The following is a 47,944-nucleotide window of genomic DNA, read 5'->3' on the forward strand; positions in this document are numbered from 1 at the left end:
CTGGGACTGATCGTCGACTCCAGCCCGCAGTTTCCCGACCCCGAGGCGGCGAGTGTCCTGCTCGAGGAGGGGATCGCGCCGATCGCGGACGTCTCGATCGACGTCGAGGAACTCGTCGACCGGGCCGAGGAGATCCGGGAGAAGCGCGAGCAGTTCGCCCGTCAGATGCAACAGCTGAGCCAGGAGGAAAGCTCCCAGGCCCAGCCGCTGCGGATGTACCAGTAGCGACGACTCGGCTCGAGCGGGGTATCAATGCAGTATCGCGGTTTCTGTACTCGGTCTGGGCCGTGAACCTGGATCGAGTGAATCGTTACGTAGAGGGTGCCCACGTACCTTTTTCCGCCTCGGGATTCCTCACTGCGTTCGGAACCGCTCGGCGCAAAAATCTACGCTAAAAAGGCCGCTCGCTTCCCGCTGGTCGCTCGCGGGTGCTGCGCTTGTGATACTACCGCGGTGGTACCGCCTTCGCCTATACGTATCGGCCCCGAGGACCGACTGTCCACCGAAACGTGGACGGTCCCGGCCGTCCGAACACATCACCACGAGTTTGTCGGTCGTTTCATTCCGTTTGTCGGTTACGTGATACAATTCGTTAGAGTCCGAGCGATCCTCGTTCGAAGGTGACGAGACCGACCTGACGGCGGTAGTTCTTTCATGGTATCCGCTCTCGTACGACATGAATGACGTACTTCGTTACGCTCGAGGGGGAGACGTACGAGGAGGCGCGCGAATCGTTCTCGTGGGACGTCCCCGACGGGTTCAACGCGGCAGTCGACCTGGTGGGAAAACACGACGACGGCGAGCGGATCGCCCTCCATCAGGCCTTCCCCGACGGGCGACGCGAGCGCTACAGCTTCGACGACCTCGATCGGCGCTCGAGCGCCGTCGCGAACGCTCTCGAGTCGCTTGGACTGGGGTTCGGTGATCGGGTCGCGGTCGTCGTCCCCCAGAAGCCGGCGAACGTCCTGACCCACCTCGCGTGCTGGAAGCTCGGCGCGGTTTCGTTGCCGCTGTCGGTGCTGTTCGGCACCGACGCGCTACGCTACCGGCTGACTGACAGCGAGGCCCGGATCGCGGTCGTCGACGTCTCCCAGTGGGAGACGATCCGCGAGGTTGCGCCCGACTGCCCCGACCTCGAGGCCGTCCTGGTGGTCGACGGCGAGCCCGAGATCGAGGGCGGGACCGTCGGCGACGCGTCCGTCTCCCGATTCGAGACGGCGATCGACTGGCGGGACGACGATCACGAGGTCGCGGAGACAGACGTCGACACGCCCGCGATCGTCATGTACACCAGCGGGAGCACCGGGAAGCCGAAGGGGGTGCTCCACACGCACGGCGTCTGGCTGGGTCACTGTCCTGCCTTTTCGATGTACTTCGAGCGCGACCTCGAGGGCACGTACTGGACGCCCGCCGACTGGGCCTGGATCGGCGCGCTGGGGGATCTGGTCTTTCCGGCCTGGCACTACGGTCAGCCCGTCGTCGGCTTCCCGATGGGATCGTTCGATCCCGAGACCGCGTTCGAACTGCTCGCGGAGTTCGACGTCACCGGTTCCTTCCTCCCGCCGACGGCGATCCGGATGCTGATGGACGTCGACGACCCAGCCGAGCGCTACGAGCTCTCCCTGCGGGCGATCTGTTCGGGCGGCGAGCCGCTCACCCCGGAGATCCTCGAGTGGGCCGAGGCCGAACTCGAGGGGACGGTGGTCAACGAGCTGTACGGCCAGACGGAGGCCAATCTCCTGGTGACGAACTGCCGTGAGTGGTTCCCCGCGAAAGCGGGCAGCATGGGGAAACCGGTGCCCGGTCACGAGGTCGCGGTGCTCGACCCCGAGACGGGCGAGCGCGTCGGGGCGGGCGAGGTCGGCGAGATCGCAGTCCGGCGGGGCGACGACCCCGTCGTCTTCACGGAGTACTGGAACGACCCCGAGAAGACTGCGGCGGCGACCCTCGAGCGGGGAGATGGCGACGAGCAGCGTACTGGGGTGCGGTCCGAATCGGACGGGACGCCCGAGGGCCAGGCCTGGCACCTGACCGGCGACCTCGCCGAGCGCGACGCGGAGGGGTACCTCTGGTTCAAATCGCGCGACGACGACCTCATCATCACCAGCGGCTACCGGGTCGGTCCCCGCGAGGTCGAGGAGGCGATCCTCGAGCATCCGTCGGTCGCGCAGGTCGGCGTCGTCGGGGTGGCCGACGACCGTCGCGGCGAGATCATCAAGGCCGTCGTCCAGCCCGCGGCGGGGACGGCAGGGTCCGAGGCACTGCGCGAGGAGATCCGCGAGCTGGTCCGGGACCGACTGGCCGACTACGAGTATCCACGAGAAATCGAGTTTCGCGAGGAGTTACCGCAGACGACGACGGGAAAGATCAGGCGGTCGGAGCTTGAGGAAACGTAGCACGGCAGCGGTCGTACGGGTGGCTCGAGTGCGGGGCGTCGTGCCGGGAGAGTCGGGTTACTCGTTGGGCGAGTAGTTCGGCGCCTCGTCGGTGATCACGACGTCGTGGGCGTGGCTCTCTGCCTGGCCGGCCGAGGAGACCCGGACGAACTCGCTGCGTTCTTTGAACTCTGGCACCGTCGCGGCGCCGACGTAGCCCATGCCGGACTGCATGCCGCCCGCGAGCTGGTGGAGTTCGGACTTCAGGGTGCCCTTGTACGGCGTCGCGGCCTCGACGCCCTCGGGGACGTAGTCGTCTTCCTCCTCGGGCTCTTCCTTGAGGTAGCGGTCGGCGTCGCCGGATTTCATCGCGCCGACGCTCCCCATGCCGCGGTACTGCTTGTACTTCTTGCCGTTCATCGTGACGACGCGACCGGGGGCCTCGTCGGTGCCGGCGAAGTACGAGCCGAGCATAACGGCGTCGGCGCCGGCGGCGATCGCCTTGATCGCGTCGCCGGAGTAGCGGATGCCGCCGTCCGCGATGACGGGGACGCCGTGTTCGCTCGCGACGTCGGCGACCTGCGCGACGGCGGTGATCTGGGGCATGCCGGCGCCGGAGACGACTCGCGTAGTACAGATGGAACCGGGGCCGATACCGACCTTGATCCCGTCGGCGAACTCGACTAACTCCTCGGCGGCCTCCTGGGTGCCGACGTTGCCGACGACGACGTCGGCCTCGACGGATTCGCTGATTTCGCGGGCGCCCTCGATGACGTTGCGGTTGTGCGCGTGGGCGGTGTCGATAAACAGGATATCGGCGTCGGCCTCGTCGGCGGCCTCGGCGCGCTCGTGCTCGAAGGGGCTGACGGCGACGCCACAGCACAGTCGGCCATCCTCGTCGCGGACGGCCTCCTTGTACTCCCGGCGCTGGAGGATGCCCTGCATCGTCACCAGCCCCACGAGGAGGTTTTCGTCGTCGACGACGGGAACGCGCTCGATCTTGTGCTCGTACATCAGGTCGAACGCGTCTCGGGGGTCGACGTCCTCGTGAACCGTGATGACCTCGTCGGTCATCGCCTCGGTGACGAGGTCGTCCTCGTTGACCTCGAGGTGGGGCCGGATGTCCGTACTCGAGATGATTCCCAGTACTTCCCCGCGCGTGTTGACCACGGGGGCGCCGCCGACGCCCTGGCGGGCCATCTGGCCGTCGATCTCGCGGACGGTCATCTCGGGGTCAGCCGTGACGACGTCCTCGTAGGGGATGACGAGTTCGTCGGCTCGCTTGACGCGGCCGATCTCCTCGACCATCTCGTCGACGTTCATGTTCCGGTGGATGACGCCGAGGCCGCCGTGGCGGGCCATCGCGATGGCCATGCCGCTCTCGGTGACGGTGTCCATCGCGGCCGACAGAATAGGGACCGAGAGCTCCACGGAGCGAGAGACGTGCGAGGAGAGATCGGCGTCGTCGGGTTCGACGCGACTCTCCTTGGGACGGAGGAGGACGTCGTCGAACGTTAGCGCTTCCGGTACCTGGAGTTTCGAGGAGTACGGCTCGTGCTCGGGAGCGTCGTTCGCCATGTAAACTGTCCGAAAGCGTCGGCAAAAAGCGTTGCGAGACCGGGGCGGGGTTGTCAACGGCTGTCGGTGGCGGTGAGTGGTGATTCAGGCCGGCGAATCGCCACCCGGCGTGTAGAACCACACAGTCCGGGAACGTGCACCACACATTCAGATCAATTCATCTTTGTCAGGATCTGGGCGTTATTGGCTGAGATACGCCGAGTTGTGCAATCGCTTCTCACGCAACGTTTATTGACCGGCCAGTAGACCGTACGTGTATGAACGCTGTGAGTTTCAACAGCTCCCGACCCGTTGGCCAGACGAGCGCTGCCGCCGTCGCCACCAAAATTTTCGGGAACTTTACAGCTAAACTCACAGCGCGGGGCCTCTCGATGGACTGGCTCGCCACGCCCTCGTGGCACTCTCGTTCACACCACCCATCGGCCTCGGGTCACGGCCATCGATCCTAAGCGATGAGTGCATCCCAACACCCGATCGCCCTCCGGCTCGAGAGCCTGGTGGGCGGCGATACGAAGCTGTTAGCACTCGTCATGATGCTCCCGCTGATCGACGGGATCTTTCCGGCGTTGATCCTCGCGGGCGCACTCGACGACCCCCTCGGAGCCGTGCAGATCGGCCTGTTGATCTTCGGAGGCAGCGCCACCGTTGCGGTGATCCTCGCCGAGATGAGCGGAACGCCCCGTGAGCAGATCAAGATCGTCCTGCTGGTCGGCGTTCCGCTGATCCTGCTGGCGGCGGTGCAGGCCGCGCTGGCGCCGGCGATCGACACCGTGCTCAACGAGGCTGTCTTCGAGCGGTTCGCGGCGGTCGTCATCCTCGCGATCGCGGCCAAAACCGCGAGCGCGACGATCGGCGAGTACCTGCCAAGCCCCGCCGTGATCGTCGGACTGGGCCTGCTGGCGAGTCTTGAGCCCGCCGGCGCGGCGTTCATCGTCATGGACGACCCTGCACTGGTCGCGAACGCGACCCTCGCGGCAGTCGTCGGCGTCGCGTTCGCGCTGGGGGTCGCCATCAGCGGCCCGTACCTGCGCGAGTACATGGATATCGACCGGTTCCGCTTCGGCAGCGCCGTCGCGCTGGGCCTGCTGCCCCTGTCGCTTTTGGGGATGGCGTTCGGCCAGGCGCCGCTGGCGGCGCTGCTGGTCGCGGCGGTCTTCGCGATCGACATCCCGCTCGAGCGCGACGACGACTCGTCCTCGCAGTCGAACTCGAGCGAGAGCGCGCCGCGGTTCTCGAGCCCGTCGCCGTCACCCTCGCCGTCGCCCTCGGCCGAATCGGCGCCGGCGGTCGGCACCGGGCCGCTGTTCAACCCCGGCGGCGCGAGTTCGAACTCGAGTTCGGGGCTGGGGTCGTCGGCGTCGACCGACGGCGGCCAGGACCAGTCGGCCGCGGAGTCCGTCGAGGACGAGGACTCGAGTGACGATTCGCTCGAGGACGAGGACAGTCCGTTCGACGACGACGAGGAGGAACGCGCCCCCTGGCTCTGAATCGGGGGACGGAGCGCCCGAATCGAAACCACTTTAGGGTGGATCGCCCAACGTAGACTCGAGGGGTCGTGGCCAAGCCAGGCATGGCGACTGACTCCAGAGGCACCGCGCCCGGGACGACACTCCAGACTGATATACTGATCGGACACCTGATCAGTGTCCGTGTGATGACCCTCTGGAGTTCCGAGGCGCGCCGGAGATATCAGTCGATCGGGGGTTCAAATCCCTCCGACCCCATATTCTCGCGACGAACAACACCGTGAGTCGCGAGTATTGGATGAGGGGGGATTTGAATCAGGGAGCAGCTTTGCTGCGACCGTGGTTCAAATCCCTCCAACCCTCTCTGAGCATTAATCTATAGAGGCTTTCTCGAGTTCTCGGTACGTCTTACAACAATCTACTGGCGGTCGAAGCCCTTATCGATGTATTCTATTGATCACGATCGACCAGGACTGCGAGACTCCGAAACTGCGGATCAACACGATTCTTTCCGATTGAAGTCGAGTATTTCGAAAATACGTAGTAGATCACCGCCAAAGGCCTCGAGAAGAAGTCGAAGTCAGGTAAGGATCAGACACTAGCGTAAAAACCGCACTTGTACCGACCACTTTCACATAATCTCAAGCTAATCAGTAAGGAGAACAATTTTTGATTAGTGTTGATGAATACGTCACCTCGCATTAAATACGGTTAATAAGAAGAGGTCAAAACTCAATAGGAAAGCTCTTTGATCAGTGTTTCACCTGATAGAATGATGCCTGATCAGGAACTACTGTTTTCGCTTCTTCAATTCGTTGCCCTTGTTATTCCTGCAGTTGCAGTAATAATACAAATAATACAGAGGTCTAATGATAGTAGCGCTTCTGGACTTATTAGAGTACTAGAATGGGGCCTCTTATTAATATTCATAGGCGGACTAATCATAATATGGCAATTGATACTTATAGTCGATCAAATATATGTCCAAGTTGGTATTGGATTCATATTTGGATCTCTTCTTTTCGTATCATTAGCTCTCATTTGGAGGACAGCACCACTTGATATTGAACCATCTGTAGATTCGTTTAGCGACTTATGGTCTCTCTCCAAATCTGTGGTTGGAATAGTTGGTTCATTTTCTATTCCTTTCCTTATAGTGGTGGCCACATTTTACTTTTCAGACCCTTGGCTAGCTCCAATCCTTAATATTGGACCTGTTCAAGAATCAGAGGTATTAACGCCCTCTCTTGTTCTCGCAGTAATTCTATTCCCAATATCAATAAGGATTGTATTTTATTTGATTAACGTGGGGTATGTCACAAACCATTCCACGACAGACATGCTCTCCGAATCTATTGCTGCGTCAATATTGTTTGTTATAATATATCCGTCATTCATAATACCAGTATTCGTTCTAGCACAAATTATCTACTACGCTGGGAACTATGTAGTTGAAATAGATTCGGCAAGTCTCATTTTTGTATTCCCTCATTTATGGACTGCTTTCATGATACTTATAATGTTCATGACGGACTTCTGGGGAGAAAAAGAAGACGAAGGTCGAATTATGTCGGACGATGACTAATACTTTCAGAATCCAGCCTCTGAACGATTAAAATGTTCGTTATTGGGGCAAATATTAACAAATCCAATTCGCTACGTACTTGCAAATCTTGTACATCAGCGGCGCCATCTTCTGCCGCGCCTTATAGCCCTGTTTTCCGCTCGCCGACGACGAGAACTCGTCGCTGATGAACAATTTCGGTCGCTGACTGTGCTCGAGCAAAGTGCCCCCTTACTCACAAGCTCGATCTCGAGCAACACCTCCCAAAAGAACCACTCCTCGAGCATCCAACCCAAAACACTGAACACGCCCACCACCAGCAAACAGGCATGAGCTGGGACGTCGACTACGAGAACGAGGACTCGATCGCGCTGGCCCACGAGGACGGCTTCGTGCTGTTCGCCAAGCGGGGGATGGACCAAGGCGACCACACGAACTGGACCCTCGAGCTAACCGACACCGACGACGGGACCGAGTTAGTCCAGGAGACCCACCGGATCTCCAACGAGCAACACCTGTGGTCGGTGATCGAGAAGTACACGGATCTGTACCCGGCCTAGCAAGGACTCTCGAGTCCCTCAACACTCTCGAGTCCCTCAACACTCTCGAGTCCCTCAACACTCTCGAGCCCACCTTCACTCCCTCGAGCACACTGCCTCCCCGAGAATCAGTCCGCGTCGACGGAGACGCGCTCGACGTTCGTCGACCCGCAGCGGGAACAGCACTGCTCGGCCGACTCGGTCAGGATGGAGCCACAGTCCTTGCAGGTCCCGCGGGCCGTGTCGCCGATCCGTGCTCCACAGAGCGAACAGACCCGTCTGGTTCCTCGGAACTGGGCGCCACAGTCCCGACACGCGTAGACGCTTTTCATGACTGACTGCAGTGACATTCGGTGTCTCGACACAAGGGCGTTTCGTCCGCCCCATTCACTCGTTCAACACAGTTTTTATTTCCTAATATTTCAAACGTGATAGAGGGCTGAAAATTGCAGAGAGTTTATGCTTGGCGCGATAGAATTACTGCTGAGATGGCGCCATCAACTCGTCGGGGGAACGAAACGACGACCGACGACTCGAGTCGGTACGAGGCGGTCGCCGACCTCGCACAGCGTGCCCTCGCGGACGACGACCTCGAGACGATCCTGCAGGAGACGACGGGTGCCGTCGCCACCGTGATCGACGCTCGATCGCTGGCGGTCCTCGAGCGGCTTCCGGGGGGGAGCCGCGCGACGATCCGCAGCCACGTCGGCCGCCACCCGGCGGGAGACGAGGCCGGAACGGTTCCCGCGACGCCCGAGAGCTGGGTGGGGATGGTACTCGAGCGAGGAGTCGTTGCCGTCGACGACCACCGAACGAGCGACGTCGACCCCCCAACGAAACGCGAGCCGGGAAGCAGCGTCGGGATCCGAATCGACGCCGACGGCGAGGCCTGGGGCGTTCTCGAGGCCCACGCAACTAACCCTGGGGCGTTCGGCGACGCGGACGTCGCCTTCCTCGAGCGTATCGCCGACGTGCTCGAGACCGCACTCGAGGCGGACGCGAGGCGACGGCAGCCGGACGCCGACTCGAGGATCGAGGACGGACGGGTCCTCCGCGCGGTCGAGACCGCACGGGAGGGGATCGGCGTCCTCGAGTCCGGCGGCGAGTTCGCGTACGTCAACGAGGCCTACGCCGAGCTGTACGGCTACGAGCCCGCGGCGATGTGCGGGATGCACTGGGAGGAGGTCCACCCGCCGGGGATGATCAGGCGGATCTACCGAAAGGTGTTCCCGCAGCTCTCGACGACCGGCGTCTGGGCCGGGCAGACGGTCGGACTGCAAAGCGATGGAACGCGATTCCTCAAGGAACACAGCCTCTCCTCGACGGCCGACGGCGGGATGGTGTCGATCGTCCGGGACGTGGTCGAGCGCCGACGACTCGAGTCCGAGTTCGAGGAGATCTACAGCCGGATCACCGACGCGGTGATCGGGCTCGACGTCGACTGGACGTTCACCCACGTCAACGACCGCGCCGCGGAGCTGATCGGAATCGAGGACCGGGAGCTGCTGGGCCACTCGTTCTGGACGGTGTTTCCCGACGTCGACGAGACGTTCGAGACGGAGTTTCGAACCGCGATGGAGAGCCAGGAGCCGACCTCCTTCGAGGAGTACGTACCCGCCCTCGAGTCGTGGCTCGAGGTCAGCGTCTACCCCTCCGAGACGGGACTCTCGATCTACCTCCGGGATATCACCGACCGCAAGACCGCCGAGCGCGAGCTTCGGGAGAGCAACTGGGCGCTCCGGCGGCTGTACGAGATCACCGCCGATCCGGAGCGATCGTTCGAGGAGAAGGTCACCGAGCTGCTCGAGCTCGGTCGCGAACGGCTCGGCCTCGGGGTCGGGTTCGTCGCCAGCGTCGACACCGAGGCGAATCAGTTCGAGGTCGTCCACGCTACGGCGGACGACCGGGTTCGACCGGGGAAGACGGCGCCGCTGTCGGAGACCTACTGCCGGCAGACGATCGAGACGATGGAGCCGTTCGTCCTCACCGACGCGCCCGCCCAGAGCTGGGACGACGACCGAGCCTACGAGCGGTGGGGGTTCGACACCTACGTCGGCTGCGAGATCCCGGCGAGCGACGGCACCCGGACGGTCTGTTTCGCCGCCGCCGACGCCCGATCGGAGCCGCTGACGCCGGCCGAGCGAGGGTTCGTCGAGCTCGCGGCCCAGTGGCTCAGCTACGAACTCGAGCGCCGCCACCACCAGTCCGAACTCGAGGAGCTCGTCGGCGAGCTCGAGGCCTCGAACGAGCGCCTGGAGCAGTTCGCCTACGCCGCCAGTCACGACCTCCAGGAGCCCCTGCGGATGGTCACGAGCTACCTGCGGCTGATCGAGGACCGCTACGGCGACGAGCTCGACGCCGACGGCGAGGAGTTCCTCGAGTACGCCGTCGACGGCGCCGACCGCATGCGAGAGATGATCGAGGGGCTGCTCGAGTACTCCCGGGTCGACACCCGCGGGGACTCGTTCGAGACCGTCGACCTCGAGTGCGTTCTCGAGGCGGTCCGATCCGATATCCGTGTCCAGATCGCGGAGTCAGACGCCGAGATCACCGCCTCGCCGCTGCCCCGAGTTCGGGGTGATTCCGGGCAGCTGCGCCAGCTCTTCCAGAACCTCCTGAGCAACGCGATCAAGTACAGCGGCGACGACCCGCCCAGAATCGACGTCTCGGCCGAGCGCTCACGGGCCGACGGCTACTGGCAGGTCGCCGTTCGCGACGAGGGTGTCGGGATCGATCCCGAGGAGAGCGAGCGGATTTTCGACGTGTTCCAGCGCCTGCACGGCCACGACGAGCCGGGAGCCGGGATCGGGCTCGCGCTCTGTCAGCGGATCGTCAAGCGCCACGGCGGCGAGATCCGGGTTGACTCCGAGCCGGGCGAGGGGTCGACGTTTACCGTGACGCTACCACCCGCCGGGAACGCGACGGCCGAACCGTAGCCGTCTGTCGCCGGGTTTTTATTACGGTTCGTCGAACCCGAGGCTATGAGCCGAGATACCGTTCGACTCAGCTGGAACGAGGACGAGACCGTCGCGACGCTGACCGTCGATCGCCCCGATGCTCTCAACGCCCTGAACGTCGAGACCCTCGAGGGGCTCGGCGATGCTATCGACGAGGCCGAAAACGAGGGTGCGCGCGCGCTCGTCCTGACGGGGGCCGGCAACGACGCGTTCATCGCCGGTGCCGACATCAGCTACATGCAGGACCTCTCGAGCCCGGAGGCCCAGGCCTGGGGTGAGCTCGGCCACTCGGTCGCCGACGCCCTCGAGACGTTCCCGGCGCCGACGATCGCGGCGGTCAACGGCTACGCCTTCGGCGGGGGCTGCGAGATGGCGCTGGCCTGTGACCTACGTGTCGCGAGCGAGTCGGCGCTGATCGGCAACACGGAGATCGACCTCGGAATCATCCCGGGCTGGGGCGGCACCCAGCGTCTACCACAGCTGGTCGGCGACGAGGCGGCGCGGCGACTGATCTTCCTCGGCGAGCGACTCGACGCCGAGAGCGCGGCCGAACTCGGTCTCGTCGGCGAGGTCGTCGACGACGACGAACTCGAGTCGACCGTGGCCGAACTGGCCGAGCGCCTCGCGGCGAAACCCGCCGACGCCATGCTGGCCGCCAAGCAGTCCGTCAACCAGTTCGGCGGCGGGTCGCGCTCGAGCGGGCTGGCCTACGAACAACGCGCGTTCGCGAGCCTCTTCGGCACGCCCGACCAGCGCGAGGGGATGGCGGCGTTCCTCGAGGACCGGGAGCCGGAGTTCGAGTAACGCGACGTCGCCCGGAGTCGTCGAACCGACACCCCGTGGGACGATTTTGCCGTTCTCCGGACCCGGGCGACACAGCGTCGCTTCTCGCAGCCTCGAGAGCCTTCCTTTTCGGATGCGGGTTGGGTTGCAAGCACATGACGGGATGAGCGTTAGGGACCGCATCGTCGAACGCGGCCGTGTACGCTATCACCTCGAGAGGCGGAAAACGCCGCCCGAAGTCCCCGCCTCCTCGGAGAGTATGCGCACTTCATCCACCGATGACAGCCGACAATCCATCCGACACCGACCGAGCGGCGGATCGAGCCGAGAAGACGACGGACGATGCGACCGCGAACCCGACTCGAGCCGACGGCTCGGGATCACCGGGAACGAGCGACGACGCCGGCGGCGAGGTAGACGAGAACAGCAAACACGAACAGCTCGAGGAGGTCCGGGAGAACCCCGAGGGCGAGCACCTGACGAGCGACCACGGCGTCAAGATCAGTGACACCGACAACTCCCTGAAGGCGGGCGAGCGCGGGCCGACGATCATGGAGGACTTCCACTTCCGGGAGAAGATGACCCAGTTCGACCACGAGTCGATCCCGGAACGGGTCGTCCACGCCCGCGGAACGGGTGCCCACGGCTACTTCCAGCCCTACGGGGATCCCGACCTCGGTGAATACGACGACATCTCCGAACTGACGAAGGCGGGCCTCTTCCAGGATCCCGACCAGAAGACGCCCGTCTTTACGCGGTTCTCGACGGTCGTCGGCTCGCGCGGCTCGTCCGACACCGTCCGGGACGTCCGCGGGTTCGCGACGAAGTTCTACACCGAGGAGGGCAACTGGGACCTCGTCGGGAACAACATGCCGCCCTTCTTCATCCAGGACGCGATGGAGTTCCCCGACCTGGTCCACGCGATCAAGCCCGAGCCTGATAACGGCATTCCCCAGGCGTCGGCGGCCCACGACACGTTCTGGGACTTCGCCTCGCTGAAACCCGAGACGACCCACATGCTCATGTGGGTGCTCTCGGGGCGGGCGCTGCCGCGAGCCTACCGCATGATGCAGGGCTTCGGCGTCCACACCTTCCGGCTGGTCAACGACGACGGCGAGTCGGTGTTCGTCAAGTTCCACTGGACGCCCAAGCTCGGCACCCACCAGCTCGTCTGGGACGAGACGACGAAGCTCTGGGGCAAGAGCTCCGATTTCAACCGAAAGGGGCTCTACGACGTCATTGAGGAGGGGTACGACCCCGAGTGGGAACTCGGCATCCAGATCTTCGACGAGGAGCAGGCCGAGGAGTTCGACTTCGACGTCCTCGACCCGACGAAGATCGTCCCCGAGACCGAGGTCCCGGTCCGGCCGATCGGGAAGATGGTCCTGAACGAAACCCCCGACAACTTCTTCGCGGAGGTCGAGCAGGTCGCGTTCCACCCCGGCAACGTCGTCCCGGGGATCGACTTCTCGAACGACCCGCTCTTGCAGGGGCGGCTGTTCTCCTACCAGGACACCCAGCTCAACCGCTTCGGCGGCGCCAACTGGGACGAGATCCCGATCAACCGGCCGATCGCCGAGCGACACAACAACCAGCGCGCCGGCTTCATGCGCCAGGAGATCAACGAGGGCAAGGTCTCCTACAAGCCGAACTCGATCGGCGACGACGACCCCCAGGAGGCCTCTGCAGAGGAGGGCGGCTACGAACACTACGCCGAGAAGGTCGACGGGCAGAAGATCCGCAACCGCAGCGACAGCTTCGAGGACCACTTCACGCAGGCACGGCTGTTCTGGAACTCCATGTCCGAACCGGAGAAACAGAACATCGTCGAGGCCGCCCACTTCGAACTCGGCAACGTCGAACGCGTGGAGATCCGCGAGCGGATGGTCTACGACCTCTTCAACAACGTCGACCACGAGTTCGCCACACGCGTCGCCGAGGGGATCGGCATCGAACCGCCCGAGGAGCCCGGTGACCAGATGCCGACCCACGATCGGGAGGATCCCTCCCTGAGCATGGAAAACCGGACCCCCGATACGATTGAAACCCGCAAGATCGCGATGCTGATCGACGACGGGTTCGACGACGAACACGTCGAGACACTCCGATCGGCACTCGAGGAGGAGGGCGCTCGAGTCAAGGTCATCTCGAAGGTCCTCGGCGAGAAGTCCGGCGCCGACGGCGAGACGGTCGAGCCGGACAAACACCACGTCGCGGCGGCCTCCGTCTCGTTCGACGCGGTCGTGATCCCCGGCGGGGAGGAGAGCGTCGACGCCATGCGCGGACAGGGCGACCCGAAACACTTCGTCGCGGAGGCGTTCAAACACTACAAGCCGATCGCCGCGGTCGGCGAGGGAACGGCGCTGTTCGAGGATGTCGACCTGCCGGACACCGAGATCGCCGGCGAGGACGAACTCGTCTCGGACGCCGGTGTCGTCACCTGCCGCAGCGACGACATCGAGTCGTTCGCCGAGACGTTCGTCGACGCGATCGCCCAGCACCGCCACTGGGACCGCAATCCGGAGAAAGTTCCGGCCTGAGACGTCGCGGGGCCCAGCGTCGCGACATCATCCGGCCGACACCCCTGGATCGTCGGAGCGAACGCTGACCGATTCGCGGCAGTCACCACGAGTGACAAGTTACGAACTCGCTCGTCGGCCTTTTGTAGGTATCGTCGCAATACGTGCGATTATAATTGAAAGAACGCCCACTCGGCTCTCCGATTCGAACGGATATCGCACCAATACGTAGGTTTAATAACCGATAGGTGGGAAAACGAACGTCGGCGTCGACGCCGACCGACAGCGCACTCGGCAGCGAGTGCCGGTGGATGACTCATGCTCAACTCGCCGTCGGCGATCACTCGTGGCTGTGTGATCGCGTTGTCGCGCGACCGGGCCGCGGCTCCGCTCCGGCCAGGCCCGTCATCGCTTGCTGAGTACTCCTCGAGCGGTCACTTCGTCCGAGAGCTCCGCGGATCATACTCCTCGAGGGACTCCCGGAGCGCCCGGTGGGCGTGAAAGGCGACCGAGAAGTCCTGCGGACTGGGGATCGTACAGGCCAACCAGCCGACGGTCGCCGCGGTAACGACGGTCGGTCCCTCGGTCGCGTACCCCGTCGCGGTGAGGCCGAGCGCCGGCAGGGCGAGCGCCAGCGGCGCGAGCGCTGCGATCCGGAGAACCCATGGCGACTCCGTTCCGGTCGGTCGCGGCTGGACGACCGCCCAGGGTCGACTTCGGAGGAGGCCGACGATACCACGCTCGCGGTTCGGGAGATACGAGATCGTGTAGTCGACCGCGCCGAACCGGAGGACGAACGCGTGGGACCACTCGTGGGCGACCAGTCCGACCGCGACCGTCACTGCAAGCACGCTACAGGCGACGAGAAGTTCCACCCAAACCATCGTCACCTATCGCGGACGGGACGTCCCTCGGACGGTCGGATCGGCGGTTGTCTCGCTCGTTTCTTGTCCAGAGTCGTGCTTCGAATCCATCTGTCGACGTACTGCGTAGCAGGCCTGCCAACTGTTAAGTGTTTTGGGGTGGTTACCCATACCATGGTACTCAGTGAACCCCTCGAGTTCGGACACGACGACCGGAAGCGGATCTACGAGTACGTCGAGCGCCACGGAGCCGTCGATCCCCTCGAGGCGCAAGAAGAACTCGGGATCGAGCCGGGCGGCTTCCGCCACCACGTCGCGATCCTGAAGCGGGACGGCCGACTCGAGGAGAAAGACGGCACCCTCCGGGTGACGATCGACGCCGGCGCCGAGGAGGAGTACCGCTCCGAAGAGCTCGAGTTCCACATCCGACCGGCCAGACAGGAGGATCTTGCCGGGATCGTCGGGGCGATCCGGCAGGTCGCCGAGGAGCGAACGTACATCGAGGCCGAGAGCGTCGCGGACGAGGTCGACCACGAGGAGGCGCTGCTCAGGCACAACGAACTGGAGTCCCGGATGTTCTTCGTCGCGACCGTCGACGACGACGTGGTCGGCTGGGTCCACCTCCACGCCCCGGAACTCGAGAAACTGAGCCACACCGCTGAACTCACCGTCGGCGTCCTCGACGGCTACCACGGCCACGGCATCGGCTCACACTTGCTGGCTCGCGGCCTCGAGTGGGCGGGAACGAACGGCTACGAGAAGGTCTATCAGAGCATCCCCTCGACCAACGAGGACGCGATCGCGTTCCTCGAGGCCCACGACTGGGAGACCGAGGCGGTCCGCGAGAACCACTACAAGCTCAACGGCCACTACGCCGACGAGGTGATGATGGCCGTCGAGCTCTGAGAACGACGAACCGGTCGGTCCCGATCAGGCCGGGCTGCCGTCGCTTTCGGCGAGTTCGAAGGATCGTCGTACCCCTCGTCGGTCGGGAGCTGGGTTCTCACGTCCTCGAGTGCGTCGCCGGTGACGCCCTCCTCGAGGAACCGGGCGAGCTCGTCGGGGAGCCGTGCGCCTACGTTCTCGGCCTGGCCGGGACCGACGCGCTCGGAGAGTGTCGTCAGCGTCGCTCGAGAGACGCTCAGTGCGGCTTCACGGGAGTCGAGCTGTGTCCGCTGCTGGCTCCCGCTGGTGAAGTCGTCGTACTGCATATCCGCGGGTTGACTGGCCGTCACAAAGAGCCTGCAGCATTCAGTTGGGTGGCCCGAGCCGCCGGAGGGCTGGAATCGAAAGACAGTTTGAACGGACGGTGCTACGGGGAGGCATGCTCTCGATCGCGCTTGCCGGGAAGCCAAACGCCGGCAAGTCCACGTTCTACACCGCGGCGACGATGGCGGAGGTCGACGTCGCCAACTACCCCTTTACCACGATCGACGCAAACCGGGGCGTGAGCTACGTCCGCACGGCGTGCCCCTGTCTCAAGCGCGAGGAACGCTGCAACGCCGACAACTGCGAGGACGGCAAGCGCTACGTCCCGATCGAGCTGATCGACGTCGCTGGACTCGTTCCCGGCGCCCACGAGGGGAAAGGGCTCGGCAACCAGTTCCTCGACGAACTCACGAACGCCGACGTGATCGTCAACGTGATAGACGCCTCCGGCGGGACCAACGAGAAGGGCGAACCCGTCGACATCGGTGCACACGACCCGCTCGAGGACATCGACTTCGTCGAGGAGGAGATGGACCTCTGGCTGGCCGACATCGTCGACCGCAACTGGGAGTCGATCGAACGACAGTCGCGCTCGCCCGGCTTCGACGTCGACGACGCCCTCGCGGAGATGCTCACCGGGTTCGGTGCCTCGCCGACCGACGTTGCCCGCACCCTGCGGGAGATCGACTACCCCGAGGACCCCCGCGAGTGGACCGACGACCACCGCGAGGCGCTGGCCCGCGAGATCCGCCAGCGAACCAAGCCGATCGTCGTCGCCGCGAACAAGATCGACGTCGCCCCCGAGGAGAACGTCGAGAAGCTGCTCGAACTCGACAAACCCGTGATCCCCACCACCGCGGAGGGCGAACTCGCCCTGCGCCGGGCAGCCGACAACGGCCTCGTCGACTACGACCCCGGCGACGAGAGCCTCGAGGTCGGCGCCGACGTCAGCGACGCCCAGCGCGAGGCCCTCGAGGGACTGGCCGACACGATGGCCGAGTACGACGGCACCGGCGTCCAGGGCGCGCTCGATTATGCGGTGTACGACCTGCTCGAGCACCTTACCGCCTACCCCGTCGAGGACGCCTCGAAGTGGTCCGACGGCAGCGGGAACGTCCTCCCCGACGCTCACCTGCTTCCCCAGGGGTCGACTCCGGTGGATCTCGCCTACGCCGTCCACTCCGACATCGGCGACGGCTACCTCCATGCCGTCGACGCCAAGTCGAGCCGAGAGGTCGGCGAAGGGTACGAACTCGAGGAGGGCGACGTAATCAAAATCGTGAGCACGAATTGATACACACTGATTGATTCGACACCGTCCGTGGCGAGCGAAGCGAGCCACGTACAGACTGAAGTATTACGGGCAGTATTACTACGTATGAGCAAGTCCACGCGTATCACGGAGAAGGGACAGGCGACGATTCCCAAGGAGCTCCGGGAGAAGTACGACCTGGAACCCGGTGACGAGGTCGTCTGGGTGGATACCGACGAGGGAATCGTCGTAAAAAAGCGAACTCGTACCGGCGGACGCGGATTGCTCGTGCCCGACGAGACGTCAGCGGAGAAGCGCGAGGAGGTCGCCGACGAGTTGAACCAGCGCCTCCGCGACCGCCGGGACCGAAACTACGAGGAGGCGTAGATGGCAACGTATACCGCCGACGCCGTGGCGTTGTTGACCTACCTCGTCGATGCACTTCCGCAACGAGCCGACCGGATATTCGCCGAAGCCGAGGCCGGGGAAACGGTCATCCAGGCGCCCAGTACGGCGCTCGCCGAGGTACTCTATTCGGTGTCACGTGACAAAGACGTCCGGGGCGTCACACTCACAGGAACGCCGGAGGAAGCGCGCCAGGCACTGGTCGGAAACGGTCCCGTCTCGGTCGCGCCGGTTGCTGACGAGGAATTGACCGAGTACGCACGGATCGTCGACGAGTTCACCATCCACGACGCCCTGATCGTTGCTAGCCATCAGGTGCGGGAGACGGACGCAATTATCACTACCGACGGGACCGTTCACGACGCTGGCTTCGAGACGGTGTGGCGGTGAGTGATGCGTTGTACACGGTACCGTACCCTGCTGTAGTCGACGATCTCGGGACTCACTCGAGCGGCTGTGCGTAATCGACTTGCTTCGGCTGAAGCCCCGACTTTCGGTAAAACCGACGCGCGTCCTCGTTTTCCCACTCGCAGGAGACTTTGAGATGGTCACAGCCGCGCTCTCGAGCGAGTTCTTTCACGCGCTCGAGGACCGCCGCGCCGTGACCCTGACTCCGGTGGTCCTCGTCGATGGCGAGGTTCACGATACGGAGGTACTTCGAGTATCGCCGAGAGGAATGGTAGCCCTCGCGGAGCGTGACGAAGCCGATCGTCTCGCCGTCGTGGACGACGAGGGAGTCCGTGACGTCCTCGTCCTCGAGATGAGCGCGAAAGCCGTCTTCGGCGGTCTCTTCGGTTAGGTCCGCGTCGAGTTCGTTCAGTTCGGAGTGCTTCTCCATCGCTTCCGCGAGGTCGTACCAGCGATCGGCGAGCGCCTCGAGGTCGTCCGCGGTGGCTTCCACGAGTTTCATACGGACCCACTCCGCGGCCCGCTTGTCAACGTTCGGCCGGTATGTCTCGCTTTGACACTCCCTTCCATTGTGCTCCGAGCCGTCCGTGAGCCCGTGTCGGACGGCGATCCGAAAGCGACGGTTCGCGTTCGGAAGCCTACGTTGCCAGCTGCAACAGCGCCCCGAGACAGACGAGCACCGCGCCGAGGACGGCCAGTCCGATTCCGCCGCTGTTCGGAACCGAGTCGGCAGGATCGTCCGAGAATAGGAGCTGTGATGCGGCGAAGAGAAACAGCCCGCTACCGCCGACCGCCATCAACCCCGCGCCGAGGCTCGAGCCGTCGGTGACGATTATCGAAATCCCCATCGTTGCGACGACACCGCCGACGACGCCGTTCGACAGGTGGTACAGCGTCGGTCCGTCCATAGCGTTCGTTCTTTCTGACACGTATTAGCAACTTCGGTGGCGGAGGGGTATTCAAACTCGAGCCGAGCCCATCAGTTGCCGTCGAAAAGCGCTTTCGGCGTTCGCTCGAGTACTCCACACGATGACCAGCGAGAAGGCGAAGATGCTCGCCGGCGAGCTGTACGATCCGACCGCTCCCGAACTCGAGGCCGAGCGCAAGCGGGCTCGCGAACTGACACGGGAGTACAACCGGACGGTGCCCGACGAGGAGGACGGTCGGCGACGGGAGCTGCTCGAGGACCTGCTCGGCTCCCGCGACGAGAACTGTACTATCGAGCCGTCGTTTCGCTGCGACTACGGGTCCAATATCCACGTCGGCGAGGACTTTTTCGCGAACTTCGACTGTATCTTCCTCGACGTTTGCCGGATCGAGATCGGGCGGAACTGCCTGATCGGACCGGGCGTTCACATCTATACGGCGACGCACCCCCTCGAGGCCGACGAGCGCGCCGAGGGCCTCGAGTACGGGAAGCCGGTTACAATCGGCGACGACGTCTGGATCGGCGGGCGGGCGGTGATCAACCCCGGTGTAACGATCGGCGACGAGGTCGTCGTCGGCTCCGGCGCCGTCGTCACCGAGGACGTCCCCGACGGCGTCGTCGTCCAGGGCAACCCCGCGACCGTCGTTCGGGAGCTCGAGGCGGCGGACTGACCGTTCGACCACGGTCGGTTCCCGATTGCTGGCCGTCTTGGCGACGGACTCGCGCTGCCCACGCTCGAGAACACTCGCTACGCTTTCACCGGCTGCACGATCGTCAGTCGCTGGCAGTTCGTCATCGGATAGCTTTCTGAGGGGTCCGCGCGTATCTATCGTGTCCCATGACAGCTAGTACCCAGGATTCGCCGGAGTGGCGCCTCGCCGGCGAGTTCATCGAGGCGTGTAACTGCTCGGTTCCGTGTCAGTGTCTGTGGTACGAGCCCCCCGACGACGACAGGTGCACGTTCGCCGGCTTCTGGACCATCGAAGAGGGAACGTACGACGATGTCTCGCTCGACGGACTGGGCGCGGGAATGCTCGTCTGGGAGGACGGCGTCCTCCTCGAGGGTGGCTGGCACGTCGTCCTCGTGATCGACGAGGCGGCCGACGACGATCAGGCCGAGGCGCTCGAGGCCATCTTCTCGGGGGAGGCCGGCGGGCTGTTCGAGGCCGCCGCCCCGCTGATCGAGACGGTCGAGGACAGCGTCGCGGTTCCGTTCTCGTACTCGACGGCCGACGGTCACCGCTCGTTCAGCGCCGGCGACATCGTCACCATCGAGACCGACGACAGCGCCGGCTTCGGCGACCGGCAGGGGACGGTCTTCCCGCATCCGTTCCTTCCGCCCGACGAGCGGGCAAACACAGGGAGGACGACCGACGCGACCGTCGACTATGACGACGACTTCTCGTGGGACGTCGGCGGCAACAACTCCTACTTCGGGCCGTTCGAGATGGCCAGCGGCTGATCGAACTACAGCACTCTACCGGCATGACCACTCGAGACTCCGTTCGGCAACGACCCGCGGTCCGACGGATACCTGTCGTCGCACTCGTCGTATACGGTATCGCACTCCTCGCCTGGGTCGCGATCCTCCGGCGATGGCTGCCGATGCCGGGCGGGGAGATGGGGATGGAGATGCGGATGTCCGATCCCGGTGTTCCAGAGGCGATGGCCCTCGAGGGCGGTGTCGTCGGAATCGTGCTCTATCTGGTAATGTGGGGGACGATGATGATCGCCATGATGTACCCCTCCTCGGTGCCGCTGTTTCGCCTGTACGACGGGACGCTCCGAGAGGCCTCGAGGACCGCACGGTTCGGACGACTGGGCGCCCTGCTCGGAACGTATACGCTCGTCTGGACGCTCACCGGGCTGGTTCCTCTAGCGGTCAACGCGGCCGTTCCGATCGCGCCGCTTGCCGCCGATCGCGGCCCGCTCCTGTTCGGGGGCGTGCTCGTCGTGCTCGGCGGCTACCAGCTCTCGCCGTACAAGTATCGCTGTCTGGACCGCTGCCGGTCGCCGTTCGGCTTCCTGCTGACGTACCACCGGGCCGGCGTCGTCGGCGCCGCGAGGATGGGGTGGGCGTTCAGCCGCTTCTGCGTCGGCTGCTGCTGGGCGCTGTTCGTCCTCATGGTCGTCGCCGGCTCGATGAACGTCCTCTGGATGGCCGGTATCGCGGTCGTGCTCTCGCTCGAGCGAACCGTCTCCTGGGGACCGCAGCTCGCGAGGGCCGTCGGCGCGGTCGCGGCGGTCGGCGGCGTCGCAATGCTCGCGGTCGCAATGGTGTAGCCGGTCGCCACGAGCGACGACCAGCCGACCGCCCGGCTACCCGACGCCCCCGACGAACAGCCGCAGCCCGAGCCCGATCAACACGAGCCCCGAGAGCCACTGCACGCCGGTGGCCAGACGCGGTCGGGCGGTCAGCAGCGTCCGGACGCCGCTCGAGGCGAGCGCGACCGTTCCCAGGTAGGCCATCGTCAACAGCGCGTAGATTGCGCCGAGGACGGACAGCTGCGTCGGGACGTGGCTCGCACCGTCGACGAACTGCGGAAGGAACGCGAGGAAGAACAGCGCGACCTGCGGGTTGGCGACGTTGACGATCACGGCCTCACGGAACGGACTGCCGTCGCCCGCGGGGCCGTCGTCGTCGGCAAACAGTTCGGTCTCGCGGATCGTGCGGACGCCCAGGTAGATCAGGTACGCCGCGCCGACGTAGGTGACGGCGGCGAAGGCGACCTCGGAGGCCCGGAAGATCGCCGCGAGCCCCACGGCCGCCGCGAGCGTGTGGACGAGGACGCCGACGCTGATCCCCGCCGCGGAGGCCAGCCCGCTCTCGCGACCGTCGCCGACGCTGCGGGTCAGCACGTAGACGGTGTCGGGGCCGGGCGAGAGGATCATCGCTCCCGCGGCAAGGAGGTACACCGCCAGCAGCGTCGGATCGAGCAGGACGGTTCGAAGCGCCTCGAACACGGCGTCTTACACCTCGTTCGGGCTCGAGTCGGCCAGTCGTCTCGCGATCACTGTCGGATCAGTTCGTGGTCGGCGATAAAAGGGACGGGGATCCGCCTCGACGTCAACGGCATCACCAGAACCGGGCCAGCGGCTCGAACCAGACCGCGGCGACGAGCACGGCGAGGAAGACGTACGAACCGCGGATCAACAGCATAGTCGCCAGCTTCGGCGGCGCGCGGTGGGCGACGACGGCGATGGCGGCGAACGCGAGTGCGGCCAACACTGCAGAGGGCGGAAACACCCGCGCGGCGGCGAAGGCAACGACGACGAGCAGGGCCGTGACCATGAGGCCGTAGGCGACGGTGTAGGCCCGGTCCGGGCCGACGGTGACCGCGACGGTCCGTTTGCGGATCGAACGATCGTAGTCGTAGTCCTTGGCGTCGTCGATTACCTTGATCCCCGAGAGCAACACGAGAAACACCGCGGCGAAGCCGATCGGAACCAGCGCGAACGTCTCCGCCTGGACGTAGAACCCGCCGAGAAGCGAGAGCGCGATCCCGAGGGGGTAGCCCGTCGTCGCCGTCACCGGATTCATGTCGAGCTGGGGGGCGTGGTAGTAGGCGATCACCCACGCCGGGATCGTGAGGGCGGCGGCGATCCAGTCGACTAACACGAACAGCGCAACCGTACAGCTGGCGAACGTCGCCGTCGAGACGGCCAGGCCGAGCCGACAGCCGCGCTCGGTCAGCGGGTGGTCGTCGTCCTCGCCGCGGACGTAGAAGTCGACGTAGCCGTCCTTGACGTGGGCCGTGTAGACGGCCGCGAACATCGCGACGACGTGCAGCGTTGCGACTCCCGGCGCGAACGCGTTGGCCAGCACCGCCCCGAACAGCGAGGCGGCGAGCGGCGGGAGCATGAACACGGGATGGACCTGCGACCAGAACGCTCGAGCCGTCGCCCCGACGCCGGCCCCGTGTCTCGCGAGGGACATGGTTCGGGTGACGACGGTCCGACGTAAAATACCGCGGGTAGCGGGGAGTTTGCGTGGCTCTCGAGGGGGAGCGGCTACTCGGGGAGGTACGCGATCCCGTCGGGATGGAGCTCCGTGTCGTAGCGTTCGGTCTCCGTCCAGTTCGCACAGTCGATCACGGAGACGTCGTTGGTCTTGTTGTTGGCGACGAACGCCCGGTCGCCGTCGGGTGCGAAGACGGTGCCGCCGGGCCAGATCCCGACCGGAACGCGGGCGATCTCCCACGGCCGTTGCTCGCCGTCACGGACGTGTTCGGTGTCGATCAGGGAGACGTCGTTCGACTCGCGGTTCGGCACGAGAACGTGGCGCCCGTCGGGCGAGGGGACGACGCGGATCGGTGTCTCGCCAAGCAGCGCGCGGTTGGTCTGCTCGAAGCTCTCGGGGTCGAGCACCGACAGCATCCCGTCCTCTTGGTTGGCGACGAGCAGCCCGGCCTCGGGGTGGGCCGCGATTCCCTCGGGCTCCTCGCCGACCATCGGATCGCCGAGGATCCGTCGCTGCCTGCAGTCGATCGCGGTGACGTTCCCGCTGCCGATGTTGGCGACGAACGCTCGGTCCTCGTCGGGCGTCAGCGCCACCATGTGGGATTTGTCTTGGTGGGTCGGGAAGTGGTCGACGATCCCGTTCGTCTCGCAGTCGAGGACGTAGACGCGGCTGCTGTAGGTCGAGGCCAGCCACAGCTCGCCCGCGTCCTCCCGCACTGCGAGCCCGTGTGGGAAGTCGAACCCCTCGTGTTCGATCTCAGCGGTTCGCTCCCAGGTCTCGGGATCGAACGCGAGCAGGGTATCGCCCAGCGAGCAGGTGACGTACACCGTTTTGCCGTCGGGGCCGACGGCGATCTCGTGGGGGTTGAACTCGGTCTCGAGGACCCGCTCGGTCTCGCCGGTGTCGGCGTCGATGACGGACATCGTGTCCGAATCCTTGTTCAGAACCAGCAGCTGATCGCTCATACGCGACCGTCTCGTTGCCCGATCTCTAATAGTCCGAGAACCGGCAAACAGACCACGGACCAGGTGGCCGGGGGACACAGTTTCATGATCAACCGGGACCCACGGGAGAGCATGACGGACGGATACACCGGGGCCGACCTCTTCGTCGACGCCCTCGAGTCCTACGGCGTCGACTACGTCTTCGGCAACCCCGGAACGACGGAGCTGCCGATCGTCGACGCGATCGGCGAGAGCGACCTCGAGTACGTACTGGGCCTCCACGAGGACGTCGCGGTCGGGATGGCCGGCGGCTACGCCCAGACCAGACGCTATCACGCCCACCACGACGAGTCGATCACGCCCGTCGGGGTGGCGAACCTCCACATCGCGCCGGGGCTCGCCCACGGGCTCGGCAATCTCTACGCAGCCAAGATCACCGGTGCGCCGCTGGTCGTGACGGCGGGCAACCACAGCACGGACTTCCGCCACGAGGAGCCGATTCTCTCGGGGGATCTCGCCGGGATGGCCGAGGACTTCTGCAAGTGGTCCGACGAGGTCTTAGACGTCGAGGCGCTACCGATGATGCTCCGGCGGGCGTTCCGCGTCGCTATGACGCCGCCGACCGGGCCCGTCTTCCTCGCGCTGCCGCTGGACGTCACCCTCGAGGAGACCGACGCCAGTCCCGAACGGCTCGGGCCGATTCCCAACGCCGGGAGCGGCGATCCGGGACAGCTCGATCTGGCGGCCGACCTGCTCGCCGAGGCCGACGACCCGGTGATGGTCGTCGGCGACGAGGTTGCTCGCTCCGGTGCCGACGCCGTCGCGGCCGCAGTCGACCTCGCCGAAGCCTCAGGGGCCCGTGTCCACGGCGAGATTCTGGCCTGCGAGATCGACTATCCGACCGACCACGACCAGTGGGTCTCCTACATCCCGCCGGACGAGGACCTCGCCGCGATGTTGATGGACAGCGACACCCTGGCGTTCGTCGGCTGCTCGACGAACACGACACTGACCCGCCACGAGGAAGCGCTAGTCGACCCCGAGACGACCTGTATCCACGTCGGCCCCGACGCCTGGGAGCTCGGCAAGAACCAGCCGGCCGACGCCGCGGTGATCGGCGATCCGGGACTCGCCCTCGAGGGACTTACCGAGCGCGTTCGCAAGCGACTTCCGGAGGAGGTAGTCGAGGAACGCCTCGAGCGCGTCGCCGCGGTCAAAGAGATGGTCGAGGCGCAAGTCTCGCAGATGGGCGAGGACGAAGCACCGGGCGATCCGCGGGCCTCGAAGGCCGAACTGGTCGACGCGATCGAACGGGTCGCCGCCGACGCCTACGTCGTCGACGAGGGGATCACCGCGAAGTACGCCATGCTCTCCCGGTGGGACCTCGCGCCCGAACAGTACATCTCGAACAAGGGCGGCGGGCTCGGCTACGGGCTGCCGGCCTCCGTGGGCGCGGCACTGGCCGAGAGCCAGCGCGCCGAGCCCCGCGACGTTGTCGGCTTTATCGGCGACGGCTCCTATCTGTACTACCCCAACACGCTGTACAGCGCGGCCCGCTACGATCTCGATCTCACCGTCGTCGTCCCCGACAACCGCAACTACCGTATCCTGAAGGACAACACACTCAAAATTATGGGCGGGGAGGAGGACGACTACGAGTTTACCGGCATGGACTTCGAGCCGCCGGTCGACATCCCGAAGAACGCCGAGAGCCACGGCGCCCGTGGCCACCTCGTCGAGACCCCCGACGAGATCGATGGGGTGCTCGAGGAGGCCCTTGCTCGCGAGGGACCCGACGTGCTGGACGTGCTGGTACACGACTGACCGACGCCGGCTGGGTCGTCACTCGTCCGACGGACACGTCTCGCTCGTTCCGAGCGCAGTGTTGAGACGATCCGAATCGATCCGCATCAGTAGGGTGAAACACTCGCTTTCACCCCAGTCGTCGACGAGCTCCTCGACGTCGCTCGTCGAGTACGTCGTTTCGAGCGAGCCGACGTCCGTTCGGACGTCGACCGTGTAGTGGACGCGGTCGCCCATCCAGGATTCGCGAATGCTCGTCTCGTCGGCCACGTCGTCGCCGATCTCCCGCGTTCGATACCCCTCGAGCTCGTGGTCGGCCTCGTACTCCAGCTCCTCGGCTCGGTGGATCGTCACCGTCGCCGTCACGTCCTCCTCGAGGTAGTTGACGAGTTGCACTTCGCCGAGTCCGACCTGTGGATCGTCGTCGTCGGCGACACATCCGGCGAGCGCCGTCGTTGCTGCACCGATCGATCTCAGCAGGGCACGACGACTCGGGGTCCGAGCGACCATATCTCAACAGGATAGATAACTGATAAGTATCTTCGGGAACGGAGTGCTCACCTGTTCAGCCCTCCGCCGGCATCAGGACGATTCGCTTCGAATTCACCGTCTCCCGTGGAATCGGATGTGCGCTGGCTCGTGCATCGCGTCGAGCGGGCCAGCGGTCTCTATCTCCGCGTCGTCGGCGCGCGGTTCGAGGACGCGATCGCTCGAGAGGACTCAGCCGTGCCAGATACGCTGATCCGGGACGGAGATGTCGTTTTGTGGACGACTACAGTTAAGAGTGGAGAGACGAAATGTGTGGTATGAAAGACCACACACACCCGTCGCAGGACTCGTCGCAGTGGGACAACCCCGACTTCTGTCCGTTCTGTAGCCAGCCCGTCGCGGACGGTGGGCCGGGCTTCATGGACCACATCGCGGACGACGAGAACACCACCTGCCGGGATCGCTTCGAACAGTGGCGCGACAGCGTCGCCGACGACATGGACGGAGAGTGGGGCGGCTGACGCCCGGTTCGTCCTCGACGCGTTCGACGACTACGGAAAGATCTTCCCCGGGTTCAGCGTCCCCGTCGGATCGAGCGCGCGCTTGACCCGTTTCATCGCGTCGACTGCACCGGCGCCGTGTTCGGCCTCGAGGTACTCCCGTTTCCCCTGGCCGATACCGTGCTCGCCGGTCGCGGTCCCGCCCAACTCGAGCGCTCGTTCGACGATCTCGGCGTAGATCGCTTCCCCGAGGTCGACGTGGTCGGGATCGTCGCGGTCGACGAGGACGGCGTAGTGGAGGTTACCGTCGCCCGCGTGACCGAAGCAGGGGATCAGCAGGTCGTGTTCGTCGGCGAGCCGCCTGGTCTCGCGGACGATCTCGGGGTAGGCGCTGATCGGCACGGTCACGTCGCCGGGGTGGAGCGGCTCGAGGTCGGCGTCGTACGTCGCGACGGCGTAGGCCAGCTCTCGACGGGCCCGCCAGAGGTCGTCCATCTCGGCGTCGTCGGCGCTCGTCTCGAAGCGAGCGACGTCATGTGCCTCGAAGATCGTCCGGCAGAGTTCGATCTCCTCCTCGATACCGTGGTTGGCGTGAAACTCGAGGAAGACCATCGGCGCGTCGGGGAGGTCGGTGCCGAGGTAGGCGTTTGCCATCCGAGCGCTCAGCCCGTCGACGAGCTCGATCCGGGCGACGTCGACCTCGGTTCGGATCGACTCGGAGACGGCCCCGGTCGCGTCCTCGAGCGTCTCGAAGATCGCTCGACCGCCGCGGATCTGCGCGGGTCGGCCGGCGAGTTCGAGCGTCGCCTCCGTCACGACCGCGAGCGTTCCCTCGCTGCCGACGAGCAACTCGGTGAGGTTGTAGCCGCTCGAGGTCTTGATCGCCCGCGATCCCGTCTGTACCACGGTTCCGTCGGCCAGCACGGCCTCGAGCCCGAGCACCCAGTCGGCGACCTCGCCGTACTTGACGGTCTGCATCCCGCTGGCGTCGGTCGCGATCATCCCGCCGATCGTCGAGATATCGCCCGACGACGGCAGCGGCGGGAAAAAGAGCCCGTCGCTCGCGACGTACTCGTCGACCGCGGAGCCGACGATCCCCGGCCCGACGTCGATCTGAAAGTCGTCAGGTCGGTAGTCGCGAACGTCGTCCATCCGGGTGAGATCGAGACTGATGCCGCCGCGAGCGGGGACGGCGTTGCCCTCGAGGCCCGTCCCTGCGGCATAGGGGGTCACGGGAACGCCGTGGTCGGTCGCCGCCGCCAGCACCGCCGAGACGTCGTCCGTGCTCTCGGGCCAGACGACGGCGTCGGGTCGAACGCCCGCTCCCAGCTGCTCGGTCCCCCAGTCGGCGGCGTGGCTGTCGCGCCGCCCGTCGGCGAACGAGCGCTGGTCGTCCGCGAGGGGAAGTTCCTCGAGGAACGAACAGTCGTGTGTCATACGGCCACATTATTCACCGGCGGTATCAACGTTGTCCCCGTCTTCGCGACGGTCCCGGGTCCGGAGTTTACGCGGGGACAACGGTCACGGCGCTCGAGCCCGTCCCCTCGAACGTGACCGATTCCGAGGACTCCCTCGAGGAGCGTCTTGCGGCGCTTTGCCACCACCTCGAGGCGACGGCCGAGCTGCCGATCGATCCGCGGACGAACCGCTGGCTTGGCGAGGCCGAGGCCGTCGCCCGGGACGCGACCGCCGAAGACGTCGATCCGAAGACGTCGATCCGGAGACGGCCAGAAAGCGCGTCCATCAGGTCCAGCGGTTGCTCTCGGCGGCCGACGATCCCGACCACGAGGACGCGGTCGCCCACTGCGAGGCGGCCCGCGAGCTGTGTGCGGCCGTGCTGTCGTCGTGAGCGATTCGGCGTGATCGTTCACCTCTAGTAGCCACTGAACGTCAGTGCGCACCCGACCGCACGACGGCTGTGCGATCGGTGTGCAAACAGTATTAGTTGTTACTATAGCGTGCCGTGGTAGCACGGCGTATGCAGCTCGGAATCGTCCTCGAGACGACCGACCTGGAATGCGTCTGAAACGCGTTTCGCCTCGCGAACACCGCACTCGATGCCGATCACGCGGCCGGGGTATTTCTGCTCGGCGACGACGCCGACGCGCTGCCTACGACTCGTGGGGCCACGAGTGGATCTTTTCGTAGTCGCCGGGGAGAACCGGGCCGTCGAGCAGCGGATCGTCGGTTTCCTCCATCCACTCGTAGAGTTGCCGGGAGAGTTCGGTGCGAACGTCCTGGAACTGGGGCTCGAACACCACGTTCTTGTCCTCCTGTGGCGCGTGCCGGAGGTCGTACAGTTCCTCGTAGGGGCGGTACGGAACGCCGTACGCCTCCCGGACCTCGCGGCCAGCCTCGCTGGCGAAGATATCCTTCGAGAGGTAGCTCTTCGGCAGGTGCCAGAAGTTCCTGATGTACTTGTATCGCTCCGTCCGGATCGCTCGGACGGGGTTGTACATGTCGTGCCAGGTCATCCCGGCGAACACCCGTTCCCGGGGGTCGTACTCCTCGTTGGTCAGCAGCGGAAGAAAGCTGCGACCGTTGAGGGTATCGGGGACCTCGATATCGACGTACTCGAGCAGCGTCGGGAGAACGTCGACGTTGCTGAGCAGCTCCCCGTGTCGTTGTCCGGCGTCGATCCCAGGTCCTCGCATCAACAGTGCGGCTTCGATACCAGCGTCGTAACAACTCCCTTTCGCAAGCGGGAAGGCGATCCCGTGTTCCGTCGTGAAGATCACGAGTGTTTCGTCCGCGATTCCTGCACTTTCGAGCGCCGAGAGGATCGTGTCGATCCCGTCGTCGAGCGCGGAAACCATACCGCGCATCTCGGCCAGATCCTGTCGGATCCCGCGGCGGTCGGGGAGGTACGGGAGCGGCCGTACCTCGTCGGGATCGTCGGTCTCGTAGTGATCCGAGTCGAAGCCGAATCGGCCATCGTCCTCCTCGACCCGGTGGCACTCGAAGAACCCCACGGAGGCGAAAAACGGCTCGTCGAACCCGGATCGCTCGAGAAACGATGCGACGACCGAGGAGACGGTCCGTGCTCGGTTCGCCTGGTGAACGGCCGGCGAGACGCCCGGGTACAGATTCCCTTCGGAGTGGATGTAGTCGTACTGGAGCTTGTCCGTATCCTGCGTGATATGCTGGAGACCGAACAGGTGGGTTTCGTAGTCGGCGTCGCTGAGGTAGTGCGGAACGATCCGTTCCCCGTCGTCGAGCTCCCAGTGTGCGTGTGCGAGCCCCATCAGCCCGTTAACGTGGGGATGTCGGCCAGTCATGAGGCTCCCCCGGCTCGGCGTACACTGGGGAGCCGTGACGAAGTGATTCTCGAATATCGCTCCCTCCGCTGCGAGGGAGTCGATCGCGGGCGTCTCGATGTCGACGCCGTAACAACCCAGGTACCGGCCGAGGTCATGGCAGTGCATCAGAAGGACGTTCGGTCGAGTTCCGTTCGTTTCGTCCATAGAACGGGATCGATACCACAACTCGGCGGAAAAGTGTGTGACTCTAGATGTGAAGGTCCGTTAAGTCAATTAGTCGCCTGGTCGATGGTGACACGTATGACGCGACGATCGCTGCAGCGGGGTGGCGTATGAACGCGGAACTAGATCTGCTCGTACGGCTCGGCGACTACGACCGACCCCAGGACGTCGCCGACCGCGCCGTCCGGGCCGAGGAGCTTGGATTCGACCGGATCACGACGGGCGAGACGACGGGCTGGAACATCGTTCCGGCGCTGACGCTGATCGCCGACCGGACCGACGAACTCGGAATCTCGAACGACGTCATCTCGCCGTTCGGACGGTCGCCGGCGATGCTCGCCCAGACCGCGCTGGCCCTGCATGACGCCTCGGACGGCCGATACCGGCTCGGGCTCGGTCCGAGTTCGCCCGCGATCACCGAACGCTGGCACGGCGAATCGTTCGAGCGACCGCTGCGGCGCACGCGGGAGGCGATCGAGATCGTTCGGGCGGTGTACGACGAGGGCACCCCCGCTTACGAAGGCGAGATCTTCGATATCGCCGGGCTCAACTACGAGCGAGACGTCCCCGAGAACCCGCCGCCGATCGACCTCGCCACCCTCGGTCCGACGGCGACCGAGATGGCCGGGCGGTTCGGCGACGGCTGGGCGCCACAGCTGTTCACGAAATCGGGTCTCGAGGATCGGCTCGAGGACCTCCATCGGGGCGCGGAACTTGCCGACAGGGGTCCCGACGAGCTGCGCGTAAGCCCGATCGTCCGCGGGATCGCCGCCGAGGATCGCGAGCACGCGAGGTCGCGAGCGCGCAAAACGATCGCGTTCATGCTCGGGGCGTACGGCCCCTACTACGGCGACTCCGTGGCCGAGCAGGGCTACCCCGACGTCGTCGCGGATATCCGCGAGGCCTGGCAGGACCGGGATACGGAGGCGATGGCCGCGCGGCTCCCGGACGAGGTGCTCGACGAGCTGGCGCCCGCCGGCACCTCCGAGGAGGTCCGCGAGTGGGTCGCCGACTACGCCGGGATCGACGGCGTCGACGCCGTCCGGATCGGGTTCGTCGACGGGATGAGCGAGGCGGACAAGGAGACGACGATGGCGGCCGTCTCGGAACTGGTCTGAGGGACAGCCCTCATCGTCGGCAGCGGGCGCGAACGGAGAAGCTCCCGACGCCGTACTGCTGGCAGGCGCCTCGAGCCCGATCCGAGACGAACTCGTACCAAGGGTTCTCCCTGACCGTCACGTCGTCGAACCCGGCGGTCTCGAGCAGGCCGGCGTAGTCGTCGCTCCGGATCGCGCCGCCGATGCCCGCGGCCCACAGCTCGGGGTCGGTCCTGATCCGCTCGGGGAGTCGACGCTCGCCGACGAGTTCGGAGACCGCCAGCCGCCCCCCGGACGGAGGACGCGACCCGCCTCCGCGAGGGCTCGCTCCGGCCTCGGCGAGAGCGAGAGCGCACCGTTCGACAGGACGACGTCGACCGTCTCGTCCTCGAGCGGGATCGCCTCGGCCGTCGCCCGGCAGAGCGAGACGTTCGCGGCGCCGACGTCCTCGCGACACCGGCGCGCGTTCGCCAGCTGCTCGGGGACGGGATCGACGCCGATCACGCGCCCGCTGTCGCCGACCCGCGCGGCGGCGACGAGCGCGTCCGTTCCGGAGCCGCAGCCGAACTCGAGGACGACGTCGCCGGCGTCGAGGTCGGCCAGATCGAGGTGATAGCCGACGCCGGTGAAGGAGTCGACGGCCGCGGCCGGGAGCCGACCGATCTCCGCTGGCGGATAGCCGAGGCGGGACGCCAGCTCGCGGCCCGTCGGGAACTGCAGGTTGTCACCCTCGTCCGATGCGTTAGCGACGATCCGGTAGACGGCCGCGATCTCGCGTCGCAGCTCCCGCTCGTCGGTCGCGACGGTCGAACGGTCGGTTCGCGACCGTCGCCGATCGGCCCGAACTCGAGCGCGTTGCCGCTCGAGAACGGACACGAAGTCGACGGCGGTCGTGATCGACGATCGATCGCTCATCACGTTCGGATACGTTCACACATATCATATACGTAACTAGTGACGATCGATCGTCGGCCGGCTCCGTTGCAGCCGGTGACCGGTTGTCGACCGTTGCGAACGGGATCGATCCGGACCTTACCCGATTCGCCGACTCCGGTTCGTACGGACCGCGAACGCGCGGTCGTCGCTACTCGGCGGGCGTTTCGACCGCGATCGGACGCGCCTCCCGACGGTACCCCTCGTAGGTCGAGACGGCCCACTCGCGGATCGCCGAGTCGTCGGTGTCGACGAACGCCCGGACGGTCCCGCTGTCGGGGTGGTAGCCACAGATTCCGACCCGATCGTCGAAGAGGCTGAGTCCGTACTCGGGCAGCTCCTCGTGGATCAACACGGTGAGGTTGCCACTCGCCAGGGTTCGTTCCGACTGCTCGGGGTAGGTCGTTCGGATGTAGCTGACGACCGACGGCGGGTCGATGACCTCCGCCGCCATCCCGTCGACGACCTGCCCACAGAGCTCGTCCCGGCAGGGCTCGAGCAGCGCCAGCTCGAAGCCGACGAACCGGAATCGGTCGGTCTCCCGGAGCAGGGAGACGAATCGGTTGACCGGTCGGTACGGGTCGTCGACGGTGGGGATCGTGACGACCGCCTCCGAGAACGACTCGAGGGGTAGTCGCCGGACCTCGTCCGGAAACCAGACCCAGATCCCACGGAGTTTCCGCTCGGTTTCGACGCGATCGAGCAGCTCCCGCATCCCCGACGCGACGAACGCGCCGAGCGGCGTCGCCTCGTAGCGGTGGTCGGTTCGTTCGATCCAGCCGCGATCCTCGAGCGCCCGCAGAGTGCGACCGATCGTCGACCGCGAGACCCCGGTCAGCTCGCGGAGATCGGCCCGCGTTCGCGGCCGCTCCGCCAGCGCGACGAGCGCGGTCGTTCGATGGTGTGATCGCGTGAGATACGCCACGTCGTCGATCGCGTCCGGGTGCACACTCACCCCCGTCTCCGTCTCGCGGCCGCCACGCTCGCTGGGGTTCGGAGCCATGTTACTCCTACGCATGCAGTAGTAATAGTAGTACGGTTGGATCCGTACCGAAGTCGATCGGACTACGGCTCGAGAACGAGCTTCCCGAAGAAGCTGTCCTCCATCACGTCGCGCTGGGCCTGGGCGGCCTCCTCGAGGTCGTACGTGCGGTCGATCTCGACCGAGAGGCGACCGCGCTCCATGAGGTTGGCGACCCCCCGCAGCGGAACCCGAAGATCCGGCGTGTTGAACATCGTCATGAACTGATAGCTGACGTCCGCCGAGCGGGCTGCACCGACGCTGGTAAAGCCCGGATCGGGGTCGTTCTCGCCGATGCCGACGACCCGACAGCCCGTCGCCGCGACCTCGGCGTCGAACTGGAGGTAGTCGTCGAGCCGGTGGTCGAGGATCGCGTCGACGCCGCCGTCGCTCGCCTCGAGGACGGCGTCGGCGAGGTCGTCGCGCGAGTAGTCGAGGGCGGTGTCGGCGCCCAGATCCTCGAGCGTGCCGTGGTGTTGCTCGGAGGCGGTCGTCACGACCCTGGCGCTGACGGCGTCGCCGATCTGGACGGCGATGTGGCCGACGCCGCCGGAGCCGCCGTGGACGAGGCAGTTCTCGGCCGGCTCGAGGTCGGCGTGGTCGATCAGCGCGCGCCAGGCGGTGACGCCGACGACGCCCGCCGCGCCCGCCTCGCGGGCGTCGACGCCGTCGGGCAGGTGGACGACGCGGTCGGTCGGCACCGTCGCGTACTCGGCGTAGCCGCCCTGGAACGAGCCGTTGCCGATCCCGGTGCCGTAGACGCGGTCGCCCTCCTCGAAGCCGTCCGCGCTCGAGCCGGCCTCCACCACGACGCCCGCGAAGTCCACGCCCGGCGTGAACGGAGGTCCGAGGGGCTCGTACGACCCCTCACGGAAGTAGGTGTCGACGGGGTTGACCCCGGCGGCCTCGATCTCGAGCAGGAGCTCGTCGGCCGCTGGCTCAGGTCGGTCGATCTCCTTGACCTGCAGTACGTCCGGTCCGCCGTGTTCCGAGAGTCGTACAGCGCGCATGACGTACGGGGACACGCAGCGTGCCGTTATAAACGTGGAGTTCGGCCGCGGCGGTTGCCGGTGAGAGAATCACCATTTTGAAAGCATCGAGCCCCTTACCCGCACTCGATTCCGGCGGGCCCGTTCGGCCGAGGACGACTCGCGTCGGCATCCCGTCCCGTGTACCCGATGATCGAACTCCAGTGGATCGTCGGTGCCGTGGTCGTCGTCCCGCTCGGAGCCGCGGCGCTCTCCGTGCTTGCAGCCGGCCGGCTCGACGAGGTCGGGTGGTCGATCGCCGCGGCGTCGCTGTCGGTGACGTTCGTCCTCTCGGTCGTGCTGGCGGTCGCGCTCGTCACCGGCGAACCGATCCAGTACCGGCTCTCGCCGGATCGCCTCGGTTATGCCACGGAGCTACAGGCCGACGGCTTTTCGGGCGTGATCGTCCTGCTTGACTCGCTGGTCGCGCTCGGCGCGCTCGCGTACACCCGGACGGCGGGGCCCCGGGGAAATATCTTCTACGGGGGATATCTGGCGATCGTCGCGGGCGTGATCGGCGTCACGTTGACGGGCGATCTGTTCGTGCTGTCCCTCTTCTTGCTGTTGCTCGGGCTCTCGACGGTCGCCCTCGTCGACGCGACGGGAACCGGGTGGGACAACGACGTGACCTTTCGGTACGTCGTCCTGTGGACCCTCGGCGTCGGCGTCTACTTGGCGGGAGTCGCCGTCGCGGTCGTCGCGACGGGAACGGCAAACATGGCGCTGCTGGCCGAACGGCTCCCCGCGGTCGGCTACGCCGACCCGCTGGTGGTCACCTCGTTTCTCCTGATGGCCGTCGGGCTCGGGATCAGCATCGGCCTCTTCCCGTTTCACACCTGGCTCGTCGACGCCCACGGCGTCGCCCCCGACGCCCTGAGCGCGCTGATCTCGGGCGTGATCCCCGCCGCGGCCGTCTACGCCTTCTCGCGAATCCTCTTTACCGTGTACACGACCGACTTCCTCGCGGCCAACCCGATCCTCGTCGACGGGATCCTGGCGGTCTCGCTTGCGACGATGCTGCTCGCCAACCTGCTGGCGGCGGTCCACCGGGGGATCAAGGACGTCCTCGCGTACTCGACGATTTCCCAGGCCGGCCTCGTCGTCGCGGGCTTTACGATCGCCAACGAGGACGCGATCTTCGGTTCGATCCTGCAGCTGTTCGGCCACGGGATCGTCAAGGGGGCGCTCTGTCTCGTCGCCGGCATCTTCGCGCTCCGCTTCGAGGCCCGCTCGCTCGAGGAGTACGCGGGCCTCGCGAACGAGGCGCCGCTGCTGGGGGCGACGTTCGCGCTGCTGGGGATCGCGATGATCGGCCTCCCCCCGACGGTCGGCTTCGTCGGCAAGTGGTACATCGCGCTGGGGGCGATCCAGCACGGGATGTGGCTCGTCGCGGCGCTGGTCGTCCTCAGCACGCTGTTGACGCTCGCCTACGTCGTCCCCTTCATCAGCCGTCTGTACTTCCACCCGTTCGAAGGTCCGCGGGACACGGAGGCCCGGGTCACGGTCGGAACGGTCGCCGTCGTCGTCGCAGCGACCGCCGTCGCGCTCGCGATGGGTGTGAGCTCGGGATGGATCGAGGGCCTCCTCGCGACGGCGATCGAGGAATTCGCCTCCTGACACCATGCACGGAACACACACGCGACACCGACGCCGGAGGTGCGAGCCCCGATGAGCGACGGCGCCGCGGAGGTCGCGACGCTGCGTCCGTTCCTCGCCGTCCTCGTCCCCGCGCTGGTCGTGGTCGCCGTCGCGCTCGCCGACGAGCGCCCGGCCCTTCGCGAGGGGGTGAGCCTCGTCGGCTCGCTCGCCACCTTCGCCGTCGTCGCGAGCATGCTCCCGGGCGTCCTCGAGGGTCGGGTCTACGTCACCCACCTCGGGACGTTCGCCACCGGGATCGAGTTCGCGTTCCGGGCCGATCCGCTCGGGATGCTGTTCGGCGCCGTCGCGAGCGCCCTCTGGATTCCGACGGCGATCTACAGCGCGGGCTACCTGCGGGGCCACGAGAAAGCACACCAGACCCGCTTTTTCGCCGCGCTGGCGCTAAGCATCGCCGCGGCGATGGGCGTCGCCTTCGCCGCGAACCTGCTCGTCCTCGTGTTGTTCTACGAGCTGATGACGATCGGCACCTACCCGCTCGTCGCCCACGACGGCACCGAGCGGGCCCGGCGGGTCGGCTACAAGTACCTCGCGTACGTCCTCGGCGGGGGCACCCTCGCGGTCGGCGGCACGCTACTCGTCTTCTGGCTGGCCGGTACCGCGACGTTCGCGCCCGGCGGAATCGACTCGCTCGCGGACGCGGCGAGCGAGAACCCCTGGCTCGCCCGGATCGCTTTCGGGCTGCTGGCAGCTGGCTTCGGCGTCAAGGCCGCGATCATGCCGCTGCACGGCTGGCTGCCGAGCGCGATGGTCGCGCCCACGCCGGTCTCGGGGCTGCTCCACGCCGTCGCGGTCGTCAAGTCCGGCGCGTTCGCGCTCGCCCGCGTCGTCCTCGAGGTCTACGGCCCGGTGACGACGGAGGTCCTCGGACTCGCGGCGCCGCTGGCCGGCGTGGCGGCCGCGACGATCCTCCTGGGGAGCCTGCTCGCGCTGCGCCAGGACGACCTGAAGCGACGGCTCGCCTACTCGACGATCGCACAGCTCTCGTTCATCGTCCTTGGTATCGCGCTGCTGACCCCATCGGCGGTCGTCGGCGGGCTGGTCCACCTGCCGGTCCACGCCGTCGGGAAGCTCACCCTCTTTTTTTGTGCCGGCGCGCTGGCCGTCGAGTGCGGGACCAAGAAGATAAGCGAGATGGCGGGGATCGGTCGCCGGATGCCCCTGACGATGGTCGCCTTCGCTATCGGGGCCGCCAGCCTGGCGAGCATCCCGCTGTTCGCCGGCTTCGTCAGCAAGTGGCACCTCCTGCTGGGCAGCGCCGAGGCGGACAACGGGCTCGTGCTCGCGCTGTTCGTCGTCTCGGGCGGGCTCAACGTCGCCTATTTCTGGCCGATCGTCTACGCCGCGTTCTTCGAGGACGCGGATCCCGACCCGAAACCGATCGTCGAGGAGCCGATGGGTGGTGCTCGAGCCGACGGCGGGGCCAAATCCGAGCCGACGGACGCATCGACGGCCGCCGTCCGGGAACAGGGTGACGGCGGCCCCACCGTCGGGGCCGAGTGGGAGCGCCGCACCCCGACGGGTGCGGAGACGACGTGGCTCCTGTTGGGTCCGATCCTCGCGGTAGGCGCGCTCGTCGTCGCCGTCGGGGTCGCCGCCGACTGGCTGTTCGTCCTCGAGGCCGCCCACACGGCCGCCGAGAGCGCGGGGGTGAGTCGCCCGTGATCGGGAGCGGTCCCGACGCGCTGCTTTCGGTCCAGCCGCTGGCGACCGTCGTCCTCGCCGCAGTGCTGGTTCCGTTCTGCTCGCGACGGCTCGCGCACGTCCTCGGAGTCGTCGGGCTCGGCCTCGTCGCCGCGTGGACGCTGCTCGTCCCCGATGGAACCGGACCGACGGTGCCGTTCCTTGGGCTCGAACTCGTCCTCGTGAGCGTCGACGACGCCGCTCGACTCGTCGGGCTGGCGCTCTCTGCGTTCGGCGCGCTGGCGGTCGGCTACACCTACCTCGTCGGCACTGACACCCGTCACCTCCTGCTCGCGCTGGCGTACGCCGGGACCTCGCTGTGGACCGTCTTCGTCGGCGACTGGCTCGCGCTCGCGCTCGGCTGGGAGCTGATGGCCGTCGCGAGCACGCTGCTGGTGTGGTACCACGGCGGCGAGGCGGTGCGGGCGGGGTACCGCTACGCGCTGGTCCACGCCGTCGGCGGCGGCCTGTTGCTGGTCGGCGTCGCCCTCCACTGGGTCGCCGTCGGCCCCTCGGCGACCGCGCTGCAGTACGACGGAACGGGGATCAGTCCGGGACTGTCCGCAATCGCGGTCGGCCTCGCCGTCGGCGTTAACGCCGCCCTGATCGGGGTCCACGTCTGGCTGCCCCGAACGTACGCGGCGCCCCACGTCGGCACGTCGGTGATCCTCTCGGCGTACACGACGAAGGTCGCGGTGTACGCGGCCTACCGGGCGTTCCCCGAGGGGAACCTCGTCCTCGCGTCCGTCGGCGCCGCGATGACCGTCTACGGCGTGGCCTACGCCCTCGCCCAGAAGGATATGCGGAAACTGCTCGCCTACCACATCCAGGCTCAGGTCGGCTACATGCTCGCCGGGATCGGGCTGGGCTCGGCGCTGGGGGTCGCGGGCGGCTTCGGCCACCTGTTCAACAACGTCCTCTACAAGGGGCTGCTGTTCATGGTTGCCGGCTTCGTCGTCGTCCGAACGGGGCAAAACAAGCTCGACGGCTTCGGCGCGCTCGGGCGGGCGACGCCCCTGCTGTTCGCGACCTTCCTCGTCGCCGCGCTCTCGATCACCGGCGTCCCCGGCTTCAACGGGTTCGTCACGAAGGGGATGGTCCTCGACGCGGCCGCCGAGGCCGACGCGACCCTCCTCGAGGCCCTGCTGCTGGCCGGGGCCGTCGGAACGTTCGTCTCGTTCATGAAGTTCGGCTACTACGCCTTCCTCGAGGGCGAGCGTGTCTCGATCCCCGACCTGTCGCCGGCCGATCTCGCGGTTTCGGCGCCGATCGCGGTCGCCTGCGTCCTGCTGGGCGTGTTCTACCCCGCGCTGTTCGCGCTCCTGCCGGCGACCGACGCCTGGAGCACCGACCCCTACTCGAGGGCCCACCTCTACAAGGCCGCCGTCCTCGCGGTCGGCAGCCTCGTCGCGTTCGTCGTCGCGAAACCGCTGTTCGGCCGCGTCGCGGGAGGGAAGGACGTCGACGAACTCCGGGATCCGCTCGTCTTCTACGGCACCGACGCCGTCACGGACGTCCTCGCACGGAGTTACGGGTGGGTCGACGGGCATGTCGCTCGCGCGGCTGCGGCCGTCGTCGTCGCGGTTCGGAACCCGGAACGGACGGTTTTGGCCGCTCTGCCGGACTCACTGGAGGGCCGCTACCGGGACTGGGCTCGGCGGACGTCGGGCGAGTCGGGACTGAAGACGACCGTCGCGCTCGTGTTCGTGGCGGTCGCGGTCGTGCTGGTGGTCGGACTAACACTCTGAGGAGCCTCCGGCAGGTGGCTTACGGGCCCGACCGTTCGTCTCTTCCCTGGGTCCACTTCTCGAGCAACTCACTCCGACGAGCGAGTGGAGTTGAGAGGAAAGGTGCCGATGGCCCCTCGTCGGGGCGAGCTCGGAGGGGAAACCCGTGTCGCTACCGAACCGCTCGCGTCGCGTCGTCGATGATCTCGAGGGCCTCCTTCAGTTCCGCCGTGCTCGTGGCGTAGGAGAGGCGGGCGTACCCTTCGCCGTTGGCGCCGAAGGCGCCGCCGGGGACGACGATCACGTCCCGCTCGAGCACCTCGTCACACCAGCCCTCGGGGACCTTCGGCATGACGTAGAACGCCCCCGACGGCGTGGGCACCTCGAGGCCGGCGTCCTCGAGGCCGTCGACGACCAGATCGCGGCGCTCCTCGAAGGCCGCGACCATCTCCTCGACGGGATCCTGTGGTCCCGTCAGGGCGGCCTCGGCGGCGTACTGGGCGGGCGCGGAGGCGCAGGCCTGGGCGTACTGGTGGACCCGCAGCATCCGCTCGATCCGGCGGTTCGAGCCGAGGACCCAGCCCAGCCGCCAGCCCGTCATCGAGTAGGTCTTCGAGCAGGCGCTGACGACGACGACGTTGTCGCTCTCGGCGAACTCGAGCGGCGAGCGGTGTTCGCCCTCGAAGACGATCCGTTCGTACACCTCGTCGGAGAGACAGAGCACGTCGTGTTCGTCCGCGATGCGGGCGAACTCGCGCATGTCCTCCTCGCTCTGGACCGCACCCGTCGGATTCGCGGGGCTGTTGACGACGAAGGCCGCGGTCTCGTCGGTGATCGCGTCCTCGACCGTCGCCGGATCGAGGGTGAGGTCGTCGCGCAGGCCGACGGGTTTCGGCGTCCCGCCCGCGATGTGGGTCAGCGCGTCGTAGGAGACGAACCCGGGGTCGGGGAAGATTACCTCCTCGCCGGGGTCGACGTGCGCCTCGAGCGCGAGATGTAGCGCCTCGCTCCCGCCGGAGGTGGCGATCACGTCGGCGGGATCGATCTCGAGCCCGTACTCCCGGTCGTAGTTCGCGGCGATCGCCTCACGCAGTGATCGGGTTCCCTTGTTCGACGTGTAGGCGTCGGTCCGCTTGGCCTCGATCGCCTCGATCGCCCCCCGTCGGGCGTGTTCGGGCGTCGGGAAGTCGGGCTGGCCGATTCCGAGGTTGATCGCGTCCTCGCCGGCGGCCTCGAATACTTCCCGAATGCCGCTGATCGACACCTGCTCGACCCGGGCTGCAAACTCCGTCATGGCTACACCGGTGTTGCCGACCCCGATAACTCTTGATGTGTTCTACGCTCGACCGGGTGGGAGCGTAACCGGCGAAACGTACCTGGCCTGCCGGCCGAGCAGTCGACACCCTTCGAACGCCTGCTCGAGGGCCGCGCCGGCCGCGAGGTGACGACCGAACTCCGATGCGGGCGCTCCTACGAGAAGATCGGCGACTACGCCGTGACGGCTCCTCGGGAGCGTCGACCGGCCGGTGCTGACAGCCTGATCGCGGACGCGAACCGTTAGGCGTCCGGCGGTCCAATCGTCGGTCGAATGAGCCAGAACGACGGTTCCGACGCGCCGATCCGATCGATCCTCGCCCCGACCGACGGCAGCGACGCCGCCGAGGCCGCCCTCGAGCGAGCGCTCCGCTTCGCCGAACTCGAGGGGGCGACCGTCCACGTCCTCTCGGTGGTCGACACGACGGCAAACCCGATGCGCTTCGGCGTCGCGGAGGTCGCAGACCTCGACCGAGCACGGACGAAACTCGTTGACGACGTCGTCGACGCCTGCGGCGACCGCACGCCGGAACTCGAGGTTCGGGGGGCGGTCCGTCGCGGTCGCCCGGCGGCGGCGATTCTCGAGTACGCGGAGGAACAGGCGATCGACCTGCTCGTCGTCGGCCGAACGGGCCGGGGCGGCGTCGCCGAGGCGCTCCTGGGAAGCACCGCCGATCGGTTGGTGCGCCGAGCGCCGATCCCCGTGGTGGTCGTTCCGGACGCCGCCTCGGTCGACGACCGATCCCGCGGATCCGAGTAGTTTTATTCCGCTTCGCGGTGTACGGCCGTCGACTCGCCGCCTGGAGCCCCTCGGCTCGAGGCGGTCCAGCACCCAACCCATGAACTACAAGGAATTCGTCGGTCAGGTCCAGCACAGACTCGAGTACGCACAGTTCGGCCAGGCCGTCCGAGCGACACGGGCGGTGCTGACGACGCTCGGCGAACGGCTTCCGGAGGGGGAGGCGACCGATCTCGCCAGTCCGCTCCCGATGGAGATCGACCGCTACCTGAGAGAAGCCGAACACGGCCAGCGCTTCGACTATCACGAGTTCCTCGATCGGGTTGCCGAGCGCGAGGGCGTCGATCGGGCGGACGCGAACTACCACGCCCAGCAGCTGCTCGCGATCGTCGCCGAGGACGTCCCGCCCGGGAACATCGAGAAGGTTCGCAACGGACTCCCCGAGGATTTCGATCCGCTGTTCGAGCTGATCGAAGCGCCAGAGGAGTGACCGACGAGCGACGCGCCGCAAGCGAGGCGACCGACCGACCGCCGGGGCCGATCGCCCGCGTTCCCCGGTCGAAATCGGACGCCCGCGGCTGGTACGACGCGTTCGCTCGCCGGTACGACGCCGTCGCAGACCCGTTCGAGGCTCCCGCGCGGACGAGCGGCCTCGAGCTGCTCGCCCCGGAGCCGGGCGAGCGCGTCCTCGACGTCGGCTGCGGGACCGGCACTGCCCTCGTCGTCATCGCGCGAGCCGTCGGCCCAACGGGGGCCGCGGTTGGAATCGATCTCGCCGACGGGATGTGTCGGACATCCCGACGGGCACTAGCCGATGCCGGCCTCGAGCGGGGCGTCGTGATCGCAGGCGACGGTGCGAGCCTGCCGTTCGCAGACGCCGCGTTCGACGCCGTCTTCGCGAGCTTCGTCCTCGAGCTCTTCGATACGTCCGAAATTCCGGCCGTCCTCGCCGAGTGGCATCGCGTCCTCGCCCCAAACGGCCGTCTCTGTGTCGTCTCGCTCTCCCGCGGTGGATTCGGCCCGACGACGTGGCTCTACGAACGGGTTCACGACCTGTTGCCGACCGCCGTCGACTGTCGACCGATCTACGTCACCGAGACCCTGCGTGAGGTCGGCTTCCGGGTTCTCGAGACGCGGTACGAAACCGTCTGGCGGCTACCCGTCGAGATCGTTCTCTGTCGGCCGCGAGAGGACGAGTCAGGCGGGCGCCCCGCGAACCAGCGTGACCGTCCGCGGTGAGCGGCGAGCGACCCGCTCGGCGACCGACCCCGTGAACAGCCGGGCCGCGAGCGATCGGCCGTGGCTCCCCATGACGAGCTGGTCGTAGCCGCCCGACTCGACGCGTTCGACGATCGCCGCTGCGGGCGCTCCGGGCGCGGTCTCGGTCTCGAGCGTCGCCCCGCGTTCGTCGGCCAGCGTCGTCGCCGACTCGAGGATTTCATCAGCTCGACTCTCGCGGTCCTCGAGGACCGCCTCCAGGTACGTCCCCTCGACCGCCGATCGCGGCCGATCGAACGGGAGATCCAGCGCGTGGAAGGCGGTGTGAGAGGCGTCGGGAAACGTCTCGAGGGCGTAGGCGAGCGCGGCCTCGGCCTGTTCGGAGCCGTCGAGAGGGACCAGAATCTCTCCCGGGAGATCCCGCTCTCGGATCGCCGCGGTCGTCTCGGGAACGACCGTCGTCGAGACCGACGCTCGGCGGACGACGGCCTCGCTCACGCGGCCGAGGAAGGGGCGTGTGATCGGCGACTGACCGTGGCTGCCGAGGACGACGTGGTCGACGTCCGCCTCGTCGGCAAGTGCGAGGATCTCGGTGTGGGGCGTGCCCGTTCGGAACTCGGTCCGGAGTTCGAGACCGTACTCGTCGGCACGGTCGGCCGCGCGCTCGAGAACCCGCTCTCCCCGCTCCTGTGCGCGTTCGGCGGTCGGTTCGGACGATCCGACGCTCGCCGTGTGATCGTGTGCGGGGTCGGCGACGAACAGTGCGGTCGGCGACGCGTCCGGAAACGATGCGAGGCAGTACTCCAGACCGGCGAACCCCCGGTCCGATCCGTCGACGGGGACAAGGACGTCGTATGACATGGTTGTGGTGAAGTCGGGCGTCGGCCCGCTTGGATCTGTTTCCCACGCCGACAGAAATAAAAACGACGGACGAGTCGGTCGACGGCCGGCAGTCGCTCGAGGGAGACGGTGATTCCTGCTCCGACCACGTTGGCGCCGATGCCGATCGCCTAAACGAGGACCTCCCGCCGATGCCCCGGCGGAACTATGGGGACGGCGGTCCCTGATCCGATATGGAGCTCGGACTCACCGTCGGCGACTCGCTCGAGCGCGCCGACCGAACGATCGACGGCTTCGACCTGCTCGAGCTGTCGATCGGCGAAGGAGCGGACCCGAACGCGATCGACACCGACCGCCTCGAGGGGCTCCTCGAGCGGGAAGACGCCGACCTCTGTGTCCATCTACCGTTCAAACAGGTCGTCGTGACGCCCGTCGACGGGATCAACGACGCGATCCTCGGCTACCAGCGAGAGCTGCTCGAGTGGGCAGGTTCGGTCGGCGCCGAGAAGGCGGTCCTCCACGGGACGGCCCGGAACCCACACGACACGGACCTCCGGCCGGTGTTCGCCGAGCAGCTGGCCGCTATCGCCGACGCCGGCGCCGACGCGGGCGTCGAACTCGTCGTCGAGAACGTCGGCCACCAAAAGCGCGGATTGCCGCTGTCGGTGCTGGGCGATCTGGCCCGCGAGACCGACACCGCGGTCTGTTTCGACGTCGGTCACGCCTACATGGAGGACGGCAACGACGGAGTCAAGCGCTTCCTCTCGGGGTACGGCGACCTCGTCAGCCACTTGCACGTCCACGACGCCCGGAGCCGAGGCGACACCCACCTCCCGCTGGGGGCCGGCGAGATCGACTACGGAATCGTCGCGGATCGGCTCACGGAGTTCGACGGCACCGTCGCAGTCGAGGTCTTCACCGACGACGTCCCGCTGTTGTGCGACACCGCCGAGCGAGTTCGGGGACACCTCGAGGGCTAGTCGGGTCGCACTCGAGCCTGCGACAGAGACTGAGCGGTAGTTTGAACAGTTCAGGGGCAGAACAGTCGGTGATGGATTCATCGAGCGACTCGAGCGCCCTCCTCTTGCTCGCCGGAAGCCTGCTCGCGGTCGCGCTCGTTTACGGCGTGTTGGTACCGAGCGACGTCCTCGCGGGCGACGGCTCGCAGGCGGTACTGTACGTCGTCGTCGGCTGGGTGCCGTTCACGCTCGTCTTCTACGCGCTAGGACGCGGGTTCTCCTCGCCGGAGGCGCTGCCGAGCATGCGCAGCGCCGACGCCGGGCTCGCGCTCGTGCTCGTCTTGCTCCTGCTCAGCCTCGGCCTCGAGGCCTGGGGGATCTCGCCCGAACAGCTGCCGGAGGCGTACGTCCTGCAGGCGGTCGGGATCTTCGTCGGCCTCGCGCTGTTCGGCTGGGGGATCGGCCGTCGCTCGCGGGCGATCGGTCAGCGGGCCGACTCCTGATCCTCGCCGACGACGAGGACGTCGACGTCACCCTCTCTGATGACGCCGTCGGTGACGCTGCCCAGCATCATCCGACTGACCCCGCCCCGTCCTCGGGTTCCCATGACGACGGCGTCCGCGTCGACCTCGTCGACGCAGGTCAGCAGCTCCCGGACCGGGACGCCCTCGCGGATCTCGGTCTCGAGGTCGAGACCGCGCTCGTGGGACCGCTCGGCGAGCCGCGCGACGAACTCCTCGGCCCGCTCGGCGAACGCGTCGGCGGCGCTGGCGTCGTCACCGGGGAGCCGAACGGAACCCAGCGGTCCCTGCTCGACGACACAGACGACGTGGACTTCGGCGTCGGTCGTCTCCGCGAGGTCGAACGCCCGCTCGGCGGCGTCCTCGGCGTACTCGCTGCCGTCAGTGGGAACCAGAATCCGATCGTACATGTCCGTCCGTTCTCCCGCGGGGTGGATAAGTCCGGGTGGCGTCGGCGAGCGCCGAGAACCGCGAGCGAGCCGTCGACCCGGGACTCACCGTCGCACGCGAACGTACTGGACGAGCGCGGCGACCGCGGCGAGCAGCGACGGGAGCTCGTAAGGCTGGGCGTGCAGCGTCAACACTGCTGTCGCGACGAACAGCGCACCGGCGATGATGGCGTACCCGACCGCGGGATCGCTCCCGCTGGGTGGATCGACGGGGTCGGTCCTGACGACGAGTTCGCCCCGCTCGAGCTGGCCGAAGACGGAATCGAACCGGGCTGGCGCCCGCGCAAGGACGGGTGCCGACTCCCGCAGGTCGGTTCGAGTCTCCGCGAGCAACGCTTCGAGCTCGCTCTCGATGAACCCGTGGTCAACAAGAAACGACCGCGTCACCGCGAGGAAGTCGAACTCGGGGTCGAGGCTCCGACAGACCCCCTCGCCGACGGTACCGACCCTGACGAGCAACATCACGTTCGGCGGGATCCGGAACGGAAAGTCCTGCAGCATCGATAGCAGCTCGGTGATGATCGCCCGCCAGGTAATCTCCGGACGCCCCTCGAGGTTCTCGATCACCAGCTCGAGGACGCGACGAACGGCGGTTCGGTCGACGGTCGGCTCGAGCACCTCGAGCGCGATGAGCGTGTTCAACAGGCCGTCGACGTCCCGGCGAACGAGCGTGCGGTACAGGTTCGTGATGTCCTCCTGTTCCTGAGGCGTGAGCCGCTGGCTCATCCCGTAGTCGTAGATGACGAGTCGCCCGGCGCCGGTTATCGCGAGGTTCCCCGGGTGTGGATCGGCGTGGAACACGCCGTCGACCAGCCCCATCTTCAGGTAGGTCCGGGCGATCAGGGTGGCCATCTCGGTCGGATCGGTGTCGGCCGCAGTGAGGGCGTCCTCGTCGGTGATCTTCCGTCCCTCGACGAACTCCATGGCGATCACCCGCTCGGAGCACAGTTCGTCGTAGATCTCGGGAACGACGACCCGATCGTCGTCGGCGAAGTTGTCGCCGATCTCGTCCATGATCGCGGCCTCGCGCTCGAAGTCCAGCTCCTCGAGGATGATCGCCTCGAAGTCGTCGGCGACGTTCTCCAGCGAGTAGCGCTGGCGCTCGTCGGCGAACATCGCGAGCAGCGGCACGATCCCTCTGATGACCCGCAGGTCGCGCTCGATCATCGAGACCAGCTCCGGTCGGCGAACCTTCAGCGCGATCCGCTCGCCCTCGTACACGGCGGTGTAGACGAACGCGAGCGAGCCGCCCGCGACGGGCTCGACCGTCTCGAGGTCGAGGTCGTCGCCCAGCTCCGCCTCGAGGACGGTCATCGGGTCCCCGCCCGTGTTCTCGGGAACCTCGTCCTGCAAGCTCGAAAAGACCTCGACGTACGTCGGGGGGACGACGTCCGGACGCGTCGACAGCACCTGGCCGACCTTGATAAACGCGGGGCCGAGATCGAGCATCGTTTCGGTGAGTCGCTCGGCCCGTTCGCGGTGGACCGCCGTCGACACCCGCCGGGGCGGACCGAACAGGAGAAACCGCCGCTGGTCTCTGAGCAGCGCGATCGCGACGGGAAGGAATCGAAGCAACACCTGGGCGTACCGCAGGTAGTAGCCGATCATCGCTCGAGCGAGGTCCCGCTGCCAACCGTCTCCCTGTCCATACGCCGGCTTCGAAGTCCGACTACAAATACATCAGTGGCTTGGTAACCCGGCCGACCCATCCGTACGGATTCGTGCTTTCGTCCCTTCCAGCGTACTGGGACTCGTCGCCGGAAATATGGTGTCCGATCGCGTTCACTCGAGTATGTACGATCGACTCCTGTTGCCGACTGACATGAGCGCCGGAATCGAGGACGCGATCGATCACGCGATCGACGCGGCCGAACGGTACGACGCCGAGCTACACGTCCTCTACGTCGTCGACACCGACGCCTACAGCTCCTACCCCGGCGACGAGTACGTCCACGAGTTCGAGGGGTTAGAGAGCGCCCTCGAGCAGGCCGGCACCGACGCCGTCGAGGCGATCGCCGAGGAAGCCGAAGCGGCCGGGCTCGAGACGACCGAGATCGTACGCCACGGCGTCCCCCACGAGGAGATTCTCCGGTACGGCGACGAGGCCGACATCGGGCTCACGGTGGTCGGCTCGAAGAACCGCTCGGGCGAGTACCGACGGCTGCTGGGAAGCGTAGCCGAACGGGTCGTGAACATGTCCGAGCGACCGGTGACGGTCGTCAAATCCCCGGTCGACGAGTAGCGGGCCGCGCCCCTATCAGTAGCTGGTAGCACAGGTTTTTATTTACGTGAAACTCGCGTTACACACAGGTCAAGCAGGTAACGGGACAGTAATCGATTTCTCCGATAGCTGTCGAGAGAAGCCTGCTGAATATAGAGCATCTATGCAGCACGACGACTTCATTTGTTTCAACTTAATATATTTAGAATTCAATCTATTATACGTGCGCACTGATTGTTCTACCAATTACGGTTGATTACCTTGTCATCAGGCGAATTGAGAAGCGGTAGAGCCCCAAAGAATTGAAGGGGTAGGGTGGTTAGTTCGGAGATATACTATCATGGAAACAACCGCAGAAATCTTTCTCATCATGAGTTCTCTCCTCATTATTGGAGTCCCCCGCATGGTACATCTGGAAGTGGAACCTCAAACAGCATCAGGGAAATAATCATATAAATGATATAAATATATGACTGATACGCAGTGGGGTTCTTCTTGTCGAATGGCTCTCAT

At 66.2% G+C, this 47,944-nt stretch carries 47 protein-coding genes and 1 tRNA gene; 29 read left to right on the plus strand and 19 right to left on the minus strand.

The features are described from left to right. Window positions 1-225 (plus strand): PAC2 family protein (locus QA600_RS20400; RefSeq protein WP_278293767.1); only part of this gene is annotated, 225 nt, incomplete at its 5' end. 455 nt (window positions 226-680) lie between these two features. Further along, entirely contained in the window at window positions 681-2,396 is a 1,716-nt protein-coding gene (locus QA600_RS20405; RefSeq protein ID WP_278293768.1) for an AMP-binding protein, read from the plus strand. A 57-nt stretch (window positions 2,397-2,453) separates the two neighbouring features. Here QA600_RS20405 and guaB read toward each other — a convergent pair whose 3' ends face one another. Next, window positions 2,454-3,953 (minus strand): IMP dehydrogenase, encoded by a 1,500-nt coding sequence (gene guaB / locus QA600_RS20410; protein ID WP_278293769.1) that lies wholly within the window; start codon window positions 3,951-3,953, stop codon window positions 2,454-2,456. Between the two features lie 452 nt (window positions 3,954-4,405). Between guaB and QA600_RS20415 the strand changes: the two genes are divergently transcribed. From QA600_RS20415 to QA600_RS20430, 4 genes are all read left to right on the plus strand, one after another. After that, window positions 4,406-5,440, plus strand: a complete 1,035-nt coding sequence (locus QA600_RS20415; RefSeq protein ID WP_278293770.1) for a DUF5794 domain-containing protein — start codon at window positions 4,406-4,408, stop codon at window positions 5,438-5,440. A 62-nt stretch (window positions 5,441-5,502) separates the two neighbouring features. Next, window positions 5,503-5,677 (plus strand) — tRNA-Trp (locus tag QA600_RS20420). A gap of 517 nt (window positions 5,678-6,194) precedes the next feature. Further along, window positions 6,195-7,004: a hypothetical protein gene (locus QA600_RS20425; protein ID WP_278293771.1), complete on the plus strand. Its 810-nt coding sequence runs from the start codon at window positions 6,195-6,197 to the stop codon at window positions 7,002-7,004. A gap of 308 nt (window positions 7,005-7,312) precedes the next feature. Further along, window positions 7,313-7,543 carry a hypothetical protein gene (locus QA600_RS20430; protein ID WP_005559483.1) on the plus strand — a complete coding sequence of 77 codons (231 nt, stop codon included), beginning with the start codon at window positions 7,313-7,315 and terminating at the stop codon, window positions 7,541-7,543. 107 nt (window positions 7,544-7,650) lie between these two features. On the opposite strand, the gene QA600_RS20435 is transcribed toward QA600_RS20430, so the two are convergent. Continuing rightward, entirely contained in the window at window positions 7,651-7,872 is a 222-nt protein-coding gene (locus tag QA600_RS20435) for a hypothetical protein (RefSeq protein WP_278293772.1), read from the minus strand. A 138-nt stretch (window positions 7,873-8,010) separates the two neighbouring features. Here QA600_RS20435 and QA600_RS20440 point away from each other — a divergent pair, with 138 nt between their 5' ends. The 3 genes from QA600_RS20440 to QA600_RS20450 all read left to right on the plus strand — a co-directional run bounded on the left by QA600_RS20440 (window position 8,011) and on the right by QA600_RS20450 (window position 13,802). Then, window positions 8,011-10,458, plus strand: a complete 2,448-nt coding sequence (locus QA600_RS20440; protein ID WP_278293773.1) for an ATP-binding protein — start codon at window positions 8,011-8,013, stop codon at window positions 10,456-10,458. A 45-nt stretch (window positions 10,459-10,503) separates the two neighbouring features. Beyond that, entirely contained in the window at window positions 10,504-11,283 is a 780-nt protein-coding gene (locus tag QA600_RS20445; RefSeq protein WP_278293774.1) for an enoyl-CoA hydratase-related protein, read from the plus strand. 257 nt (window positions 11,284-11,540) lie between these two features. Continuing rightward, window positions 11,541-13,802, plus strand: a complete 2,262-nt coding sequence (locus tag QA600_RS20450; RefSeq protein WP_278293775.1) for a catalase — start codon at window positions 11,541-11,543, stop codon at window positions 13,800-13,802. 413 nt (window positions 13,803-14,215) lie between these two features. Here QA600_RS20450 and QA600_RS20455 read toward each other — a convergent pair whose 3' ends face one another. Then, window positions 14,216-14,665 carry a hypothetical protein gene (locus QA600_RS20455; protein WP_278293776.1) on the minus strand — a complete coding sequence of 150 codons (450 nt, stop codon included), beginning with the start codon at window positions 14,663-14,665 and terminating at the stop codon, window positions 14,216-14,218. 153 nt (window positions 14,666-14,818) lie between these two features. Between QA600_RS20455 and QA600_RS20460 the strand changes: the two genes are divergently transcribed. Further along, complete coding sequence (locus QA600_RS20460) at window positions 14,819-15,550, plus strand: GNAT family N-acetyltransferase (RefSeq protein ID WP_278293778.1); 732 nt, start codon at window positions 14,819-14,821, stop codon at window positions 15,548-15,550. Here the strand turns inward: QA600_RS20460 and QA600_RS20465 are convergent. After that, window positions 15,514-15,855, minus strand: a complete 342-nt coding sequence (locus tag QA600_RS20465; RefSeq protein ID WP_278293779.1) for a DUF2267 domain-containing protein — start codon at window positions 15,853-15,855, stop codon at window positions 15,514-15,516. The two genes, QA600_RS20460 and QA600_RS20465, sit on opposite strands and share 37 nt — an antisense overlap. Window positions 15,856-15,968: 113 nt before the next feature. Between QA600_RS20465 and QA600_RS20470 the strand changes: the two genes are divergently transcribed. The 3 genes from QA600_RS20470 to QA600_RS20480 all read left to right on the plus strand — a co-directional run bounded on the left by QA600_RS20470 (window position 15,969) and on the right by QA600_RS20480 (window position 17,900). Then, complete coding sequence (locus QA600_RS20470; RefSeq protein ID WP_278293780.1) at window positions 15,969-17,147, plus strand: redox-regulated ATPase YchF; 1,179 nt, start codon at window positions 15,969-15,971, stop codon at window positions 17,145-17,147. An 84-nt stretch (window positions 17,148-17,231) separates the two neighbouring features. Next, the gene (locus QA600_RS20475; protein WP_278293781.1) at window positions 17,232-17,492 is read left to right on the plus strand and encodes an AbrB/MazE/SpoVT family DNA-binding domain-containing protein; all 261 of its coding nucleotides are present in this window, start codon (window positions 17,232-17,234) and stop codon (window positions 17,490-17,492) included. Then, the gene (locus QA600_RS20480; RefSeq protein WP_278293782.1) at window positions 17,493-17,900 is read left to right on the plus strand and encodes a hypothetical protein; all 408 of its coding nucleotides are present in this window, start codon (window positions 17,493-17,495) and stop codon (window positions 17,898-17,900) included. 52 nt (window positions 17,901-17,952) lie between these two features. Here QA600_RS20480 and QA600_RS20485 read toward each other — a convergent pair whose 3' ends face one another. Both QA600_RS20485 and QA600_RS20490 read right to left on the minus strand, forming a co-directional pair. Continuing rightward, entirely contained in the window at window positions 17,953-18,420 is a 468-nt protein-coding gene (locus QA600_RS20485) for a GNAT family N-acetyltransferase (protein WP_278293783.1), read from the minus strand. A gap of 136 nt (window positions 18,421-18,556) precedes the next feature. After that, on the minus strand, window positions 18,557-18,826 hold the full coding sequence (locus QA600_RS20490) for a hypothetical protein (protein WP_278293784.1): 270 nt from the start codon (window positions 18,824-18,826) through the stop codon (window positions 18,557-18,559). Window positions 18,827-18,947: 121 nt separating this feature from the next. On the opposite strand from QA600_RS20490, the gene QA600_RS20495 reads away from it, so the two are divergent. The 3 genes from QA600_RS20495 to QA600_RS20505 all read left to right on the plus strand — a co-directional run bounded on the left by QA600_RS20495 (window position 18,948) and on the right by QA600_RS20505 (window position 21,129). Continuing rightward, window positions 18,948-19,517 (plus strand): sugar O-acetyltransferase, encoded by a 570-nt coding sequence (locus QA600_RS20495; protein WP_278293785.1) that lies wholly within the window; start codon window positions 18,948-18,950, stop codon window positions 19,515-19,517. A 167-nt stretch (window positions 19,518-19,684) separates the two neighbouring features. Beyond that, window positions 19,685-20,308 carry a DUF1326 domain-containing protein gene (locus tag QA600_RS20500; RefSeq protein ID WP_278293786.1) on the plus strand — a complete coding sequence of 208 codons (624 nt, stop codon included), beginning with the start codon at window positions 19,685-19,687 and terminating at the stop codon, window positions 20,306-20,308. 23 nt (window positions 20,309-20,331) lie between these two features. Then, a complete protein-coding gene (locus tag QA600_RS20505) occupies window positions 20,332-21,129 on the plus strand; it encodes a DUF2182 domain-containing protein (protein ID WP_278293787.1) in 798 nt (265 codons plus the stop codon). A gap of 36 nt (window positions 21,130-21,165) precedes the next feature. Here QA600_RS20505 and QA600_RS20510 read toward each other — a convergent pair whose 3' ends face one another. The 3 genes from QA600_RS20510 to QA600_RS20520 all read right to left on the minus strand — a co-directional run bounded on the left by QA600_RS20510 (window position 21,166) and on the right by QA600_RS20520 (window position 23,772). Continuing rightward, window positions 21,166-21,810, minus strand: coding sequence for a LysE family translocator (locus QA600_RS20510; protein WP_278293788.1), 645 nt, complete (start codon window positions 21,808-21,810; stop codon window positions 21,166-21,168). A 112-nt stretch (window positions 21,811-21,922) separates the two neighbouring features. After that, window positions 21,923-22,783, minus strand: a complete 861-nt coding sequence (locus tag QA600_RS20515) for a UbiA family prenyltransferase (protein WP_278293789.1) — start codon at window positions 22,781-22,783, stop codon at window positions 21,923-21,925. Between the two features lie 74 nt (window positions 22,784-22,857). Continuing rightward, entirely contained in the window at window positions 22,858-23,772 is a 915-nt protein-coding gene (locus tag QA600_RS20520; RefSeq protein ID WP_278293790.1) for a YncE family protein, read from the minus strand. Window positions 23,773-23,883: 111 nt separating this feature from the next. Here QA600_RS20520 and QA600_RS20525 point away from each other — a divergent pair, with 111 nt between their 5' ends. Beyond that, the gene (locus QA600_RS20525) at window positions 23,884-25,575 is read left to right on the plus strand and encodes a thiamine pyrophosphate-binding protein (protein WP_278293791.1); all 1,692 of its coding nucleotides are present in this window, start codon (window positions 23,884-23,886) and stop codon (window positions 25,573-25,575) included. Window positions 25,576-25,593: 18 nt separating this feature from the next. Here the strand turns inward: QA600_RS20525 and QA600_RS20530 are convergent, their stop codons facing one another. After that, window positions 25,594-26,064, minus strand: a complete 471-nt coding sequence (locus QA600_RS20530) for a hypothetical protein (RefSeq protein ID WP_278293792.1) — start codon at window positions 26,062-26,064, stop codon at window positions 25,594-25,596. Between the two features lie 296 nt (window positions 26,065-26,360). Here QA600_RS20530 and QA600_RS20535 point away from each other — a divergent pair, with 296 nt between their 5' ends. Further along, window positions 26,361-26,564, plus strand: a complete 204-nt coding sequence (locus tag QA600_RS20535) for a hypothetical protein (RefSeq protein WP_278293793.1) — start codon at window positions 26,361-26,363, stop codon at window positions 26,562-26,564. 30 nt (window positions 26,565-26,594) lie between these two features. Here the strand turns inward: QA600_RS20535 and QA600_RS20540 are convergent, their stop codons facing one another. Continuing rightward, window positions 26,595-27,980, minus strand: a complete 1,386-nt coding sequence (locus QA600_RS20540) for an FAD-linked oxidase C-terminal domain-containing protein (RefSeq protein WP_278293794.1) — start codon at window positions 27,978-27,980, stop codon at window positions 26,595-26,597. A gap of 157 nt (window positions 27,981-28,137) precedes the next feature. On the opposite strand from QA600_RS20540, the gene QA600_RS20545 reads away from it, so the two are divergent. Further along, window positions 28,138-28,392, plus strand: a complete 255-nt coding sequence (locus QA600_RS20545) for a hypothetical protein (protein ID WP_278293795.1) — start codon at window positions 28,138-28,140, stop codon at window positions 28,390-28,392. A 262-nt stretch (window positions 28,393-28,654) separates the two neighbouring features. Here QA600_RS20545 and QA600_RS20550 read toward each other — a convergent pair whose 3' ends face one another. Continuing rightward, on the minus strand, window positions 28,655-30,007 hold the full coding sequence (locus QA600_RS20550) for a sulfatase (RefSeq protein ID WP_278293796.1): 1,353 nt from the start codon (window positions 30,005-30,007) through the stop codon (window positions 28,655-28,657). Between the two features lie 128 nt (window positions 30,008-30,135). Between QA600_RS20550 and QA600_RS20555 the strand changes: the two genes are divergently transcribed. Then, window positions 30,136-31,143 (plus strand): TIGR04024 family LLM class F420-dependent oxidoreductase, encoded by a 1,008-nt coding sequence (locus QA600_RS20555; protein ID WP_278293797.1) that lies wholly within the window; start codon window positions 30,136-30,138, stop codon window positions 31,141-31,143. Window positions 31,144-31,260: 117 nt separating this feature from the next. On the opposite strand, the gene QA600_RS20560 is transcribed toward QA600_RS20555, so the two are convergent. The 3 genes from QA600_RS20560 to QA600_RS20570 form a co-directional block, all read right to left on the minus strand. Next, on the minus strand, window positions 31,261-32,037 hold the full coding sequence (locus tag QA600_RS20560) for a methyltransferase domain-containing protein (RefSeq protein ID WP_345782043.1): 777 nt from the start codon (window positions 32,035-32,037) through the stop codon (window positions 31,261-31,263). Window positions 32,038-32,206: 169 nt separating this feature from the next. Next, entirely contained in the window at window positions 32,207-33,058 is an 852-nt protein-coding gene (locus tag QA600_RS20565) for a MarR family transcriptional regulator (RefSeq protein WP_278293798.1), read from the minus strand. 62 nt (window positions 33,059-33,120) lie between these two features. After that, window positions 33,121-34,086, minus strand: a complete 966-nt coding sequence (locus tag QA600_RS20570) for an NADPH:quinone reductase (RefSeq protein WP_278293799.1) — start codon at window positions 34,084-34,086, stop codon at window positions 33,121-33,123. A 168-nt stretch (window positions 34,087-34,254) separates the two neighbouring features. Between QA600_RS20570 and QA600_RS20575 the strand changes: the two genes are divergently transcribed. From QA600_RS20575 to QA600_RS20585, 3 genes are read left to right on the plus strand one after another with little or no spacing between them, the layout of a single operon-like run. After that, window positions 34,255-35,721 carry a proton-conducting transporter membrane subunit gene (locus tag QA600_RS20575; protein ID WP_278293800.1) on the plus strand — a complete coding sequence of 489 codons (1,467 nt, stop codon included), beginning with the start codon at window positions 34,255-34,257 and terminating at the stop codon, window positions 35,719-35,721. A 51-nt stretch (window positions 35,722-35,772) separates the two neighbouring features. Further along, window positions 35,773-37,425 carry a proton-conducting transporter membrane subunit gene (locus QA600_RS20580; RefSeq protein ID WP_278293801.1) on the plus strand — a complete coding sequence of 551 codons (1,653 nt, stop codon included), beginning with the start codon at window positions 35,773-35,775 and terminating at the stop codon, window positions 37,423-37,425. After that, the gene (locus QA600_RS20585; protein WP_278293802.1) at window positions 37,422-39,191 is read left to right on the plus strand and encodes a proton-conducting transporter membrane subunit; all 1,770 of its coding nucleotides are present in this window, start codon (window positions 37,422-37,424) and stop codon (window positions 39,189-39,191) included. The genes QA600_RS20580 and QA600_RS20585 overlap by 4 nt, the downstream gene beginning before the upstream one ends. Window positions 39,192-39,342: 151 nt before the next feature. Here the strand turns inward: QA600_RS20585 and QA600_RS20590 are convergent, their stop codons facing one another. After that, on the minus strand, window positions 39,343-40,464 hold the full coding sequence (locus QA600_RS20590; RefSeq protein WP_278293803.1) for a pyridoxal phosphate-dependent aminotransferase: 1,122 nt from the start codon (window positions 40,462-40,464) through the stop codon (window positions 39,343-39,345). A 294-nt stretch (window positions 40,465-40,758) separates the two neighbouring features. Here QA600_RS20590 and QA600_RS20595 point away from each other — a divergent pair, with 294 nt between their 5' ends. From QA600_RS20595 to QA600_RS20605, 3 genes are all read left to right on the plus strand, one after another. Continuing rightward, entirely contained in the window at window positions 40,759-41,244 is a 486-nt protein-coding gene (locus QA600_RS20595) for a universal stress protein (protein ID WP_278293805.1), read from the plus strand. Window positions 41,245-41,323: 79 nt separating this feature from the next. Then, window positions 41,324-41,713, plus strand: a complete 390-nt coding sequence (locus tag QA600_RS20600; protein ID WP_278293806.1) for a DUF2267 domain-containing protein — start codon at window positions 41,324-41,326, stop codon at window positions 41,711-41,713. After that, window positions 41,710-42,462, plus strand: coding sequence for a methyltransferase domain-containing protein (locus QA600_RS20605; RefSeq protein ID WP_278293807.1), 753 nt, complete (start codon window positions 41,710-41,712; stop codon window positions 42,460-42,462). The genes QA600_RS20600 and QA600_RS20605 overlap by 4 nt, the downstream gene beginning before the upstream one ends. Here QA600_RS20605 and QA600_RS20610 read toward each other — a convergent pair. Beyond that, complete coding sequence (locus QA600_RS20610; protein WP_278293808.1) at window positions 42,421-43,302, minus strand: universal stress protein; 882 nt, start codon at window positions 43,300-43,302, stop codon at window positions 42,421-42,423. The genes QA600_RS20605 and QA600_RS20610 overlap by 42 nt on opposite strands. Before the next feature lie 212 nt (window positions 43,303-43,514). Here QA600_RS20610 and QA600_RS20615 point away from each other — a divergent pair, with 212 nt between their 5' ends. Together QA600_RS20615 and QA600_RS20620 are read left to right on the plus strand one after the other, a co-directional pair. Then, the gene (locus tag QA600_RS20615; protein WP_278293809.1) at window positions 43,515-44,261 is read left to right on the plus strand and encodes a sugar phosphate isomerase/epimerase; all 747 of its coding nucleotides are present in this window, start codon (window positions 43,515-43,517) and stop codon (window positions 44,259-44,261) included. 71 nt (window positions 44,262-44,332) lie between these two features. Further along, on the plus strand, window positions 44,333-44,743 hold the full coding sequence (locus QA600_RS20620) for a hypothetical protein (protein WP_278293810.1): 411 nt from the start codon (window positions 44,333-44,335) through the stop codon (window positions 44,741-44,743). Here QA600_RS20620 and QA600_RS20625 read toward each other — a convergent pair. Together QA600_RS20625 and QA600_RS20630 are read right to left on the minus strand one after the other, a co-directional pair. Then, window positions 44,725-45,171 carry a universal stress protein gene (locus tag QA600_RS20625; RefSeq protein ID WP_278293811.1) on the minus strand — a complete coding sequence of 149 codons (447 nt, stop codon included), beginning with the start codon at window positions 45,169-45,171 and terminating at the stop codon, window positions 44,725-44,727. The genes QA600_RS20620 and QA600_RS20625 overlap by 19 nt on opposite strands. Before the next feature lie 84 nt (window positions 45,172-45,255). Beyond that, window positions 45,256-46,818, minus strand: a complete 1,563-nt coding sequence (locus tag QA600_RS20630; protein WP_278293812.1) for an AarF/UbiB family protein — start codon at window positions 46,816-46,818, stop codon at window positions 45,256-45,258. Window positions 46,819-47,002: 184 nt separating this feature from the next. Between QA600_RS20630 and QA600_RS20635 the strand changes: the two genes are divergently transcribed. Continuing rightward, entirely contained in the window at window positions 47,003-47,452 is a 450-nt protein-coding gene (locus QA600_RS20635; RefSeq protein ID WP_278293813.1) for a universal stress protein, read from the plus strand. Window positions 47,453-47,944: the final 492 nt, after the last annotated feature.

Origin of the sequence: Natronococcus sp. A-GB1 (assembly GCF_029688845.1) — an archaeon.
Taxonomy (GTDB): domain Archaea; phylum Halobacteriota; class Halobacteria; order Halobacteriales; family Natrialbaceae; genus Natronococcus.

Coding starts and splice junctions, on each gene's coding strand:
- QA600_RS20405 (WP_278293768.1), top strand. CDS start 681: ATGACGTACTTCGTTACGCTCGAGGGGGAGACGTACGAGGAGGCGCGC.
- guaB (WP_278293769.1), bottom strand. CDS start 3,953: ATGGCGAACGACGCTCCCGAGCACGAGCCGTACTCCTCGAAACTCCAG.
- QA600_RS20415 (WP_278293770.1), top strand. CDS start 4,406: ATGAGTGCATCCCAACACCCGATCGCCCTCCGGCTCGAGAGCCTGGTG.
- QA600_RS20425 (WP_278293771.1), top strand. CDS start 6,195: ATGCCTGATCAGGAACTACTGTTTTCGCTTCTTCAATTCGTTGCCCTT.
- QA600_RS20430 (WP_005559483.1), top strand. CDS start 7,313: ATGAGCTGGGACGTCGACTACGAGAACGAGGACTCGATCGCGCTGGCC.
- QA600_RS20435 (WP_278293772.1), bottom strand. CDS start 7,872: ATGTCACTGCAGTCAGTCATGAAAAGCGTCTACGCGTGTCGGGACTGT.
- QA600_RS20440 (WP_278293773.1), top strand. CDS start 8,011: ATGGCGCCATCAACTCGTCGGGGGAACGAAACGACGACCGACGACTCG.
- QA600_RS20445 (WP_278293774.1), top strand. CDS start 10,504: ATGAGCCGAGATACCGTTCGACTCAGCTGGAACGAGGACGAGACCGTC.
- QA600_RS20450 (WP_278293775.1), top strand. CDS start 11,541: ATGACAGCCGACAATCCATCCGACACCGACCGAGCGGCGGATCGAGCC.
- QA600_RS20455 (WP_278293776.1), bottom strand. CDS start 14,665: ATGGTTTGGGTGGAACTTCTCGTCGCCTGTAGCGTGCTTGCAGTGACG.
- QA600_RS20460 (WP_278293778.1), top strand. CDS start 14,819: ATGGTACTCAGTGAACCCCTCGAGTTCGGACACGACGACCGGAAGCGG.
- QA600_RS20465 (WP_278293779.1), bottom strand. CDS start 15,855: ATGCAGTACGACGACTTCACCAGCGGGAGCCAGCAGCGGACACAGCTC.
- QA600_RS20470 (WP_278293780.1), top strand. CDS start 15,969: ATGCTCTCGATCGCGCTTGCCGGGAAGCCAAACGCCGGCAAGTCCACG.
- QA600_RS20475 (WP_278293781.1), top strand. CDS start 17,232: ATGAGCAAGTCCACGCGTATCACGGAGAAGGGACAGGCGACGATTCCC.
- QA600_RS20480 (WP_278293782.1), top strand. CDS start 17,493: ATGGCAACGTATACCGCCGACGCCGTGGCGTTGTTGACCTACCTCGTC.
- QA600_RS20485 (WP_278293783.1), bottom strand. CDS start 18,420: ATGAAACTCGTGGAAGCCACCGCGGACGACCTCGAGGCGCTCGCCGAT.
- QA600_RS20490 (WP_278293784.1), bottom strand. CDS start 18,826: ATGGACGGACCGACGCTGTACCACCTGTCGAACGGCGTCGTCGGCGGT.
- QA600_RS20495 (WP_278293785.1), top strand. CDS start 18,948: ATGACCAGCGAGAAGGCGAAGATGCTCGCCGGCGAGCTGTACGATCCG.
- QA600_RS20500 (WP_278293786.1), top strand. CDS start 19,685: ATGACAGCTAGTACCCAGGATTCGCCGGAGTGGCGCCTCGCCGGCGAG.
- QA600_RS20505 (WP_278293787.1), top strand. CDS start 20,332: ATGACCACTCGAGACTCCGTTCGGCAACGACCCGCGGTCCGACGGATA.
- QA600_RS20515 (WP_278293789.1), bottom strand. CDS start 22,783: ATGTCCCTCGCGAGACACGGGGCCGGCGTCGGGGCGACGGCTCGAGCG.
- QA600_RS20520 (WP_278293790.1), bottom strand. CDS start 23,772: ATGAGCGATCAGCTGCTGGTTCTGAACAAGGATTCGGACACGATGTCC.
- QA600_RS20525 (WP_278293791.1), top strand. CDS start 23,884: ATGACGGACGGATACACCGGGGCCGACCTCTTCGTCGACGCCCTCGAG.
- QA600_RS20530 (WP_278293792.1), bottom strand. CDS start 26,064: ATGGTCGCTCGGACCCCGAGTCGTCGTGCCCTGCTGAGATCGATCGGT.
- QA600_RS20535 (WP_278293793.1), top strand. CDS start 26,361: ATGAAAGACCACACACACCCGTCGCAGGACTCGTCGCAGTGGGACAAC.
- QA600_RS20540 (WP_278293794.1), bottom strand. CDS start 27,980: ATGACACACGACTGTTCGTTCCTCGAGGAACTTCCCCTCGCGGACGAC.
- QA600_RS20550 (WP_278293796.1), bottom strand. CDS start 30,007: ATGGACGAAACGAACGGAACTCGACCGAACGTCCTTCTGATGCACTGC.
- QA600_RS20555 (WP_278293797.1), top strand. CDS start 30,136: ATGAACGCGGAACTAGATCTGCTCGTACGGCTCGGCGACTACGACCGA.
- QA600_RS20560 (WP_345782043.1), bottom strand. CDS start 32,037: ATGAGCGATCGATCGTCGATCACGACCGCCGTCGACTTCGTGTCCGTT.
- QA600_RS20565 (WP_278293798.1), bottom strand. CDS start 33,058: ATGGCTCCGAACCCCAGCGAGCGTGGCGGCCGCGAGACGGAGACGGGG.
- QA600_RS20570 (WP_278293799.1), bottom strand. CDS start 34,086: ATGCGCGCTGTACGACTCTCGGAACACGGCGGACCGGACGTACTGCAG.
- QA600_RS20575 (WP_278293800.1), top strand. CDS start 34,255: ATGATCGAACTCCAGTGGATCGTCGGTGCCGTGGTCGTCGTCCCGCTC.
- QA600_RS20580 (WP_278293801.1), top strand. CDS start 35,773: ATGAGCGACGGCGCCGCGGAGGTCGCGACGCTGCGTCCGTTCCTCGCC.
- QA600_RS20590 (WP_278293803.1), bottom strand. CDS start 40,464: ATGACGGAGTTTGCAGCCCGGGTCGAGCAGGTGTCGATCAGCGGCATT.
- QA600_RS20595 (WP_278293805.1), top strand. CDS start 40,759: ATGAGCCAGAACGACGGTTCCGACGCGCCGATCCGATCGATCCTCGCC.
- QA600_RS20600 (WP_278293806.1), top strand. CDS start 41,324: ATGAACTACAAGGAATTCGTCGGTCAGGTCCAGCACAGACTCGAGTAC.
- QA600_RS20610 (WP_278293808.1), bottom strand. CDS start 43,302: ATGTCATACGACGTCCTTGTCCCCGTCGACGGATCGGACCGGGGGTTC.
- QA600_RS20615 (WP_278293809.1), top strand. CDS start 43,515: ATGGAGCTCGGACTCACCGTCGGCGACTCGCTCGAGCGCGCCGACCGA.
- QA600_RS20620 (WP_278293810.1), top strand. CDS start 44,333: ATGGATTCATCGAGCGACTCGAGCGCCCTCCTCTTGCTCGCCGGAAGC.
- QA600_RS20625 (WP_278293811.1), bottom strand. CDS start 45,171: ATGTACGATCGGATTCTGGTTCCCACTGACGGCAGCGAGTACGCCGAG.
- QA600_RS20630 (WP_278293812.1), bottom strand. CDS start 46,818: ATGATCGGCTACTACCTGCGGTACGCCCAGGTGTTGCTTCGATTCCTT.
- QA600_RS20635 (WP_278293813.1), top strand. CDS start 47,003: ATGTACGATCGACTCCTGTTGCCGACTGACATGAGCGCCGGAATCGAG.